At 66.8% G+C, this 57671-nt stretch carries 44 protein-coding genes (1 of these 44 running past the window's edge); 26 read left to right on the forward strand and 18 right to left on the reverse strand.

Features of this window, described 5'->3' with window-relative positions:
• Nucleotides 1–120 precede the first annotated feature (120 nt).
• Complete coding sequence (locus tag BSE24067_RS24535) at nucleotides 121–1878, reverse strand: ABC transporter permease (protein ID WP_151066086.1); 1758 nt, start codon at nucleotides 1876–1878, stop codon at nucleotides 121–123.
• Nucleotides 1879–2371: 493 nt separating this feature from the next.
• On the opposite strand from BSE24067_RS24535, the gene BSE24067_RS24540 reads away from it, so the two are divergent.
• On the forward strand, nucleotides 2372–2638 hold the full coding sequence (locus BSE24067_RS24540) for a double-stranded DNA-specific endonuclease (RefSeq protein ID WP_027786765.1): 267 nt from the start codon (nucleotides 2372–2374) through the stop codon (nucleotides 2636–2638).
• 40 nt (nucleotides 2639–2678) lie between these two features.
• On the opposite strand, the gene BSE24067_RS24545 is transcribed toward BSE24067_RS24540, so the two are convergent.
• Nucleotides 2679–3995: an ATP-binding protein gene (locus BSE24067_RS24545; RefSeq protein WP_151066087.1), complete on the reverse strand. Its 1317-nt coding sequence runs from the start codon at nucleotides 3993–3995 to the stop codon at nucleotides 2679–2681.
• Entirely contained in the window at nucleotides 3979–4704 is a 726-nt protein-coding gene (locus BSE24067_RS24550) for a response regulator (RefSeq protein WP_039319657.1), read from the reverse strand. Before BSE24067_RS24550 ends, BSE24067_RS24545 begins: the two co-directional genes overlap by 17 nt.
• Nucleotides 4705–4930: 226 nt before the next feature.
• Here BSE24067_RS24550 and BSE24067_RS24555 point away from each other — a divergent pair, with 226 nt between their 5' ends.
• The 5 genes from BSE24067_RS24555 (at nucleotide 4931) to BSE24067_RS24575 (ending at nucleotide 9208) form a co-directional block, all read left to right on the forward strand.
• On the forward strand, nucleotides 4931–5482 hold the full coding sequence (locus BSE24067_RS24555) for a Spy/CpxP family protein refolding chaperone (protein ID WP_151066088.1): 552 nt from the start codon (nucleotides 4931–4933) through the stop codon (nucleotides 5480–5482).
• A 519-nt stretch (nucleotides 5483–6001) separates the two neighbouring features.
• Entirely contained in the window at nucleotides 6002–6778 is a 777-nt protein-coding gene (locus tag BSE24067_RS24560; protein ID WP_151066110.1) for an ABC transporter substrate-binding protein, read from the forward strand.
• Nucleotides 6779–7010: 232 nt separating this feature from the next.
• Nucleotides 7011–7700, forward strand: a complete 690-nt coding sequence (locus BSE24067_RS24565; RefSeq protein WP_151066089.1) for an ABC transporter permease — start codon at nucleotides 7011–7013, stop codon at nucleotides 7698–7700.
• Nucleotides 7697–8410 (forward strand): ABC transporter permease, encoded by a 714-nt coding sequence (locus BSE24067_RS24570; RefSeq protein ID WP_151066090.1) that lies wholly within the window; start codon nucleotides 7697–7699, stop codon nucleotides 8408–8410. The genes BSE24067_RS24565 and BSE24067_RS24570 overlap by 4 nt, the downstream gene beginning before the upstream one ends.
• Before the next feature lie 18 nt (nucleotides 8411–8428).
• On the forward strand, nucleotides 8429–9208 hold the full coding sequence (locus BSE24067_RS24575; RefSeq protein ID WP_151066091.1) for an ABC transporter ATP-binding protein: 780 nt from the start codon (nucleotides 8429–8431) through the stop codon (nucleotides 9206–9208).
• Nucleotides 9209–9267: 59 nt separating this feature from the next.
• Here the strand turns inward: BSE24067_RS24575 and BSE24067_RS24580 are convergent, their stop codons facing one another.
• Nucleotides 9268–9765: a GNAT family N-acetyltransferase gene (locus BSE24067_RS24580; RefSeq protein ID WP_151066092.1), complete on the reverse strand. Its 498-nt coding sequence runs from the start codon at nucleotides 9763–9765 to the stop codon at nucleotides 9268–9270.
• Between the two features lie 134 nt (nucleotides 9766–9899).
• Between BSE24067_RS24580 and BSE24067_RS24585 the strand changes: the two genes are divergently transcribed.
• Both BSE24067_RS24585 and BSE24067_RS24590 read left to right on the forward strand, forming a co-directional pair.
• Nucleotides 9900–10826: a LysR family transcriptional regulator gene (locus BSE24067_RS24585; protein WP_151066093.1), complete on the forward strand. Its 927-nt coding sequence runs from the start codon at nucleotides 9900–9902 to the stop codon at nucleotides 10824–10826.
• Between the two features lie 573 nt (nucleotides 10827–11399).
• The gene (locus BSE24067_RS24590; protein ID WP_060106735.1) at nucleotides 11400–12479 is read left to right on the forward strand and encodes a porin; all 1080 of its coding nucleotides are present in this window, start codon (nucleotides 11400–11402) and stop codon (nucleotides 12477–12479) included.
• 197 nt (nucleotides 12480–12676) lie between these two features.
• On the opposite strand, the gene BSE24067_RS24595 is transcribed toward BSE24067_RS24590, so the two are convergent.
• Together BSE24067_RS24595 and BSE24067_RS24600 are read right to left on the reverse strand one after the other, a co-directional pair.
• Nucleotides 12677–13015 carry a P-II family nitrogen regulator gene (locus tag BSE24067_RS24595; RefSeq protein WP_006398637.1) on the reverse strand — a complete coding sequence of 113 codons (339 nt, stop codon included), beginning with the start codon at nucleotides 13013–13015 and terminating at the stop codon, nucleotides 12677–12679.
• A 103-nt stretch (nucleotides 13016–13118) separates the two neighbouring features.
• Complete coding sequence (locus BSE24067_RS24600; RefSeq protein ID WP_151066094.1) at nucleotides 13119–14855, reverse strand: NAD+ synthase; 1737 nt, start codon at nucleotides 14853–14855, stop codon at nucleotides 13119–13121.
• Between BSE24067_RS24600 and BSE24067_RS24605 the strand changes: the two genes are divergently transcribed.
• Nucleotides 14760–16142, forward strand: a complete 1383-nt coding sequence (locus BSE24067_RS24605; RefSeq protein ID WP_420883516.1) for a GNAT family N-acetyltransferase — start codon at nucleotides 14760–14762, stop codon at nucleotides 16140–16142. The genes BSE24067_RS24600 and BSE24067_RS24605 overlap by 96 nt on opposite strands.
• Nucleotides 16143–16221: 79 nt before the next feature.
• The gene (locus BSE24067_RS24610; RefSeq protein ID WP_151066095.1) at nucleotides 16222–17055 is read left to right on the forward strand and encodes a GIY-YIG nuclease family protein; all 834 of its coding nucleotides are present in this window, start codon (nucleotides 16222–16224) and stop codon (nucleotides 17053–17055) included.
• Between the two features lie 55 nt (nucleotides 17056–17110).
• Here BSE24067_RS24610 and ppa read toward each other — a convergent pair whose 3' ends face one another.
• Nucleotides 17111–17638 (reverse strand): inorganic diphosphatase, encoded by a 528-nt coding sequence (gene ppa, locus BSE24067_RS24615; protein WP_011885693.1) that lies wholly within the window; start codon nucleotides 17636–17638, stop codon nucleotides 17111–17113.
• Between the two features lie 435 nt (nucleotides 17639–18073).
• Between ppa and BSE24067_RS24620 the strand changes: the two genes are divergently transcribed.
• From BSE24067_RS24620 to BSE24067_RS24640, 5 genes are all read left to right on the forward strand, one after another.
• Entirely contained in the window at nucleotides 18074–19513 is a 1440-nt protein-coding gene (locus tag BSE24067_RS24620; protein ID WP_151066096.1) for an aldehyde dehydrogenase family protein, read from the forward strand.
• A gap of 74 nt (nucleotides 19514–19587) precedes the next feature.
• A complete protein-coding gene (locus BSE24067_RS24625; protein ID WP_151066097.1) occupies nucleotides 19588–20346 on the forward strand; it encodes an SDR family oxidoreductase in 759 nt (252 codons plus the stop codon).
• 130 nt (nucleotides 20347–20476) lie between these two features.
• On the forward strand, nucleotides 20477–21781 hold the full coding sequence (locus tag BSE24067_RS24630; protein WP_151066098.1) for an MFS transporter: 1305 nt from the start codon (nucleotides 20477–20479) through the stop codon (nucleotides 21779–21781).
• A gap of 308 nt (nucleotides 21782–22089) precedes the next feature.
• Complete coding sequence (locus BSE24067_RS24635; RefSeq protein WP_244130574.1) at nucleotides 22090–25974, forward strand: type VI secretion system Vgr family protein; 3885 nt, start codon at nucleotides 22090–22092, stop codon at nucleotides 25972–25974.
• A 1-nt stretch (nucleotide 25975) separates the two neighbouring features.
• Nucleotides 25976–26815, forward strand: coding sequence for a hypothetical protein (locus BSE24067_RS24640; protein ID WP_244122265.1), 840 nt, complete (start codon nucleotides 25976–25978; stop codon nucleotides 26813–26815).
• Nucleotides 26816–27040: 225 nt separating this feature from the next.
• Here BSE24067_RS24640 and BSE24067_RS24645 read toward each other — a convergent pair whose 3' ends face one another.
• The 3 genes from BSE24067_RS24645 to hemC are packed head-to-tail and all read right to left on the reverse strand — an operon-like array spanning nucleotide 27041 to nucleotide 31193.
• The gene (locus tag BSE24067_RS24645) at nucleotides 27041–28228 is read right to left on the reverse strand and encodes a heme biosynthesis protein HemY (protein WP_151066101.1); all 1188 of its coding nucleotides are present in this window, start codon (nucleotides 28226–28228) and stop codon (nucleotides 27041–27043) included.
• 2 nt (nucleotides 28229–28230) lie between these two features.
• Nucleotides 28231–30207, reverse strand: a complete 1977-nt coding sequence (gene hemDX, locus BSE24067_RS24650) for a fused uroporphyrinogen-III synthase HemD/membrane protein HemX (RefSeq protein WP_151066102.1) — start codon at nucleotides 30205–30207, stop codon at nucleotides 28231–28233.
• On the reverse strand, nucleotides 30207–31193 hold the full coding sequence (hemC, locus tag BSE24067_RS24655; RefSeq protein WP_151066103.1) for a hydroxymethylbilane synthase: 987 nt from the start codon (nucleotides 31191–31193) through the stop codon (nucleotides 30207–30209). Before hemC ends, hemDX begins: the two co-directional genes overlap by 1 nt.
• A 216-nt stretch (nucleotides 31194–31409) precedes the next feature.
• Here hemC and ppc point away from each other — a divergent pair, with 216 nt between their 5' ends.
• Nucleotides 31410–34427, forward strand: coding sequence for a phosphoenolpyruvate carboxylase (gene ppc / locus BSE24067_RS24660; protein ID WP_151066104.1), 3018 nt, complete (start codon nucleotides 31410–31412; stop codon nucleotides 34425–34427).
• 132 nt (nucleotides 34428–34559) lie between these two features.
• Here the strand turns inward: ppc and BSE24067_RS24665 are convergent, their stop codons facing one another.
• Nucleotides 34560–35312 (reverse strand): class I SAM-dependent methyltransferase, encoded by a 753-nt coding sequence (locus BSE24067_RS24665; RefSeq protein WP_151066105.1) that lies wholly within the window; start codon nucleotides 35310–35312, stop codon nucleotides 34560–34562.
• Nucleotides 35313–35500: 188 nt separating this feature from the next.
• Between BSE24067_RS24665 and BSE24067_RS24670 the strand changes: the two genes are divergently transcribed.
• The 3 genes from BSE24067_RS24670 (at nucleotide 35501) to BSE24067_RS24680 (ending at nucleotide 38615) form a co-directional block, all read left to right on the forward strand.
• The gene (locus tag BSE24067_RS24670) at nucleotides 35501–36310 is read left to right on the forward strand and encodes a helix-turn-helix transcriptional regulator (RefSeq protein WP_151066106.1); all 810 of its coding nucleotides are present in this window, start codon (nucleotides 35501–35503) and stop codon (nucleotides 36308–36310) included.
• Between the two features lie 107 nt (nucleotides 36311–36417).
• Nucleotides 36418–37827: an argininosuccinate lyase gene (gene argH, locus BSE24067_RS24675; protein WP_151066107.1), complete on the forward strand. Its 1410-nt coding sequence runs from the start codon at nucleotides 36418–36420 to the stop codon at nucleotides 37825–37827.
• Nucleotides 37828–37931: 104 nt separating this feature from the next.
• A complete protein-coding gene (locus BSE24067_RS24680; RefSeq protein ID WP_151066108.1) occupies nucleotides 37932–38615 on the forward strand; it encodes an HAD family hydrolase in 684 nt (227 codons plus the stop codon).
• A gap of 87 nt (nucleotides 38616–38702) precedes the next feature.
• On the opposite strand, the gene BSE24067_RS24685 is transcribed toward BSE24067_RS24680, so the two are convergent.
• From BSE24067_RS24685 to apbC, 5 genes are all read right to left on the reverse strand, one after another.
• Nucleotides 38703–39509 (reverse strand): lysozyme inhibitor LprI family protein, encoded by an 807-nt coding sequence (locus tag BSE24067_RS24685; RefSeq protein ID WP_174904889.1) that lies wholly within the window; start codon nucleotides 39507–39509, stop codon nucleotides 38703–38705.
• The gene (locus BSE24067_RS24690; protein WP_151067203.1) at nucleotides 39509–41788 is read right to left on the reverse strand and encodes an arginine/lysine/ornithine decarboxylase; all 2280 of its coding nucleotides are present in this window, start codon (nucleotides 41786–41788) and stop codon (nucleotides 39509–39511) included. Before BSE24067_RS24690 ends, BSE24067_RS24685 begins: the two co-directional genes overlap by 1 nt.
• Before the next feature lie 81 nt (nucleotides 41789–41869).
• Nucleotides 41870–42439, reverse strand: a complete 570-nt coding sequence (dcd, locus tag BSE24067_RS24695; RefSeq protein WP_006398615.1) for a dCTP deaminase — start codon at nucleotides 42437–42439, stop codon at nucleotides 41870–41872.
• 267 nt (nucleotides 42440–42706) lie between these two features.
• Entirely contained in the window at nucleotides 42707–43243 is a 537-nt protein-coding gene (sodC, locus tag BSE24067_RS24700; RefSeq protein WP_151067204.1) for a superoxide dismutase [Cu-Zn], read from the reverse strand.
• Between the two features lie 133 nt (nucleotides 43244–43376).
• On the reverse strand, nucleotides 43377–44468 hold the full coding sequence (apbC, locus tag BSE24067_RS24705; RefSeq protein WP_151067205.1) for an iron-sulfur cluster carrier protein ApbC: 1092 nt from the start codon (nucleotides 44466–44468) through the stop codon (nucleotides 43377–43379).
• 353 nt (nucleotides 44469–44821) lie between these two features.
• Here apbC and BSE24067_RS24710 point away from each other — a divergent pair, with 353 nt between their 5' ends.
• From BSE24067_RS24710 to BSE24067_RS24725, 4 genes are all read left to right on the forward strand, one after another.
• On the forward strand, nucleotides 44822–45463 hold the full coding sequence (locus BSE24067_RS24710; protein WP_040141411.1) for a YiaD family glycine zipper/OmpA-like lipoprotein: 642 nt from the start codon (nucleotides 44822–44824) through the stop codon (nucleotides 45461–45463).
• Nucleotides 45464–45841: 378 nt separating this feature from the next.
• Complete coding sequence (gene metG / locus BSE24067_RS24715; protein WP_151067206.1) at nucleotides 45842–48004, forward strand: methionine--tRNA ligase; 2163 nt, start codon at nucleotides 45842–45844, stop codon at nucleotides 48002–48004.
• A gap of 289 nt (nucleotides 48005–48293) precedes the next feature.
• Nucleotides 48294–48776, forward strand: coding sequence for an Hcp family type VI secretion system effector (locus tag BSE24067_RS24720; RefSeq protein WP_151067207.1), 483 nt, complete (start codon nucleotides 48294–48296; stop codon nucleotides 48774–48776).
• A gap of 14 nt (nucleotides 48777–48790) precedes the next feature.
• Nucleotides 48791–49405 carry a peptidoglycan recognition protein family protein gene (locus BSE24067_RS24725; protein WP_151067208.1) on the forward strand — a complete coding sequence of 205 codons (615 nt, stop codon included), beginning with the start codon at nucleotides 48791–48793 and terminating at the stop codon, nucleotides 49403–49405.
• 503 nt (nucleotides 49406–49908) lie between these two features.
• Here the strand turns inward: BSE24067_RS24725 and BSE24067_RS24730 are convergent.
• Both BSE24067_RS24730 and BSE24067_RS24735 read right to left on the reverse strand, forming a co-directional pair.
• Nucleotides 49909–53964, reverse strand: coding sequence for a translocation/assembly module TamB domain-containing protein (locus BSE24067_RS24730; protein ID WP_151067209.1), 4056 nt, complete (start codon nucleotides 53962–53964; stop codon nucleotides 49909–49911).
• A 28-nt stretch (nucleotides 53965–53992) separates the two neighbouring features.
• A complete protein-coding gene (locus BSE24067_RS24735) occupies nucleotides 53993–55813 on the reverse strand; it encodes an autotransporter assembly complex protein TamA (protein WP_151067210.1) in 1821 nt (606 codons plus the stop codon).
• 254 nt (nucleotides 55814–56067) lie between these two features.
• Between BSE24067_RS24735 and BSE24067_RS24740 the strand changes: the two genes are divergently transcribed.
• The 3 genes from BSE24067_RS24740 to panC all read left to right on the forward strand — a co-directional run.
• Nucleotides 56068–56256 (forward strand): DUF3460 family protein, encoded by a 189-nt coding sequence (locus BSE24067_RS24740; protein ID WP_009692996.1) that lies wholly within the window; start codon nucleotides 56068–56070, stop codon nucleotides 56254–56256.
• 4 nt (nucleotides 56257–56260) lie between these two features.
• The gene (locus BSE24067_RS24745; protein ID WP_059450996.1) at nucleotides 56261–57133 is read left to right on the forward strand and encodes a segregation and condensation protein A; all 873 of its coding nucleotides are present in this window, start codon (nucleotides 56261–56263) and stop codon (nucleotides 57131–57133) included.
• Between the two features lie 252 nt (nucleotides 57134–57385).
• Nucleotides 57386–57671, forward strand: partial view of a pantoate--beta-alanine ligase gene (gene panC, locus BSE24067_RS24750; RefSeq protein ID WP_151067211.1) — the 5' portion only. 554 nt of this gene lie beyond the right edge of the window; the window shows 286 of its 840 coding nt (coding positions 1–286); it begins with the start codon at nucleotides 57386–57388; its stop codon lies beyond the right edge, outside the window.

Raw genomic sequence — 57671 nt, forward strand, 5'->3', positions numbered from 1 at the left:
CTCACGTGGTCGACGCGCAGGATCTCTTCGCCGAGACGCGGCGGCTGGGGCGGCTGGGACGTCTGGACAGGGGCGTTTACAGCATTCGGATTGTGCATCGCGTTTCGCTCTCAATCGGTCTCAGTCGAGCCGCAGCTTCGCTTCGGCAAAGGCATACAGCGGGCGCCACAGCAGGCGGTTGAACAAGGTGACGAACAGGGACATCACGGCGATGCCCAGGATGATCTTCGGGAAGTCACCGGCGGCGGTGGTCTGCGCGATATACGCGCCGAGGCCGTGCGCCTCGATCCGGGTCGTGCCCCACTGCACCGCTTCGGACACGATGCTCGCGTTCCACGCGCCGCCCGACGCGGTAATCGCGCCGGTCACGTAGTACGGGAAGATGCCGGGCAGCATCGCTTGTCGCCACCATTGCCAGCCGCGGATCCGGAAGTTCGTCGCCGCTTCGCGATAGTCGTTCGGATAGGACGTCGCGCCGGCAATCACGTTGAACAGGATATACCACTGCGTGCCGAGCACGATCAGCGGCGACAGCCAGATGTCGGCGTTCAGATGAAAGCGCGCGATCACGATCACGAACACGGGGAACAGCAGGTTGGCCGGGAACGCGGCGAGGAACTGCGCGAGCGGCTGCAGCTTCTCGGCGAGCTTCGGACGCAGCCCGATCCACACGCCGACCGGCACCCAGATCACCGACGCGATCGCGATCAGCACGACCACGCGCACCAGCGTGATGAGGCCGAGCATGATCACGTGGCCGACCTCGGCCATCGTCACGCCGGTCGACACGAAGCTGACGACGCGCCACACGATGTACGCGGTGCCGACGAGCAACAGCGCCGCCCATGCGATGTCGACCGTGCGCGACGCCTTCTTCTCGACTTTCGGCAACGTGAAGCGCATCGCGCCCGACAGCGGCAGGCGCAGCGGAATCCGCGCGGCCTTCGCGAAGAACCAGCCGGCCGGCACCAGCAGCTGATGGATCAGCCGCGTGCGGCGCACGAGGTCGAGCAGCCACGATTGCGGCGCGTCGCCCGACGCGGTGTTCTCCATCCGGAACTTGTCGGCCCACGCGATCAGCGGGCGGAACAGCAGTTGGTCGTACGCGAGGATCACGACGGTCATCGTCAGGATCACCCAGCCGATCGCGCCGAGGTTCTTGTCGGAGATCGCCTGCGCGAGATACGCGCCGATCCCCGGCAGCGTGATCGTCTGGTTGCCGACGGTGATCGCCTCCGACGCGACGACGAAGAACCAGCCGCCCGACATCGACATCATCATGTTCCAGATCAGCCCCGGCATCGAGAACGGCACCTCGAGCTTCCAGAACCGCTGCCACGACGTCAGGTGAAAGCCGCGCGACACTTCGTCCAGGTCGCGCGGCACGGTGCGCAGCGACTGGTAGAAGCTGAACGTCATGTTCCATGCCTGGCTCGTGAAGATCGCGAAGATCGCGGCGAGCTCGGCGCCGAGCACGCGGCTCGGGAACAGCGCGAGGAAGAACGTGACCGTAAACGAGATGAAGCCGAGCACCGGCACCGACTGCAGGATGTCGAGCACCGGGATCAGCACCATGCCTGCGCGGCGGCTCTTGGCCGCGAGCGTGCCGTACACGAGCGTGAACGCGAGCGACGCGACCATCGCGGCGAGCATCCGCAGCGTGGTGCGCAACGCGTATTCGGGCAGATTCGACGGATCGAGCGAGATCTTCTGGGTCTGAAGGGTCCCGATCGGCGCCATCGTTTCATGGAAGCCGACGACCGCCATCGCGATCAGGCAGATGATCAGCGGGAACGCGATGAAGTCCCATCGGTTCGGCAGGACGCGCCACGCGGACGCGTTGGCGGTCCGGTTCGGATTGAAGAATCCGACGTCCATCAGGCGCCCTCCCCGGTAAGGCCGAACGAAGCCGGCAGACGATGTTGATTCATGGCAAAGCGCACGGGCGCGGTAATTCGACGCGGTAATTCGATTGATTCACGATCTCACGCCGGCGCGACGCGCCGTGCGTGCAGGCTGCGCCCCGGCAGGCCGAGTCGGGCCGCGACGGCACGACACTACACCAACCTGTATTTCAGGTTCAACCGTCCGGGGCCGGGCGCGGCGCCGGGCGGCGCACGGATCGTGCCCGGCGCGCGGGCGGACGGCGCGCGGCGCGGTGCGGAGCAGCCCGGCCGCAGTCTGTCGGCCGGCATGCAGGCCCCGAATTATGCCGTGATCCGGGCCGGCCGGGAACCCGGCAGCCGCACACGGGCGCAAACCGGCCCGGACGTCAGCGGACGGTCGGGCGAAGCAGGTATGATCGGGGCTGGCCCCCGGCGTCGGTCGACCGACCGGCGCAGGGGATCGACCGACCAGCGGGAGGAAGGGAATGGCAGGAAATTTGGTGATCGTCTGCCGCGATCAGGACGCCGATGCGTTCTACGAGCTGATGCAGGAATACGGGTCGTTCCAGACCCGGCTGTCGTCGACGGCGTGGTACCTGAACATGAACGTGGTGCCGGAATCGCTGCAGGAGGAAATCCTGGAACGCCTCGGCCGCTACACGACCGTCTATATCTTCGAGGCCACGAGCGTGACCTACAACACCATCGACAGCAACGCCGCCGAGACGCTCGGCACGCTGTTCGGCGAATGACGCCGCGCGGCGCCTGCCCCGCAGGCGCCGCATCGGCCGCTTACGCGGCCCGCGCGTGCGGCTCGTCCTTCGGCACCACGTCGAACGGGAACGTCATCGCGACGCGCAGGCCTCCCTCGGGACGATTGCCGATCTCGCACGTCCCGCCGAGCCTCTGCACGAGCCGTTCGACGATCGCGAGCCCGAGCCCGCTGTGGCCGTTCCCGCCGCGCGCGGGGTCGAGCCGCACGAACGGCCGCGTCGCAGCCGCCAGATCGCGCGGCGCGATCCCGCCCCCGCTGTCGCTGACCGACAGCACATAACCGGCCGGCGTACGTGCCGTCTCGACGAACACGGGCGGCGCACCGTACGCATGCGCGTTGTCCAGCAGGTTCGACAGGATCCGGTCGAGCGTCGCGGTCGGCAGCCGGAAGCCTTCGTCGGTATCCAGACGCGTCTGCACCGTCGGCGCGTTCGGCGCGACCGCGCGATAGCTGCGCGCGATCCGCTCGCAGGTCTGATCCACCGGCACCGGCTCGCTGCGATCGGCCCCGCCGTGCGCAAACACGAGGAACTGGTCGACGATATGCGACATCGAGTCGACGTCGCGCACCACACCGTCGCGCAACCGCGCGTCGTCCATCATTTCGGCGCGCAGGCGCATCCGGGCGAGCGGCGTGCGCAGGTCGTGCGCGACGCCGGCCAGCATCACCGCGCGGTCGTTCTCGGCCTGCGACACCTGCTCGACCATCTGATTGAAGCCGTGCGTGAGCTGGCGCAGCTCGCGCGGGCCGCGCTCGCGCAGCGGCGGCACCGGCTGGCCGCGGCCAAAGCGCGCGACCGCGCGTGCCAGCGAGCGCAGCGGCTGCTGCAGCTGCCACGCCGCGAACAGCGCGGCGATCACGCCGGCCGAGAAGATCGTGCCGAGCCACAGCAGCATCCGGTCGAGCGAGCGCGGCGGCCGCAACGGCTGCACCGGCACCACGATCCAGTTGCGGTCGGTCGGCTCCTTGACCCACAGCACCGGCGGATGGCCCGGCGCACCGATCGCGACCTGCGTGCCCGGCGGCATCCGCTCGCTCACGTCGTCGCGAAAACGCTTCAGCGGCACCGGCAGGCTCGATTCGTCGTTCTTCGGCACGTCCGGGCTGTCCGGCGCCACGAGCCGCACGCGCGACGGCAGCGGCTGGTCCGGCGTGCGCTCGACGTGCTGGCGCACGGCGTCGACGAGGAACGCGGCCTCCTCGACCGCATAACGCGTCTGCATCTGGTTGCGCTCGAGCCGCATCGCGAAGAACCACGCGAAGTGCGACAGGAGCAGCACGCCGACGACCAGCAGCGCCAGCCGCCCGAACAGCGAATCAATGGGTTTGCGCATGGGCCTCGCCGTCGGGCACGAACACGTAGCCGCGCCCGCGCACCGTCTGGATGAAGCGCGGCGTCGACGGATCCGTTTCGAGGATGCGGCGCAGGCGCCACACCTGAACGTCGATGCCGCGGTCGGTGCCGTCGTACTCGGGCCCGTGCAGCAGCTCGAGCAGCCGCTCGCGCGTGAGCGTGCGCAGCGCGTGATTCACGAAAATCTTCAGCAACGCGAATTCGCTGCTCGACAGTGTCGCCGGCTTGCCGTCGACCGACAGCGTGCGCGCCTGGAAGTCGAGCACGAAGCGGCCGAACGCGAACGGCTCGCGCTGCTCGGGCGCCGCCGCCGACGGCGTCGCGCGGCGGCGGCGCAGCACGGCCTGCACGCGCGCGAGCAGCTCGCGCGGGTTGAACGGCTTGCCGAGGTAGTCGTCCGCGCCGAGTTCGAGGCCGACGATGCGGTCGACGTCGTCCGCTCGTGCGGTCAGCATGATCACGGGGATGTCGTCGCCGGCCGCACGGAGCTGGCGCAGCGCGGTCAGGCCGTCCACGCCCGGCATCATCAGGTCCAGCACGATCAGGTCGGGCCGCTCGCGCTCGAGGCGCTTCTCGAGCGATGCCGCGTCGTGCAGCACGGACACTTCCATCCCCTGGCGCACGAGATAGTCGCGCAGCAGGTCTCGGAGTTCTTGGTCGTCGTCGACGATGAGGATCTGGGTAGTCATGGCTGGAAGTTTAGCGCGCGAGCGCGGAGTCGAAGAACGATACAAAGGGACGAAAGGGTTACTGCGAGTTACCGCGCAAGGGAACTGTAATGCACCGTAACCCGGCAGCGATCCCGCGTAACACCCGCCTGGGGACGCGCCGTTAACCTGCGTCTTACCGGATACGGCACACGGGCCACCCCGCGCACCGCATCGCCGGACCCTTTCGATTCCAGGAGTTTCCGAAATGTATAAGAAGACTTCCCGCGTGGCCATTGCGGCCGCCGCCGTGCTCGCTCTCGCATTCGGCACCGCGCATGCCGCGCCGCCCGGCGACACGCCGCCGCCGGGCGGCCCCGGCATGCACCAGATGCACGGCGGCCATGAAGGCGGCCCGTTCGGCGTGCTCATGAAACTGCACGACCAGCTCAAGCTCGACGCGTCGCAGGAACAGCAGTGGCAGACGGCCGTCAATACGATGAAGCAGAACCATGAAGCGATGCGCAAGAGCCACGAGCAGATGCGCGAGCAGTTCAAGGCGCAGCAGAATCAGCCGATCCTCGACCTGAACGCGATGCACGCGGCCCGCCAGCAGGCCGAGCAGCAGAACGCGCAATTGCGCGAGCAAAGCTCGGCCGCGTGGCTCGCGTTCTACAACGGGCTGAACGACCAGCAGAAGACGACGGTCAGCACCGCGCTCAAGCAGCAGTTCGCGCGGATGGAGCAGCGTCACGAGAAGATGAAGCAACGCTGGGAGCAGCACCGCGCGGCCAAGGCCGCGTCGGCGCCGGCGCAGTAAGCCGGCGGGCCGCCTTTCCGGGTGGCATCGCGGGGGACGCGGGCGTGCTGCCCGCGTCCCCCGTTTCATTTCATCCGACGTCGAACAGCGGCGGCTCCGCCGCGCGGCGCGCGCAAATGCGACCGTGTCGACGCCGGCGACGCGCGCGCCGTCGCACGTGGCCACTCCGCAGGCAAATATTCTTTGTACGGGTTTACCTGCACTGCAGAGGCACGCCGCGCGCCGCAATCCGGCGCCCGCGCCCCGCATCGTTGCACTCACGCGCTCAATCGGCGCAATGCTCGTTGCCAATACCACCATTGCCGCAACGGCCGGTTCGAAGAATCGATCGGTCGCGCCGGATTGCCGTTTTCCGGGTATCGCGTTCGGGTAAAATACCGCCCTTTTGGCGTTCGCCCGTCCGGCGGATGCCGTTGCCAGCGCGCCGAAACACGAATTTTGGCCGTCTAGAATACGCCGCGGCGCCCGGCACGACCGGCCGCGAGCGCCTCCCCGGAAGTGAGCGACAACAGCATGGAAATGAAGAAGGCCGCCCTGTGCGCCGCCCTCGCCCTCGTGGCGGGCAGCGCCTTCGCGAAAGAGTGGAAGACCGTGCGGATCGGCGTCGATGCCAGCTACCCGCCATTCGAGTCGACCGCGCCGAGCGGCGAGATCGTCGGTTTCGACGTCGATCTCACCAAGGAAATCTGCAAGCGCATCAACGTGAAGTGCGTGTGGGTCGCGCAGGATCTCGACGGGATCATCCCGGCGCTGAAGGCGAAGAAATACGACGTCATCGTGTCGTCGCTGACCGTCACGGACAAGCGCCGCGAACAGATCGACTTCTCCGACAAGGTGTACGACGCCCCCGCGCGGATGATCGCGAAGGCCGGCTCGCCGCTGCTGCCGACGGTCGCGTCGCTCAAGGGCAAGCGCGTCGGCGTCGAGCAGGGTTCGACGCAGGAGACGTACGCGAAGGCGTACTGGGAACCGCAGGGCGTGACGATCGTGCCTTACCAGAACCAGGACCAGGTCTATGCCGATCTCGGCTCGGGCCGCCTCGACGCGACGCTGCAGGATGAGCTCCAGGCCGACTACGGCTTCCTGCGCACGCCGCGCGGCAAGGGTTTCGCGTTCGCCGGGCCGGAAGTGAAGGATCCGAAGACGATCGGCGACGGCACCGCGATCGGCCTGCGCAAGGAAGATACCGACCTGAAGCTCAAGATCAACAAGGCGCTGGCCGACATGCACAAGGACGGCACGTACGACCGGCTGTCGCACAAGTATTTCGCGTTCAGCGTCTACTCGGCTCGCTGAGCGCCGACGATGACGGGAAGCGGATGCGGGGGCGGCCCCGCGTTCGTGCAACACAGGCAGTCAACCATGCGCCGCCCGCCCGATCGCCCGCCGCCTCGCGCGACGGGCTTGCCCGGCACCGATGCCGGGGGCGGACGGCGATGATACGCACGGGGGCGTTCCGCGCAGCATGGCGGGCGCGTCTTTCGAGGCGCACCGCGTGCGCCCTCCGGGACCACACCAGGGACCACATATGTTTCTACAAGGCTACGGCCCGCTGATCCTCGCCGGCACCTGGCAAACCGTCAAGCTGGCGGTGCTTTCGCTTGCGCTGTCGTTCCTGCTCGGCCTGCTCGGCGCGGGCGCGAAGCTGTCGCGCAACCGCTTCACGAACGGCGTCGGCACCGTCTACACGACGCTGATCCGCGGCGTCCCCGACCTTGTGCTGATGCTGCTGCTGTTCTACAGCCTGCAGATCTGGCTGAACATGGCGACCGACGCGATCGGCTGGGACCAGATCGACATCGACCCGTTCCTCGCCGGCGTGCTCGTGCTCGGCTTCATCTACGGCGCGTATTTCACCGAGACGTTCCGCGGCGCGTTCCTGTCGGTGCCGCGCGGCCAGCTCGAGGCCGGCAGCGCGTACGGGATGACCAACTGGCAGGTGTTCACGCGGATCATGTTCCCGCAGATGATGCGCTTCGCGCTGCCGGGCATCGGCAACAACTGGCAGGTGCTCGTGAAGTCGACCGCGCTCGTGTCGATCATCGGCCTCGCGGACGTCGTGAAGGCGTCGCAGGACGCCGGCAAGGGCACGCTGCGGTTCTTCTTCTTCACGCTGATCGCCGGTGCCGTCTACCTCGCGATCACGACGATCTCGAACTTCGTGCTGATGTGGCTCGAAAAGCGCTACTCGACCGGCGTCCGCAAGGCTGACCTATGATCGAACTCATCCAAGAATACTGGCGCAACTACCTCTACACCGACGGCTTCCGGATCACCGGCGTCGCGATCACGCTGTGGCTGCTCGTCGTGTCGATCGGCCTCGGCTTCTGCCTGTCGGTGCCGCTCGCGGTCGCCCGCGTGTCGAAGAAGAAGTGGCTGTCGGGCGCCGTGTGGCTCTACACGTACGTGTTCCGCGGCACGCCGCTCTACGTGCAACTGCTGCTCTGCTACACCGGCCTCTACAGCCTGCAGATCGTGCGCGGCACGCCGCTGCTCGATGCGTTCTTCCGCGACGGGATGCACTGCACGCTGCTCGCGTTCACGCTGAACACCTGCGCGTACACCACCGAGATCTTCGCGGGCGCGATCAAGTCGACGTCGTACGGCGAGATCGAGGCCGCGCGCGCGTACGGGATGTCCACCTTCACGATGTACCGCCGCGTGATCCTGCCGTCGGCGCTGCGCCGCTCGCTGCCGCTCTACAGCAACGAAGTGATCCTGATGCTGCACGCGACCACCGTCGCGTTCACCGCGACCGTGCCCGACATCCTCAAGATCGCGCGCGACGTGAACTCGGCGACCTACATGTCGTTCCACGCGTTCGGCATCGCCGCCCTGCTCTATCTCGTGATCTCGTTCACGCTCGTGTGGGTGTTCCGGCAGGCCGAGCGTCGCTGGCTCGCGTATCTGCGCCCGCAAGGCAAGTAAGTTTCCGCAGGAATATTGATGAACTCCCAGACTCAAAAGCTTTTCGTCGACGATCTCCACAAGCGGTACGGCGACAACGAGGTGCTCAAGGGCGTGTCGCTGAAGGCGAACTCGGGCGACGTGATCAGCGTGATCGGCTCGTCCGGATCCGGCAAGAGCACGATGCTCCGCTGCATCAACTTCCTCGAGCAGCCGAACGCGGGCCGCATCTTCGTCGACGGCGAGGAAGTGCGCACCGCGCTCGACAAGACGGGCGCGCTGCGCGCGGCCGATCCGAAGCAGCTGCAGCGCGTGCGCACCAAGCTGTCGATGGTGTTCCAGCACTTCAACCTGTGGTCGCACATGAACGTGATCGAGAACGTGATGGAAGCGCCCGTCAACGTGCTCGGGATCCCGAAGAAGGAAGCCGAGGAGCGCGCGCGCGAATATCTCGAGAAGGTCGGCCTCGCGCCGCGGGTCGAGAAGCAGTATCCGTCGCATCTGTCGGGCGGACAGCAGCAGCGCGTCGCGATCGCGCGCGCGCTCGCGATGCATCCGGACGTGATGCTGTTCGACGAGCCGACGTCCGCGCTCGACCCGGAACTCGTCGGTGAAGTGCTGAAGGTCATGCAGAAGCTGGCCGAGGAAGGCCGCACGATGATCGTCGTCACGCACGAGATGGGCTTTGCGCGCAACGTGTCGAACCACGTGATGTTCCTGCACCAAGGACGCGTCGAGGAAGAAGGCGTGCCGTCCGACGTGCTCGCGAATCCGAAGAGCGAGCGCCTGCGCGCGTTCCTGTCGGGCAGCCTCAAGTAACGCGCCCGGGGGGCGTCGTTCTTGCACCGGGCGGGCGCCATGCGGCGCCCGCTTTGCGTTTACGCGGCGTCGACCGGCGCGCCGTCCGCGAACGCGCGCAACGCTTCGCCCGCGAGCCGGTAGCGCACCCATTCGCTCTGCGGCGCCGCGCCGACGCTTTCGTAGAAGCGGATCGCCGGCTCGTTCCAGTCGAGCACGCTCCATTCGAAGCGCCCGCAGCCGGTATCGACGGCGATGCGCGCGAGCGCCTTCAGCAGCCGCAGCCCGGCGCCCGCGCCGCGAAAGCGCGGCGACACGTACAGATCCTCGAGATACAGCCCCTGGCGGCCGAGCCACGTCGAATACGAGAAGAAATACACGGCGAAACCGGCCGGCTCGCCGTCGGCTTCGCAGATCAGCGCGCGCGCCGGCGTGCCTTCGCCGAACAGGCTGCGCTCGAGCGATGCGTGCGTCGCGATCACTTCATGCCCGGCTTTCTCGTAGACGGCCAGTTCGGTAATGAAACGCAGGATTTGCGGCACGTCGGCGACGGTGGCGGAACGGATGTCGATTTGCACGATGGGGGCCCTCCCCGGCCCAGGCTGAACACGGAATGCGGTGCCGGCGCGCTCGCGTATGGCGCCGCTCGGATCGATATGCTACGTTCGCGGCGTAACTGCAGGAAGTGCAGTTTCTTCATCCTGATATGAATATGATGCATCCCGATCTGCGCCGCCTCGACCTGAACCTGCTGCTCGCGTTCGACGCGCTGTACCGTCACCGGTCGGTCGCGGCGGCCGCGCACGAACTGGCGATGAGCCCGTCCGCGCTGAGCCACGCGCTCGCGCGGCTGCGCGAAGCGATCGGCGACGCGCTGTTCGTGCGGCTCGGCAACGAGATGCAGCCGACCGTGCGCGCCGACGACATCGCGAGCTGGGCGGGCGACGCGCTCGACACGATGTCGAAGGGGCTCGCCCGCGCGCGCCGCTTCGATCCCGCGCAAAGCGACCGCACGTTCGTGTTCGCCGCGACCGACTACACCGCGTTCACGGTGCTGCCTGCATTGCTCGCGCGCATCGAGCAGGTCGCGCCGCGGCTGAAGATCCGCGTCGTCCATTCGGACCGGAAGATCTCGATCGACGAGCTCGCGGCAGGCCGCATCGACTTCGCGCTCGGCTATCACGAGGAATCGGCCGCCGACGCGCCGGGTATCGAGGATTTCGACTGGTTCTCGGACGATTACGTCGTGATCGCGAGCGCCACGCATCCGGAGATCCGCCGCCGGCTGACGCTCCACCAGTATCTGGCGGCGCGCCACGCGGTCGTCACGCCGTGGAACGAGCCGCGCGGCGTCGTCGACTACGTGCTCGACCGTCTCGGCCTCGCGCGGCAGGTCGCCGTGCAGTTGCCGACCGTGCTCGCCGCACCGTTCGTGATCGCGGAATCGGCGCTGCTGATGACGGTGCCGAACCGCGCCGCGCAGGCGCTGCGCCACGCGGCGCCGATTCGCATCTTTCCCGCGCCGTTCGAGATTCCGCGCTACACGATCAAGGTGTACTCGCACGCAAAGCATGCGCGCACGGACGCGCACCGCTGGCTTCGTGCGCAGTTGCTCGCGGCGCGGCCGGCGCTCACGTAGCGCGACACGCCCGTGCAGCGGCCGCCAGCGGCCCGCGCGGCAAGCGTTCCCCGCTCGTTGCGGCGCCTTCGAACCGCCGTCAATTCATTACGAAATACTTACCAATTCGATGCGCAACGCGCTTACGCCGGCGCCCGCCGCATCGTCAATAGTGGCAATCCTTGACCCATGTTCGCCGAAACCGTGTCTGCCTTGTCGGACAAGGGTTTTCGGGCCTCCGGCACCCCTTCCGGCAGCCCCCGCGGGCCGTGTTGCATGGCAAATTGGCGACACGTGTTAGTCAAACAACGATTTCCGTCGCCACAAAATTGTATTTTTGCTAAATTAGTAACCAAAGTAGCAAAACGAAGTTCGTGAAATGTAGTTTAGCTTCACGACACAACAAGGAGACCCCGCAAGCTCACCCGGCCGCGCGGGACCGCTCAACGGTTTTCCGTCCGCTTGCCCGCGTGCCGCGCTTACCGGCCTTGCACGAGGTCTCCCTGGTTATCCCGCTTTCCGCTTTTGCCCGACGCTCGCCGCGCCGGGCATCTCGTGCAGTCTGGGTTGACTTTTTGACAGGGTATGGAGGAGATGATGAAGAAAGCTTTGGTCGCGGCCGCGCTGATGGCTGCTGGGGTGGTTACGGCGCACGCGCAGAGCAGCGTGACGCTGTATGGTCGCCTGGATGCCGGCCTTGAGTACCTGAACGGCCTGCAGAACGGCCACCAAGTGCGCGCGGAAAGCGGCGACTGGGGCACGAGCCTGTGGGGCTTGAAGGGCAGCGAAGACATCGGCGGCGGCAACAAGATCCTGTTCCACCTCGAAGGCGCGTTCAACACGATGAACGGCGGCTTCAGCGGCTCGATCTGGGATCGTTTCGCGACCGTCGGGATTTCGAACGATCGCTACGGTACGCTGCTGTTGGGTCGCGAACTCGCGATCGCGAACGGCGTGTGGGACTTCGACCCGTTCGGCCAGTCGGCATGGTCGACGGCATCGCTCGTACGCGGCCGCAACTGGAACAAGACCAGCAACAACGTGTCGTACCAGTCGCCGTCGCTCTATGGCCTCGACTTCTACGGCCAGTTCTCTTTCTCGAACTCGACCAGCTTCAACGGCAACACGACGGCCGGCCAACCGGGCCGTGCAATGGGCGGTCAGATCACCTATACGAACTCGCTGTTCCAGTTGCGCGGCATCTACGACGAAACGCGCGACAGCAACGGCCGCTTCTCGGACGTGTTCAACTACTCGCGCGAATACTTCGCCGGCGTGAACGTGTTCCTCGGCCAGTTCAAGGTTCAGGCGGCTTACCAGGCATCGCGCGCCGACGGCAGCGGCGGCCCGGCAGTCAACGCCGGCGTGACGGGTACGCAGCAAGTCTGGGGCGGCGTGACGTGGCAGGCAACGCCGGCGGCAGCGCTGATCGCGGCCGTGTATCACGTGAACGCGAACCACGGCGGCGGCAACGCGAACATCTACACGGTCGGCGGTTCGTACAACATCTCGAAGCGCACGCTGTTCGACCTGCAGGTCGCGACGGTGCGCAACAGCTCGACGGCCAACTTCGGCCTGAACGCGAACGGCGCAGGCACGGCCGTGTCGACCGGCAACCCGCATCCGGGCGGCAGCCAGACCGGCGTCTACGCCGGCATCCAACACCTGTTCTGATCAGGCGCCGCGAACAACGATTCGACAACACTTTCCACGCTGCTGCGAGAGGCGCGTATCGGTGCGGTACCCACCCGGGTATCGCACCTTTTTTTATTGGCGGGCCGCGTTCGTGCGGCCCGTGGCCCAGACGGTTCAAGCGGCCAGGAAGCGGCCAGACAGCGGCCGGGACGTGACCGGATGGGCGAACGCGGCGCTCAGACCGCCGCTTCGTTCTCTTCGCCGGTGCGAATGCGGATCACGCGCTCGACGTCCGACACGAAGATCTTGCCGTCGCCGATCTTGCCGGTGCGCGCCGCGCCGATCACGGCATCGATCACCTGATCGACCTGCGCTTCCGCGACGACCACCTCGATCTTCATCTTCGGCAGGAAGTCGACGACGTATTCCGCGCCGCGATACAGCTCGGTGTGCCCCTTCTGGCGGCCGAAGCCTTTCACTTCCGTCACGGTCAAGCCCGTGAGCCCCACTTCGGCGAGCGCTTCGCGGACTTCGTCCAGCTTGAACGGCTTGATGATGGCGGTGATGCGTTTCATGATGGTTGTCCCTCAATGCTCGTTTCGATGAAAAATCGCGGCTCCGATTGTAAGCCGCAAGTGTAAGCGGTGAGCCGGCCGGCCATGCACGGCCCGGCGCGGCTCAGTCGAGACGCTCGGTAAAGCGCGACGTGATCGGATAGCGCCAGTCGCGCCCGAACGCGCGGTGGGTGACGCGAATGCCGATCGGCGCCTGGCGGCGCTTGTACTCGTTGACCTTGATGAGCCGCGTCACGCGCGCGACATCGGTCTCCGCGTAGCCGGCCGCGACGATTTCCGTGAGCGGCCGGTCCTCCTCCATGTACATCCGCATGATCGCGTCGAGCACGTCGTACGGCGGCAGGCTGTCCTGGTCCGTCTGGTTCTCGCGCAGCTCGGCCGACGGCGCGCGCGTCAGAATCCGCTCGGGAATCACGTCGCGCGCGCCGTAGTCGGCCGTTGCATTGCGATAGCGGCACAGCCGGTAGACCTGCGTCTTCGCGATGTCCTTGATCACCGCGAAGCCGCCGGCCATGTCGCCATACAGCGTGCAGTAGCCGACCGCCATCTCGCTCTTGTTGCCGGTGGTCAGCACGATCGAGCCGAATTTGTTCGACAGCGCCATCAGCAGCGTGCCGCGGATGCGCGCCTGGATGTTCTCTTCCGTCGCATCCTCCGCGCGGCCCGCGAATTCGCCCGCGAGCGCCGCGCGAAACGCGTCGAACATCGGCGCGATCGCGATCTCGTCGTAGCGCACGCCGACGCGCCGCGCCATTTCCGCCGCGTCGGTGGTCGAGATGTCGGCCGTGTAGCGCGACGGCATCATCACCGCGCGCACGCGGTCGGGGCCGAGTGCGTCGCACGCGACCGCGAGCACCAGCGCCGAGTCGACACCGCCCGACAGCCCGATCAGCGCGCCGGGAAAGCCGTTCTTGCCGATGTAGTCGCGCACGCCGGTGACGAGCGCGCGATAGACCTGCGCGTCGACCGGCAGCTCGGGCGCGATCTTGCCGGGCAACGGCCGCGCGCCGTCGAATTCGACGATCGCGTGCCCTTCGTCGAATTGCGGCATCCTCGCGACGAGCGTGCCGTCGCCGTCGCCGTCGAGCACGAACGAGCCGCCGTCGAACACGAGCTCGTCCTGGCCGCCGACCAGGTTCACGTACACCATCGGCAGCCCGGTTTCGCGGATTCGCGCGCGCAGGATGTCGATGCGCAGCGCTTCCTTGTTCATGTGGTACGGCGAACCGTTCGGGATCAGCAGCACCTGCGCGCCGGCGGCCTTCGCGATCTGCGCGGCCGACGCATGCCAAGCGTCCTCGCAGATGATCACGCCGTATCGGACGCCGTTCAGCTCGAACACGAGCGGCGTGGTGTCGGTCGCGAAGTAGCGCTTCTCGTCGAACACGTCGGCGTTCGGCAGATCCTGCTTGCGATAGGTGCCGACGATCTCGCCGCCGACGATCAGCGACACCGCGTTGTAGGTATCGGACGGCGGCACGCCGCGCTCGATCGGGCGGTTTGCATTACCATCGACGGCTGACGCCTGAGCATCGCCGCCCGGCTCCCTGCTCGGCTCCCTGCCCGGACCGCGCAACGGATGGCCGACCAGTACCGCGAGCCCGTCGAACGCGCTTAGCGCATCGGCGAGCGTGTCGAGCGCGGCGGCGGCCGCCGTGTAGAACGCGGGGCGCAGCAGCAGGTCTTCCGGCGGATAGCCGGACAGCGCGAGTTCGGGCGCGACCATCAGGTGCGCACCATCTTCGTGCGCGGCGCGGGCGGCCGCGACGATCCGCGCGACGTTGCCGGCGAAATCGCCGACGGTGACGTTGATCTGGGCGAGAGCGAGTCGGGTCTTCATGACGGGTCGGCGCAGCCCCGCGGCGCGCCTCGAACGGCTGACGAAATCGTCCCGGACGCGGGCCACGGCGGCACGCATCCGGCGGCATCCAACGGTACGGATTCACGCTTGAAACACGAACGCATCGATTATCGCACGGGCATCCTGTCGTCCCCCGCCGAGGTGCCGGCCGACGAATGGAACGCGCTGCTCGAGCAGGACGCGCAGCCCACGCCGTTTCTGCGCCACGAGTTCCTCGACGCGCTGCACGTCGCGCGCTGCGCGGTCGACGACACCGGCTGGTCGCCGCACTTCGTCACGCTCACCGACGCGCGCACCGGCCGGCTCGCCGCGGCCGCCCCCGTCTACGCGAAGCAGCATTCGTACGGCGAATACGTGTTCGACTGGGCGTGGGCCGACGCGTACCAGCGCAACGACCTGCGCTACTACCCGAAACTGCTGTGCGCGGTGCCGTTCACGCCCGTGCAAGGCACGCGCCTGCTCGCGGCCGATGACGACGCGCGCCGCCGGCTCGCGGCCACGCTGCTCGCGTTCGCGGAGCAGAGCGACGTGTCGTCGCTGCACGTGCTGTTCCCGACCGGCGACGAAGCGCGGCTGCTGGAATCGATGGGGATGATGCTGCGCGAAGGCGTGCAGTTCCACTGGCTCAACGACGGCTATCGCGACTTCGACGACTTTCTCGGCACGCTCGAACAGAAGAAGCGCAAGAACATCCGCGCGGAGCGGCGCAAGGTGCGCGACGCGGGCGTGACCTTCCGGCGGCTCACCGGCGATCAGATCACCGACGCCGACTGGCGCTTCTTCTCGCGCTGCTATCGGCAAACGTATCGCGAGCATTATTCGAGCCCGTACCTGAACCTCGAATTCTTCCGCACGATCGGCGCGACGATGCCCGAGAACCTGCTGCTCGTGATCGCGCAAGCCGATGGCCGGCCGATCGCGAGTTCGCTCGCCGTCTACCGCCGCGGCACGAACGGCAGCGGCGGCACGCTGTACGGCCGCTACTGGGGCGCGCTTGAGCACGTGCCCTGCCTGCATTTCGAAACCGCGTATTACCAGCTGCTCGAATTCTGCATCGAAGCCGGGATCGACACGTTCGAAGGCGGCGCGCAGGGCGAGCACAAGCTCGCGCGCGGCTTCCTGCCGACCGTCACGCATTCCGCGCACTGGCTCGCGCACCCGGCGTTCTCCGACGCGGTCGCGCACTTTCTCGAACGAGAGACCGCGCAGATCCACGCGTACGTCGACGAGCTGCGCGAGCATGATCCGTTTCGGCGTGACCGGTGACGGTGTCGCATCTCGCCTCGCGCGCGGCGCCACCCGCGAATTCTGAGACACTGGCGGCTTCGCATCCCGCCGCCCTGCCATGTCCTGGTTTCTGTATCTGATCGAATGCGCCGACGACAGCGTCTACACGGGCATCACGACCGACGTCGCCGCACGCTTCGACGAGCACGCGTCCGGCAAGGGCGCGCGCTACACGCGCTCGCGCAAGCCGCGCGCGGTGCTCGCGTCGTTTCCGCTGCCTGACCGGTCGAGCGCGTCGCGCGCCGAATACTGGGTGAAGCGGCTCACGCCCGCGCAGAAGCGCGAGCTGGCGGCCGGAATACGGACGCTCGAATCGGTGTTGCCGGTTGGGATGTCGATCGACGGGAACATCGAAGCGAATGATTTGCCGGCCGCGTCGCGCGGGCGGAAGAAGGCGGCGAAGGCGGCGAAGGCGGCGAAGGCCGGCAATGATGGAACGACATCCCGTTCCGCAAAGGCCAAGACTGCGAAACGCGTGCAATCTTCACAGGCTCCCGCGAAGGCGGCGGCCGCAGCGGCCGCACAGCGTGCGAACACCGGCGACGATGCCGAAGTCAACGAAACATCACCGCGCGGGGCCGCGGCAACGCAGGACAAACCGGCCACGCGCGCAGCGTCGAAACGACCGACGCAAGCGGCCGGCGCCAAGCCCGTGCCGAAGGAACGCGCCGGCACCACGCCCACGCCGGCGCGCGGCCGTGCGTCGCCGCGAGCGGCCACTGCCGAAGCCGTCGAAGCCGTTGTTTCAGTCGCCGCCACGCCGGGCGCGACGCGTGTGCCGCGCACCAAAGGCGCATCGAACGCCGCCGCCGTGCCCGTTCCCGCCCGCACTCGCGAGAAAGCCCCCGCACGCGCGACACCGCGCACAAAACAAAACCGCGCGGCCTCCTGACGAGACACGCGCGGTTTGCACTCCGAACGAACCGGCCGCGAGGCCGGCACGCCGCTTACTTCTTGTAGTTCGCGGCGCCGTCGGCGATTTCCTTGTGCGCGGCGTCGATGCCGGCCCAGCCTTCGACCTTCACCCACTTGCCCTTCTCGAGCGCCTTGTATTGCTCGAAGAAGTGCTTGATCTGGTCTTTCAGGTATTCGGGCACGTCGTCGATCGACTTCAGGTTCGCCGTCATCGGGCAGACCTTGTCGTGCGGCACGGCGACGAGCTTCGCGTCGACGCCCGACTCGTCCGTCATCTGCAGCATGCCGAGCACGCGCGAACGCACGATCGAGCCGGCCAGCAGCGGGAACGGCGTGATCACCAGCACGTCGACCGGATCGCCGTCGCCCGACAGCGTCTGCGGAATGTAGCCGTAGTTCACCGGATAACGCATGCCCGTACCGATGAAGCGGTCGACGACGAGGAGACCCAGCTCCTTGTCCGCCTCGTACTTCACCGGATCGCTTTGCGCGGGGATCTCGATGATCACGTTGAAATCGTGCGGCAGGTCCTTGCCGGCCGGAACATGATTGAAGCTCATAGCGCTCTCAGTTGGTCGATGGGAATTCGGGACAGGGCGCCGCGGCCGATGCACCCGCCGCGGGCGTCCCCGCAGGGAATGCGCCATTATAGCCAATCGACCGGTGGCGTCCGGATGACGATCGGCGCGATAATCGTTCCGGATGTCCGGCCGCGAATCATGGCAAGGGGCGCGGGTCGAGCGTGGAGCATGGGGTGCGGGTAATGGCGGAAGCGCCCGCTCGAGGCGACCGTGAAGCGCGGGATCCGGGTGAGCGCCAGGACCCGCTCGGCCCGGCCGCGAAACATGGGGGCCCAGGTAAGCGCTGACGCGCTAATTCGGGGCGACCGCGAAGCATGGGGCCCGAGTAAGCGCTGAAGCGCCAACTCTGGTCGACCGCGAAGCATGGGACCAGAGTAAGCGCTAAAGCGCTAACTCTGGTCGACAGGAGCAGGCATGGAAGAAGCGAAGCACTTCATCGCGGGCGAATGGACGCTGCCCGCGCAACTGGAGACAATCCCGGTCGTCGATCCATCCGACGGCCAGCCGTTCGCGACGATCGCGCGCGGCACCGCACCCGATATCGAGCGCGCAGTCGCCGCCGCCCGCGACGCATTCGCCGGCCCGTGGGGCGCGACCAGCGCCGCGGAGCGCGGCCGCGTGCTGATGCGCCTGTCCGCGCGCGTCGCCGACCACCTCGAGGAACTCGCCGCGATCGAAGCACGCGACACCGGCAAGCCGCTGAAGCAGGCACGCGCCGACGCCGCCGCACTCGCGCGCTACTTCGAGTTCTACGCCGGCGCGGCCGACAAGCTGCACGGCGAAACGCTCCCCTATCAGGCCGGCTACACGGTGCTGACGGTGCGCGAGCCGCACGGCGTCACCGGCCACATCGTGCCGTGGAACTACCCGATGCAGATCTTCGGTCGCAGCGTCGGCGCCGCACTCGCCGCAGGCAACGCATGCGTCGTGAAGCCGGCGGAAGACGCATGCCTGTCGGTGCTGCGCGTGGCCGAACTCGCCGCCGAAGCCGGACTGCCGGCCGGTGCGCTCAACGTCGTCACCGGCTACGGCCATGAAGCGGGCGCCGCGCTCGCGCGCCATCCCGGCATCGATCACATCTCGTTTACCGGCTCGCCCGCGACCGGCAAGCTCGTCACGCAGATGGCGGCCGAGAACCACGTGCCCGTCACGCTCGAACTCGGCGGCAAGTCGCCGCAGATCGTGTTCGCCGACGCCGATCTCGACGCGGCGCTGCCCGTGCTCGTGTCGGCGATCGTGCAGAACGGCGGGCAGACCTGCTCGGCCGGCAGCCGCGTGCTGATCGAGCGCGCGGTGTACGAGCCGCTCGTCGAACGGCTCGCGACCGCGTTCAACGGGCTGCGGGTCGGCCCGAGCCGCGCGGACCTCGACTGCGGCCCGCTGATCAACGCAAAGCAGCAGCAGCGCGTGTGGGATTTCCTGTCCGACGCGCAGCACGACGGCATTCCGATGGCCGGGCACGGCCAGGTCGTCGCCGATGCGCCCGAAAGCGGCTTCTATCAGGCGCCCGCGCTGCTGCGCGACGTGCCGGCGTCGCACCGGCTCGCGCAGGAGGAAGTGTTCGGCCCGGTGCTTGCCGCGATGCGGTTCGTCGACGAGGACGAAGCGGTCGCGCTCGCGAACGGCACACCGTACGGCCTCGTCGCCGGCATCTGGACGCGCGACGGCGCGCGCCAGCTACGTCTGGCACGGCGCCTGCGCGCGGGCCAGGTGTTCGTCAACAACTACGGCGCGGGCGGCGGCGTCGAGCTGCCGTTCGGCGGCGTCGGTCACTCGGGACACGGCCGCGAGAAAGGCTTCGAGGCACTGTACGGCTTCACCACGCTGAAGACGATCGCGATCCGGCACGGTTGACCAGGCGAGCCCGGCCGGCAGCGCCGGCCGCGCCACCGCGACACCAAGCACGCGTCGAATACAGGAGACACACCATGCGGTTGAACGGCAAGACGGCCATCGTCACCGGAGGCGGCTCGGGTTTCGGCGAAGGCATTGCGAAGACGTATGCGCGCGAAGGCGCGAACGTCGTCGTCAACGACCTGAACGGCGCAGCGGCCGAACGCGTCGCGAGCGAGATCGCGCTGGCCGGCGGCAAGGCGATCGCGGTCGCGGGCGACGTGTCGAAGGACGCCGACTGGCGCGCACTGCAGGAGGCCGCGCTCGACGACTTCCAGTCGGTGCATATCGTCGTGAACAACGCCGGCACCACGCACCGCAACAAGCCGGTGCTCGACGTGACGGAAGCGGAATTCGACCGCGTGTACGCCGTGAACATGAAGAGCCTATTCTGGAGCGTGCAGACGTTCGTCCCGTACTTCCGCGCGCAGGGCGGCGGCGTGTTCGTGAACGTCGCGTCGACGGCCGGCGTGCGGCCGCGCCCGGGCCTCGTCTGGTACAACAGCACGAAAGGCGCGATGCTCACCGCGAGCAAGTCGCTCGCAGCGGAGCTCGGCGCCGATCGCATCCGCGTGAACTGCATCAACCCCGTGCTCGGCGAGACGGGCCTGATGACCGAATTCATGGGCTGCGAGGACACCCCGGAAAATCGCCGCCGGTTCCTGGCGACGATTCCGCTCGGCCGCTTCTCGACGCCGCAGGACATCGCGAACGCGGCGCTGTATCTCGCATCCGACGAAGCCGAGTTCATCACGGGCGTCTGCCTCGAAGTCGACGGCGGGCGCTGCATCTAGCCGCACGACCATGATCGCGCCGCGGGCGGCATCGGGCGGCGCCGCATTTGCGCGTAGTCATTGCTTTGCACGACCCCGGATCGGCGCGCCGCGCCGGCTCCGGCCACCACAAGAAAGGACAGGAGACAACATGGCAACATCGACGCAGTCGCTGCCGGGCTCGTCCGGCGCATTCGAGGAAGCAACCTACCGCAAGGTGTCGTGGCGGCTCACGCCGCTACTGCTGCTGTGCTACGTGGTCGCGTATCTCGACCGCGTGAACGTCGGTTTCGCGAAGCTGCAGATGGCGAGCGACCTGAATCTGAGCGACACCGTCTACGGGCTCGGCGCGGGGATCTTCTTCTTCGGCTACTTCCTGTTCGAGGTGCCGAGCAACATCATCCTGCACAAGGTCGGCGCGCGCGTGTGGATCGCGCGGATCATGGCGACGTGGGGCGTGATCTCGATCCTGACGATGTTCGTCACGACGCCCGCGATGTTCTACGTGATGCGCTTTCTGCTCGGCGTCGCCGAAGCCGGCTTCTTCCCCGGCGTGATCCTGTACCTCACCTACTGGTACCCGGCCCATCGGCGCGGCCGGATGACGACGTTCTTCATGACCGCCGTCGCGCTGTCCGGCGTGATCGGCGGGCCGATCTCGGGCTTCATCCTGAAGGCGTTCAACGGCGTGAGCGGCTGGCACGGCTGGCAGTGGCTGTTCCTGCTCGAAGGGATCCCGTCGGTGCTGGCCGGCGTGCTCGTGTTCTTCGCGCTCGACGACCGGATCGCGAACGCGAAATGGCTCACCGACGACGAGAAGGCGCTGCTCGCGCGCAACGTCGACGCGGAGGAGGCGACGAAGGAAGACCTGCCGCTCGGCACGGTGATGTCGAGCCCGCGCGTATGGCTGATGGCGCTGATCTACTTCTCGTTCGTGATGGGGCTATACGGCGTCGGGTTCTGGCTGCCGACGATCATCAAGACGACCGGCGTGACCGACACGGTCACGATCGGCCTGCTGTCGGCAGTTCCGTATGCAGCGGCGGTGATCGCGATGATCCTGATCGCGCGGAGCGCGGACAAGCGCCGCGAACGGCGCTGGCACCTGGCGATTCCGGCTGCGTTCGGCGCGGTGGGGCTCGTGCTGTCGGTGATCTGGGCGCACGAGACGGCGCTCGCGATGCTGGGCCTGACGCTCGCGACGATGGGCATCCTGACGACGCTGCCGCTGTTCTGGAGCCTGCCGACCGCATTCCTCGGCGGCGCGGCGGCCGCGGCCGGCATCGCGATGATCAACTCGATCGGCAACCTCGCGGGCTTCCTGAGCCCGTACCTGATGGGCTGGCTCAAGCAGGCGACGGGCACCAACGACGCGGGCATGTACATGCTCGCCGGCTTTCTCGTGCTCGGCGGACTGCTCGCGCTGTCGGTGCCGAAGCGGCTCGTCGACAAGTGACGACGCGGGGCGTAACGGGTCGTGCGCCTTTTCCGCAGCGGCCTCCCGTTGCACCTCTCACCCTGTCGCGCCCGTCGTCGCGACCCGGTATGGACAAAAACGCCCGGCACCGACGCTCAGTCGGGCCGGGTGCCCCGACGAATAAGATAAATCCCAATTTATTTCGAATTATTTGCGTAAAGGTCAATTAATTATTGGAGTCATTTGTTTCCATTGCATTTTTCGATGACGATCGATAACCATCTCAATAATTGCGGGATATTTGCGAATGAGGTAAAAGGAAATTTTATTCCTGACTCACTTCGTCGATGAAAAATGCACAAGGCACTGAGCCTGACAGCATGCCGCCTTCGTTCCGGTCCCGCACGCTGTCTATCTCCGGCATGGCCTTGCCCACATACGGAATGGATGCGTTACCGGTATTCGTTCCGGTACGATTGCAAGGCATCGAATCAATGGGCCGTATCGACGCGTGCCATTATCGCGTTACGCTGCGCACCGACGCCGCTTATGCCTTTTCCCCGAGCACAACAGCCAATCTCGATCTGGATAAGGTAGTCGGCACCGAGGTCACCGTTTCGATTCAACTCGACGGCGCGGAATATTCCATTTCCGCATTGGCTCGTCATGCCGGACTCGTCAACCTCCGCACAGGCACACGCGAGATTACCGGTCTTGTCGAAGCCGCACGGATTGTCGGGCAGGACAAGGACACCATCCTGTACGAACTGGAACTGCGCCCATGGCTTTATCGCGCGACGCTTACTCAGGATTGCAGAATCTTTCAAGAAATGAGCGTCGTCGAGATCACCGACGCCGTGCTGGCGAAATATCCGTACACGGCCGACAAGCGTCTGGCCGGCGCCTTTCGCGGAATCTATCCGAAGCGCGACATGCAGCGTCAGGCGTTCGAATCGGATTGGGCGTTCCTGCAACGACTGTGGGAGGAATGGGGGATCTGGTGGTGGTTCGAGCACGACGACGGCCGTCATCGTCTGGTCTTGTGCGACACGCTCGGCGGCCATCGGCCGCACGGCGGCGCGTATGCGACGCTGCGCTATCTGCCGCCCGACGGCAAGCGCATCGACGAAGAACACATTCATGCGCTGTCGGTGACCAGTCGGCTCACGGCCGGCCGTGTCACCGTGACGGACCACGACTACACGCGTCCACGTGCGAAGCTGGCGGTTTCCGAAGCGCACCCACGCGAGACGGCCAGCGCCGACGGCGAGATTTACGCGTGGGTCGACGCGAGCCAGCCGCTGGCGGGTGCGCAAGGGCTGGACGGCCAGCCGAACGATTCGGAGCAGGAAGCGCGCCATTTCGCGCGCGTGCGACTTGACGCACAACGCTGCGCGGGGCTGCGCGCCCATGGCGCGGGCAACCTGCGCGGGCTGACGGTCGGCCGCACATTCACGCTGACCGGCTATCCGCAGCAAGCCGCGAACCGCGAATATGTCGTCGTGTCCTGTACGCTCGACATCGAGGAAATCGGCAATCGTTCGGGCCTAGAGCAAACGTACCGAGTCGACACACGGTTCGAACTCCTGCCGGCCGATGAACCGTTCCGGCTGACACCCAGTGTCGGCAAACCCGTGTTGAGCGGCCCGGAAAAAGCGATCGTCGTAGGACCGTCCGGACAAGAGGTCTGGACCGACCCATACGGCCGGGTGAAAGTGCAGTTCGAGTGGGATCGCCAGGGCGTGCACGACGAGAACGCCGGCATCTGGCTGCGCGTGTTGTCGCCGTGGCAAGGCGTCGACATGGGCGCGACGTTCATTCCGCGAATCGGCCATGAAGTGGCGGTGATGCACTACTACGGCGATCCGGATTTGCCGGTGATCGCGGGCAGTCTCGTGAACGCGTTTCGTCAGCCGGCGCTGGATCTGTCGCAGGCGCACAATCAGGCCGTGTCGATAATACGGGGGCGAGAGTTCCAAGGTACGGCATCGGGCCACGTCGCCATCGACGATACACAGGGGCAAATTCAGACGCAGTTGGCAAGCGATGCAGGCGCGTCACAGCTCAGTCTCGGCAACCTGCGGCGCCTCCTTCGGAAGACAGGCCGGGCCGAGGCGCGCGGCAAGGGCTTCGATCTGCGCACCGACTTCTGGGGCGTGATGCGTGCGGTGAAGGGCTTGTTCGTGACGACCGACGGTCAACCAGGCGGCGCGGGCCACGCGAAGCACGCCGGGGAAGCCATCGGCCGGCTGACGCGGGCACACGCACTGCAGGAGAGTCTGTGCGGGCTGGCGCAACGGCATGACGCGCAGCAACCGGACGCGGACCAAAGCAACGTCGCGAGGATGATCAAGACTCGCAACGATGCACTGCGAGGAAATCCAACGGGCGATGCAGATGACTTCCCGGAGCTGATGGAGCCCGACATCGTGTTGGCCAGCCCGACGGGTATCAGTATGGCCACCGGGGGTAGTACGCATATTGCCAGCGACGACGATGTGGCCGTGACGAGCGGCCGGGATACTGGCCTGGCGGTCGGCCGGTCGCTGTTCGCGAGCGTGGCGAACGCATTCATTTTGTTCGTACATAAGGCGGGCATGGCGCTGGTCGCCGCGCGCGGCAAGATCCGCATCGAAGCCCAGACGGACGGGATCGAAGTCACGGCCAAGCAGTTGGTCAAGATCGCCAGCACGACAGACAGCCTTCATTTGTACGCGATGAAGGAAATCGTGTTTCACGCGGGCAGTACGGAGGTCCGCATCAGCGAACAGGGTTATGTGGTGCGGACGGCGGGCGAGCATACGGTCTATGCGGGCAGTCATCTGAATGAGGGGCCGCAATCCCGGCCGATCCGCTTTCCGGTGACGCCCGACCGTCCCGGGCGGTTTGCCGCGCATTTTGTGTTGATGGAGCCTGACAGCGGGTTCGCGCTGCCGAATCAGCCTTATCGGGTCACGCTGGACGACGGGCGCGTGATCGGCGGCGTCAGCAATGACCTGGGTGAAACGGCGCTGGTGACCAGCCATGAGGTCGTGTTCGGCACGGTCGAGGTACTGGCGGCCAGCGATCCGGACAAGGTGATTGCCGTCAATCGGGCGGCCGTCGTGCGCGATAACACGACGCCTTATACAGCCAACGCGCCGAACGCTGACAAGCGGACAGCGAGGATCAACGGGCGGACGGCAAGTACGCCGGAACAGGGAGCGACGTCCGGCAAGCAACGGCCCGAGTTCGCGACCTGCGATCCGCTTAATTTCGGGTTGCGGTTCCATCACTTTATCCACGGGGCCAAACAGAGCGATGTGCCGGAGAATCGGCCGCGTAATGATGTCGTGTATCCGGTGACGAAGGCTTATACGGCGGGGATCAAGGACGCGCTCACAGGGATTCCGTGGGCAGAGTTCAGGACGGTAGACGGTTCGGTTTCGCTCGAACTGAAGATCGCCATCACGAGGGTGGTCGGTCGGATTCTGTTTGATGCGCTTGGCGCGGGGCCTTTTGGTTTGTCGAAGGGCTATGCCGACGAGTCGGAGGGGGCGATGCCACGTATTGCCATCGTTGACGCGAATACAGGGCAAGAGAAATACAACATGCGCCCTGATGTCAGCGCGTCATTTGTTACCAAAGCATGGGTCATGGCCATGCAGGAGCAAGAGATCACAAAGATTATTGCGGGAGCAGATGACGCAACCACCCTGAATGGAAAGCTCAAGTCGTTTGCCGACCTGCTTTACCACGAGGCACGGCACTGCCAGCAAACCTTCTGGATGATGGCGCTACTTCGGCAACATGGTGGAGACTACGCGGCGTTCTCGCAAATTCATACTATTTACCAGCGCTACACTCATGAAAACATCTATGGGACAGCCGAAAAAATCCACATTCCCTACGACGGCCGCGTCATAACCGGATTGCATCGAATGCTGGTATTCCACTACTACTGGATGATTTCGTATTTGCGGAATCAAGCAGGCGGGACCTATGTGAAGCCGGATATTCCTGTTGTGCAGGCCGAAGTGTGCAAGCTGCTCAACGTGTCGCCTGAGACGGCGGCGAAGATGATGAGTTTTGAAGAAGGTTACCGGAGTCAATTACATGAAGAAGACGCCTATGCGTGTGCGGGTGTGGTACAGGACTATTGGGACCGTCCTGATCGCGCTCTCGTGCTTAACCCCGGTACATGCACAGCCGACTATGCCACCGCCCTCAGAGCCATTGGCGCAAGGAGTTGACGTGACGAATCATGCTGATGAGCAGCGTGCGATGGTGTACCGCATCCTGATGGACGCGATGGCGATTCTGCGCGATGACAAGCCGTTTAACCCATCAGAGACCATCTTCGGTCGAATCGTCGATACAGAATCACACGCTCGATCAGAAGGGCGACGCTATCTTTACGCCAGTCGGCTGTCGCCTTCAACTACAGTTTCCTTTTCGACATTCGACGATCCAGACGATTACAGTGCTGACCGTTCGAAGGTTAAGATCGTCCCGACTGGATTTATTTTACAGTTAAGTCCAATGATCGCCGGCCTTCCCGACACAGAAATCAAGGCCCTTCTCCAATTGGAGGACTATTGGGTCGATTCAAACGGGAATCGTGAATACGGAAATGAGATGATGGTGCGCGATCCGAAGATGCCAAACCTGCAATCCTTTCGCTATCGCGCAAAAGACACTCCGGGCAGCAAGTTCCCCGTTAATGTCTCTCTCTTTTACGCCAATCCATTGGATGGGTCGTTTCCACAAATGCTGGGTGAAGTTACGATAAGACGCGTCTACACAATTCTGACCCCCGAGGAACGCAAACAACGCCGCCTCGAACAACAGCAGGCAAAGCGAAAAAAGTACGGCGAGATGACCCTGTGCACCGGCATGCTCTGCCCCGAAACGGGATGGTGGCAGGGATTCACCACGCTCTCGGGCTCAGATCGATTGCTCGTCAAGAAAGGGCAAAGATTTCCCACGGTCCGTACGTTGACGCCTCAGGAAGAGCGTGAACAACAACGACACAGCGAGTCCGTCGCGGGCCAGTGGATGTGGTTGAAGGCGGAACCCAACGATCCAACATGATGGATACCTGACCTGAATTCTCACGCACGAACCGGACGAAGCCCTTCCGATGAATTTCTCGACATTCCGGACACGCCTGCCCGACGTTGCCGCAACAAAGTCCGACGACATAACCCCATCAGCACAAAAAATGCCCCGAAGGCCATCCGGCGTTCGGGGCATTTCTCACTTCTATTACGCAATGGGAAGCGGGCCGCCTGAAAGCGGCCGCCCGCCCTGCCAGCATCAAACCACGGTGATCGCGAGCGCGCTTTCGCGGTAGTGCTTCGCCGCCTTGTCGGTTTCGCCGAGATGCTCGAACAGGCGCGCGAGCGCACGGTGCGTGCGCACCTTCAACGCCTCGTTGTCGGCCAGCTTCAGCGCCGCCTCAAGGAACGACTGCGCCTTGCCCCACAGCTGCTGCTGCTGACACAAACGACCGAGCGCGAACAGCAGGTCGGCATCTTCGGGATGATCCTTCTTCCACCCTTCGGCCTTCTGGATCAGCGGCAGCGCATCGCCGCCTGCCGTGTCCGGATAGCGGCGCAGCAGCCGCGCATCCCAGTTGTGCGCGAGCGCTTCCTCGACGATACGGCGCGCTTCCGTGCGGCGCTCGAGCGCCACCAGCAGGTCGGCGGCCAGATCGGCGAGGCGCGGCGACTGACGCTCGAGCGGCGACAGCGATTGCCACACCTCGAGCAGCGCGTCCGGATCGTGCCGGCGTTCTCGCAGCAGATTCTCGGCCGCCTGCTGGCGCAGCCGCACGGCCGCGGCCGGATGCAGCGCCTCGCGCTTCTCGAGCGCCTTCGCGAGCTTCAGCACCTCGGCCCAGTTCTTCAACTGCTGCTGCGCGCGCAGCGCGATCTGTTGCGCATGGATACGCTTGCCGCCCGCCTGCATGTCGGCCAGCGCGGCGAGCGCGCCGTCGGCATCGCGCGCATCCGCGCGCATGTCGGCCGCGGCGAGCAGCCGCGCGTCCTGCCATTCAGGCGCGTCGACCTTCGACAGCCAGTCGTCGCGGCGCGCGTACTCGTGCATCCGGTGCGCGGCGGTCGCCGCGACGAGGCTCGCCGCGCCCTGGTTCGCATCGACCGCGAGCGCGTCGCGCGCAGCCTTCTCGGCGCGCGAGAAGCGGCCCGCGTACAGGTTCGCGATCGCATCGCGCAGCGACGCGGCCGCCTTCTCGTTGCGCGAACGCGCGCGATACGCGGCGACCCGCTGCGGCATGCGCCAGATGTTGCGCACGATGCGCAGCAGCGCATACACGACGATGAACAGCACGACGATGGCGATCACGAACAGGTTCAGCGACACGTCGACCCGGTACGGCGGATAGACGAGCAGCACCTGCCCCGCATCGAAACGGCCGACGGTGGCGAGTGCCGCGGCGATCGCGAACAGGATCGCGAGCCAGACGATTCCTCGAAGCGTCATCGTTACCCCCGGCTCTTGAACTGCTGAACGGCGTTCAGGCTCGTGTTCAGGTTCGGCACCGCGACCGTCAGCGATGCGCCATCCACCTGCCTGAGCAGATCTTCAACGGACTGCGTGTCCTTCGATGCCTGATCGAAATACTTGCCGAGCGACGCCTGCGCCGCATGCAGGTCGGCCTTCATCGCAGTGTCGTTGCGCGCGAGCAGCGACAGCCGCGCGGTGAGCAGGCGCAGCTTCACGTTCTCGCGCACGAAGTAGCCCTGATCGGGCGACGCGAGCATCGCGTCCGCGTCGTCGATCCGGCGCACCTGCACGAGGCCCTTCAACTGCTGGCCGAGACTGGCCGAGAAGTCATGCCACCACACCTTCCAGCGCGGCTCGCCGGCAGCGGTCGCGGCCGACGGCGCCGAACCGGCCGGCTCGGCCTTCGGCGCCGCGTGCGGGACGATCGCCTCGCCCGACAGCGGCAGCGCGTCGATCTTCGCGATCGCGTCGTCGAGCTTGATCGCGAGGCCCGTGAGGTCGGCCGACGGCGCGGCCTTCAGCTTCTCGATGTCCTGCGCGAGCGCCTTGCGCACCGTGACGGCCTGCGCGCTCTGCGACGTCGCGAGGCGCGCGTCGGCATTCTGCAGCGCGATCAGCGCGAGCTGCGTGTTGCCGGTCAGCTGCAGCTGCTGGCTCGCGCTCGACAGCATCTGGTCGACTTCCTCGAGCATCCACGCGTCGCGGTTGCGCGACAGGTCCTGATACTGCTGCTGCAGCGCCTGCTGCGCGCTCTGCGCGTCGGCGAGCTTGCCGTCGAGCTGCGCGAGCTGCGTGTCGACCTGGTGCGTGCCCGCGAGCGCCTGCTCCGTCTTCATGCGGATCTCGGCCGTCTGCGCATCGAGCGCCTTCTGGCGCGCGGCGAACGAATCGTCGAGCCGGTCGACCTTGCGGTTCAGCGCATAGCCGCCGACGCCTGCCGCGCAGCCGAGCACGACGACGACGAACCACAGCGCCGCGCTGCTGCCGCGGCGCGCGGGCGGTTCGGACGCGGGATAACGGGGGCTGGACGGCGGTGCGGATGCAGCGGCCGGCTGGGAAGCGACGCTTTTGGAATCGTTGGTATCTGTCATGCGTTTAGTCACCGGTGCGGCTGTCGCCGGTTGGACGGCCTCGTCGGCCATCGTTCGAAACGCGCGGACGATGCGCTCATCGCCCGCGCCGGTCAGCGTAATCCTATCAAAACCGAGTGCGCGCGCGGTCTGCTCGATGCGCGGGTGCGGCGTGACGAGCCGCGCATGCTTCAGTGCGTCGATCTCGGCATCGTTCAGGTGCGTGCGCGCGAGTTCGTGCAGGTTGCGCACGCCTTCCGAGCTCGTGACGAGCCATGCGTGCGGCGCGCCGGCGAGCAATGCGTGCACGCGCTCCCACGTGCCGACGCGCGGCTCGGGCACGACACGCCGGTACGCGGCGACGAGCGTGACGTCCGCGCCGGCTTCGCGCAGCCGCTCGGCGAGCCATTCGCGGCCGCCGTCGCCGCGCACGATCAGCACGCGCTTGCCGGCGAGCGCCTGCGCGCCGCCGAATGCGGCCTCGATGCTGGCGAACAGGCTTTCCGAGTCGTAGCGCGGGACGCCGCCGTCGGCGGGCGCCTGCGGCGCGATCACGCGATGCGCGGGCGCCGCGATGCCGTGGCGCTCGAGCGCCGCGACGCTGCCGGGGCCGACTACGCCGACCGGCAGCGCATTCGGCCAGATCGCGCCGTACTGCGCGAGCGCACGGTCGATCGCGTTCGGCGACACGAAGATCACCAGTGCGTAATCGGCGAGCGCCGCGAACGCGGCGTCGAGCGGCGCCGGATCGTCGACCGGCGCGATATCGATCAGCGGGAATTCGAGCACGTCGCAGCCGGCGTCGGCCAGTTTGGCCGCGAGCTCGGCGGACTGGCCGTCCGGGCGCGTCAGGACGGCGGTGAACGCGTGCGCGCCGCCCGCCATCAGGCGTCGCCCTTGCCGGCCTGCGAGCCGGCGAGCAATGCGTTGACGATGTCGCGCGCGCCCTGCGCGTCGAGTTCGTCCGATACCGCGCGGCCGAGCGCGAGCGCATCGGCGACGTTCATGACGGCGCCGCACTCTTCGGCGGTCAGCACGCGCCGGCCGTCGGTCGTCGATACGCGGCCCGTCAGGTACAGCTCGCCTGCCCGCCACTGCGCATGCGCGGCGAGCGGCACTTCGCAGCTGCCGCCGAGCGCGCGCGACACCATCCGCTCGGCCTCGACCGCGAGCGCGGTCTGCGAGTCATGCAGCGGCGCGAGCCATGCGGCGACGTCGGTGCGGTGCGCGGCGATCTCGATGCCGAGCGCGCCCTGGCCGGCCGCCGGCGGGCTGTCCTCGACGTCGATCAGTGCACGGATTCGCGCGTCGAGGCCCAGACGCTTCAGGCCCGCGGCCGCGAGGATGATCGCCGCGTAGTCGCCGCGATCGAGCTTCGCCAGCCGCGTGTCGAGATTGCCGCGCAGCGGCAGCACGTCGAGGTGCGGATAGCGCGCGCGCAGCATCGCCTCGCGGCGCAGGCTCGACGTGCCGACGACCGCACCGGCCGGCAACGCGTCGAGCGACGCGTAGTCGTTCGACACGAACGCATCGCGCGGGTCTTCGCGCTCCATGATCGCGGTCAGCGCGAAGCCGTCGGGCAGTGCCATCGGCACGTCCTTCAGCGAATGCACGGCCAGATCGGCGCGGCCGTCGGCCAGTGCATTCTCCAGCTCCTTCACGAACAGGCCCTTGCCGCCGACCTTCGACAGCGTACGATCGAGAATCTGATCGCCGCGGGTCGTCATCCCGAGGATTTTCACGTCACAAGCTGGATATAATTTGCGCAGCGCATCACGCACGTGTTCGGCTTGCCACATCGCGAGGCGGCTCTCGCGCGAAGCGATCGTCAGCGTCGCAGGAGCGGGCGCCGAAAGAGTCTCGGAATTCATTGCTGGAACATCGAAGGACGGGATTGAAGACCGAACAATGGTAGCACGCACGCCCCAGCCCGCCCGGGCCCGGAGCCTGCGCCCGCCGCGCCTTCGCGCGCGCGGCGATACCGATGCGCGGATGTGCCGCACGTAGCTGGTTGCATGAATGCAGTTCCGTAGTTTCCGCAGTTCCCGCAGTCCCTTTTGACTCGAGCTTTCCCAAGGAAACCCATCGTGAAGTCTTCCGGATCGGCGCGTACGGCGCGCCGCAATGCTGCCTTGCCCTCCCTCGACGCCCAGACGGGCACCCTCGCCACCGCCGCGAACGGCCGTGCGACAACGGCAACAAAACCGGCAACGAAACCGAAAGACCCGATACGTCAGACAAAACGCGCGATCAAACCCGCCGGCACCGCCGTCCGCACGGCCGCACCGGCGAAGCCCGGCACGCGCACGCGCGACGACAAGGACCGCCCGCTGTTCGAGGACATCCGCTTCCTCGGCCGCCTGCTCGGCGATGTGGTGCGTGAACAGGAAGGCGACACGGTGTTCGACGTCGTCGAAACGATTCGGCAGACGGCGGTGAAGTTTCGCCGCGAGGACGATAGCGAAGCCGCGCAAACGCTGGAGAAGAAGCTGCGCAAGCTGACGCCGGAGCAGACGGTGAGCGTCGTGCGCGCATTCAGCTATTTCTCGCATCTCGCGAACATCGCGGAAGACCGCCACCACAACCGCCGCCGCCGCATCCACGCGCTGGCCGGCTCCGCGCCGCAGCCGGGCACCGTCGCGTACGCGCTCGACCAGCTGAAGACGACCGGCAACGCGTCGAAGCGGCTGCTGCAGCGCTTCTTCGACGATGCGCTGATCGTGCCGGTGCTGACCGCGCACCCGACCGAAGTGCAGCGCAAGAGCATTCTCGACGCGCAGCACGACATCGCGCGGCTGCTCGCCGAGCGCGACCAGCCGCTGACCGCGCGCGAACGCGCGTACAACGAAGCGATGCTGCGCGCGCGCGTGACCGCGCTGTGGCAGACGCGCATGCTGCGCGACGCGCGCCTGACGGTCGGCGACGAGATCGAGAACGCGCTGTCGTACTACCGCGCGACGTTCCTCGACGAGCTGCCCGCGCTGTACGGCGACATCGAGGCCGCGCTCGCCGAGCACGGCCTGCAGGCGCGCGTGCCGGCGTTCTTCCAGATGGGCAGCTGGATCGGCGGCGATCGCGACGGCAACCCGAACGTGACCGCCGCTACGCTCGACGAAGCGATCAACCGCCAGGCCGCGGTGATCCTCGAACACTATCTCGAACAGGTGCACAAGCTCGGCGCCGAGCTGTCGGTGTCGAACCTGCTGGTCGGCGCGAGCGACGCGGTGAAGGCGCTCGCGGCAGCGTCGCCCGACCAGTCGCCGCATCGCGTCGACGAACCGTACCGCCGTGCGCTGATCGGCATCTACACGCGGCTCGCGGCCAGCGCGCGCGTGCGCGTCGGCGAAGGCACGGTGCCGGTGCGCAGCGCCGGCCGCGGCGCACCGCCGGTGCGCGCGGTTCCGTATGCGGATTCCGAGGCCTTCGTCGCCGACCTGAAGGTGCTGACCGCGTCGCTCGACGAACATCACGGCGCGTCGCTCGCCGCGCCGCGCCTCGCGCCGCTCGTGCGCGCGGCCGAAGTGTTCGGCTTCCATCTCGCGAGCATCGACCTGCGCCAGAGCTCCGACATCCACGAAGCCGTGGTCGCCGAGCTGTTCGCGCGCGCGGGCGTCGAAGGCGACTACGCGGCCCTCGCCGAGGAAGACAAGCTGCGCGTGCTGCTCGCCGCGCTCACCGATCCGCGCCCGCTGCGCTCGCCGTACCTCGAATACTCGGCGCTCGCGCAGAGCGAGCTCGGCGTGTTCGAGAAAGCGCGCGAAGTGCGCGCGCAGTTCGGCCCGCGCGCGGTGCGCAACTACATCATTTCGCACACGGAAACCGTCAGCGACCTCGTCGAGGTATTGCTGCTGCAGAAGGAAACGGGCCTGCTCGAAGGCACGCTCGGCAGCCATGCGAAGAACGGGTTGATGGTGATCCCGCTGTTCGAGACGATTCCCGACCTGCGCGACGCCGCGCGCATCATGCGCGACTACTTCGCACTGCCGGGCGTCGATGCGCTGATCGCGCACCAGGGCGCCGAACAGGAAGTGATGCTCGGCTACTCGGACAGCAACAAGGACGGCGGCTTCCTGACGTCGAACTGGGAGCTGTATCGCGCCGAGCTCGCGCTCGTCGACCTGTTCCGCGAACGCAAGATCACGCTGCGCCTGTTCCACGGCCGCGGCGGCACGGTGGGCCGCGGCGGCGGCCCGACCTACCAGGCGATCCTGTCGCAGCCGCCGGGCACCGTGAACGGCCAGATCCGCCTGACCGAGCAGGGCGAGGTCATCGCGAGCAAGTTCGCGAACCCGGAGATCGGCCGGCGCAATCTGGAGACGGTCGTCGCCGCGACGCTCGAAGCGTCGCTGCTGCCGCAGTCGAATGCGCCCGCGCAACTGCCCGCGTTCGAAGCGGCGATGCAGACGCTGTCCGATGCCGCGATGGCGTCGTATCGCGCGCTCGTCTATGAAACGCCCGGCTTCACCGACTACTTCTTCTCGTCGACGCCGATCACCGAGATCGCCGAGCTGAACATCGGCAGCCGTCCGGCGTCGCGCAAACTGCAGGATCCGAAGAACCGCAAGATCGAGGACCTGCGCGCGATTCCGTGGGGCTTCTCGTGGGGTCAATGCCGGCTGCTGCTGACGGGCTGGTACGGCTTCGGCAGCGCGGTGAGCGCGTATCTCGACGGCGCGCCGGACGCGGCCGAGCGCACGAAACGCCTGACGCTGCTCAAGAAGATGAACAAGACCTGGCCGTTCTTCGCGAACCTGCTGTCGAACATGGACATGGTGCTCGCGAAGACCGATCTCGCGGTCGCATCGCGCTACGCGCAGCTGGTCGCCGACCGCAAGCTGCGCAAGCACGTGTTCGAGCGGATCGTCGCGGAATGGGAGCGCACGTCGCAGGCGCTCGCGGAAATCACCGGGCACGAAGGCCGCCTCGCGACCAACCCGCTGCTCGCGCGCTCGATCAAGAACCGCTTCCCGTATCTCGATCCGCTGAACCACCTGCAGGTCGAACTGATCAAGCGCCACCGCGCGGGCGACACGAACGCGCGGCTGCGCCGCGGGATTCACCTGACCATCAACGGGATCGCGGCCGGCCTGCGCAACACCGGCTGATTCGCGCGCGCGGCGCGGACCTGCCCCGCGCCATGCCGGCGTCGCGAAACGAAAGCCGCGCTACGCGATTCACGCGTGGCGCGGCTTTTTTTCATCGTACGGCGCGCGCGTACCGGCCGCCGTCCCGTCCGCTCATTGCGCGTCGATCAGCAACGCGTCGTGCTCGAACGAGCCGTCCGGCTGCACCGCGTAATAGCCGCGCACCTCGTCGGGCGCGTGCGCCCACAGTGCGCGGATGCCCGCGACGCTGTCGGCCGGCGTGCGAATCCGCTCGACCCACGTGTCGAAGTCGATCGGCAGGCGCCAGCGGCTTTGCACGCGCGCATCGAACCCGGCGCCGCGAAACATCGCGAGCCATTCGTCGGCGCGGTAGTCGCGCACGTGCGACGCATCGCGCAGCACTTCGGCGGCCTGCAGATACGTATCGAGCAGCGGATGGTCGTTGCCCGCGATGTCGATCATCAGCACGCGGCCGCCCGGCTTCAGCACGCGGCGCACCTCGGCGAGCGCCGCGCGCACGTCGTGCCAGTGGTGCGCGCTCATCCGGCTGATCACCCAGTCGAACGTGCCGGCGTCGAACGGCAGCCGCTCGGCAGGGCCCTGCTGCGTGCGGATGTTCGCGAGGCCGCGCTCACGCGCGGCGGCGCCGACGGTGGCGAGCATCGGCGCCGCGAGATCGTACGCCACCACGTCGCGCACGTGCGGCGCGACCGCGAAGCTCGCGTGGCCCGCGCCGCAGCCGAGATCGAGCACCGCGGCGTCGGGCGTCGCGCGCACGGCGTCGGCCAGCGCCTGCAGGTCGGCGCCCGTCGCGTGGACGGTGCTCGTCAGATACGCGGCGGCCGTCGTGCCGAATGCGTCGGCGACCTGATCGTGGTGTTTCATCGTTCGCTCCTTCTTCTGGGTGGGGCGCCCGCTGCCTGCCAGCGCGCGAATCGCTACAATAGGCCCGCGCTTGTACCAGTACAAGTCAAGCAGTTATTCTGGTATTGGTTACACCTGCCTAATGCTTGTCCCTTGCCGCGCCGCCGGGCGCCCTTTTTTGTCGATTCAGTCGTGTCAGCCGTTTCCGCATGAACCAGCCATCCTCCCCCCCGACCCCGCCGCTCGACGCCACGCCCGCCCGCGCGCTCGGCGAATTCATCCGCGCGCACCGCGAACGGCTGTCGCCGCAGGCCGTCGGCCTGCCGCCCGGCCCGCGGCGCCGCACGCCGGGGCTGCGGCGCGAGGAAGTCGCGCAGCTGTGCGGCGTCAGCCCGACCTGGTACACGTGGATCGAGCAGGGCCGCCCGGTGTCGGCGTCCGCCGACGCACTCGCGCGAATCGCCGTCGCGCTGCAATTGTCGAAGGCCGAGCGCGCATACCTGTTCGAGCTGGCCGCGCAGCGCGATCCGGCCGAGCCCGACGTCGCGGCCGGCGACCTGCCGCCGACGCTCGCGGCGACCGTCGCCGCCATCGCGACGCCCGCGTACGTGCTCGACCGGCAATGGAACGCGCTCGCGTGGAACGCGCCGGCCGCCGCGCTGTTCACGGGCTGGCTCGACGGCGAGCACGACCGCAATCTGCTGCGCTTCACGTTCATGGCGCCGGCCGCGCGCACGCTGATCGTCGACTGGGAAACCCGCGCGCGGCGGCTCGCGGCCGAATTCCGCGCGGACTCGATCCGCCATCTCACCGACGCGCCGACGCGCGCGTTGATCGACGCGCTGATGGCCGGCAGCGATGCGTTCGCGCAGTACTGGGCGTCGCAGGACGTGTTCGAGCGCGAAGGCGGGCTGCGCGAGTTCGACCATCCGGCCGACGGCCGCGTCGTCTATCAGCAGATCACGCTGAAGCCCGCGCATCGCGAGGACCTCAAGCTCGTCGTGCTGGTGCGCGACTGAACCGACGCCGCGCGCCGGCGAAGGCCGGCCGCGCGCGCCGCGAATGTTAGAATCGCGGGATTCCCTCGGCGGCGCACGGCCGCCCAACTCCCCTTCGAAGAATCGCCATGACGTCCCAACTGCACAAAAAGGGCGAGGCCTGGTCGGCCCGCTTCTCGGAACCGATGTCGGAGCTGGTCAAGCGCTACACGTCGTCGGTGTTTTTCGACAAGCGCCTCGCGCTCGTCGACATCGCCGGCTCGCTCGCGCACGCGAGCATGCTCGCGGCGCAGAAGATCATCAGCGCCGACGACCTCTCCGCGATCGAGCGCGGGATGACGCAGATCAAGGGCGAGATCGAGCGCGGCGAATTCGAATGGCAGCTGGATCTCGAGGACGTCCACCTGAACATCGAAGCGCGGCTGACCGCGCTGATCGGCGATGCGGGCAAGCGCCTGCACACGGGCCGCTCGCGCAACGACCAGGTCGCGACCGACATCCGCCTGTGGCTGCGCGGCGAGATCGACCGCATCGGCGGGCTGCTGAACGACCTGCGCGGCGCGCTGATCGACCTCGCGGAAAAGAACGCGGACACGATCATGCCGGGCTTCACGCACCTGCAGGTCGCGCAGCCGGTCACGTTCGGCCATCACCTGCTCGCATACGTCGAGATGTTCACGCGCGACGCGGAACGCATGCGCGACTGCCGCTCGCGCGTGAACCGCCTGCCGCTCGGCGCGGCCGCGCTCGCCGGCACCAGCTACCCGATCGACCGTCACGCGGTCGCGAAGACGCTCGGCTTCGACGGCATCTGCGCGAACTCGCTCGACGCGGTGTCGGATCGCGACTTCGCGATCGAATTCACGGCGGCGTCCGCGCTGGTGATGACGCATGTGTCGCGCTTCTCGGAAGAACTCGTGCTGTGGATGAGCCCGCGCGTCGGCTTCATCGACATCGCCGACCGCTTCTGCACCGGCAGCTCGATCATGCCGCAGAAGAAGAACCCGGACGTGCCCGAACTCGCGCGCGGCAAGACGGGCCGCGTGAACGGCCACCTGATGGCGCTGCTCACGCTGATGAAAGGCCAGCCGCTCGCGTACAACAAGGACAACCAGGAAGACAAGGAGCCGCTGTTCGACACGGTCGATACCGTCGCCGACACACTGCGGATCTTCGCGGAGATGGTCGCGGGCATCACGGTGAAGCCGGACGCGATGCGCGCGGCCGCGCTGCAGGGCTTCTCGACCGCCACCGACCTCGCCGACTACCTGGTCAAGCGCGGGCTGCCGTTCCGCGACGCGCACGAAGCCGTCGCGCATGCGGTGAAGATCTGCGACGACCGCGGGATCGACCTTGCCGACCTGACGCTCGACGAAATGAAGCAGGAATTGCCGAACGTCGCGCACCTGATCGGCGACGACGTGTTCGGCTACCTGACGCTCGAAGGATCGGTCGCGAGCCGCAACCACCCGGGCGGCACCGCGCCCGATCAGGTGCGTGCGGCGGCCAAGGCCGCGCGCGCCGCGCTCGGCAAGTAAGCACGCTGTCACGAGCGGACGCCTTCGGCGTCCGTTTTTCATTTCGGGCGAGCGTCGCGCCACGCGCCGCCCTCTCCCGCTTCACCGCTTTCCGGATACCGCCGATGACCTTCTCCGCCGCGCTCTTCGACATGGACGGCCTGCTCGTCGATTCCGAGCGGACCATCATGAACACGTGGATCGACGTGTCGAACGCGCACGGCGTCGTGCTGACCGAGATCGACTACCTGCAGATCGTCGGCCGCTCGTTCGCCGAAGGACAGGTGATCCTCGCGCGCCTGATCGGCAACCCGGACACGTTCGACGCCGTACGCATGCGTGTGCGCGAGCAGCTCGCCGCACCCGAACCCCGTCCGAAGTTTCCGCTGAAATCGGGCGCGCTCGCGCTGCTCGAAACGCTCGCGCAGGCCGGCATTCCGTGCGCGGTCGCATCGTCGTCCGCGCGCGACGTGATCCGCGTGCGGCTCGACGCGGTCGGCGTACTGCCGTTCTTCCGGGCGATCGCGGGCGGCGACGAAGTCGCGCGCGGCAAGCCCGACCCGGCCGTCTACCGGCTCGCCGCGGAGCGCCTCGGCGTGCCGGCGCATGCGTGCGTCGCGTTCGAGGACAGCGACTTCGGCGCGCTGTCGGCCGCCGGCGCCGGCGCGTCGGTGATCACCGTGCCCGACCTGAAGGCGCCGACGCCCGAGATCGTCGCGCTGAGCCTGCACGTGCTCGCGTCGCTCGACGATGCGGTCGCGCTCGTGCCGTCGTGGTTCGGCCGTCTGGACGCGCAGCAGCCCGCGTAAGCGGCGCACGCAGCGCCGAAATGCAAACGGGCACCCGAGGGTGCCCGTTTTGCGTTGCCGCGCCGAATCGACGGCTCGCGGCGGGTGCTACTGGTTGCCGGCCGTCTCCGACAGCCGCTTCATCGTCGCGATGCGCGCGCCGATCAGGTCGACGCGGCCCTCCTCGCCGACGAGCGGCGCCGTCGCATCGCGGAACGCGACCCACGCGCGCTGCGCCCGCACGAGCGTCGCGGCCGAATGCGCAGGCATCTTGCGGCGCAGCTTCTGGTAATAGCGGTTCAGGTCGAACAGCGCGTGTTCGCATGCGGCGTCCTGCACGCACGGCCGCACGCGGCGGATCGCCGGATCGCGCGGTGCGACGTTCGCCGGTTTGCCGCCCGGCGCCGCGGTGGTCGCGCCCTGCGCGCCGCTCGTCGCGACCGGCACCGCGGCCGGCGGCGGCGCATAGCGGTCGGCCGCCGCGCGCAGCGCGAGCGCGCGATCGCGCACCGGCTGCAGCTGCATGTCGGCGCTCGACATCGCGTACGACGTGCCGCGCGTCGTGTCGTATACGGCCTTCAGCAGCAGCACTTCGTCCTTGCGCCACGTGACCCAGTGGCGCTGGCTGTCCTGCCAGCCGCGCTTCGCGTCGGCCGGCGCATCGTTCGACAGGCGCTGGTACGCGCGATCCATCACCGCCTGCCACTGCTGCTGCGCTTCGCCCATGCACTGGATCTGGCCGGCCGTGGACGACCGGTCGCGCCGCGCGAGACACTGCCGCATCGCGACGTCGATCGGGTCGGCCGCGGCGACTTCCGCATGGGCCACGCCCGCGAGCCCCGTCAATCCTGCCGTCCAGACGACGAGCGCGGCCAGCGCCGCGCGCATCGTCCGGATTCGTCGCTGCGCCGCCATCAGTCGCGCACGCAGTCGACGAAGTACTCGACGCGACCGTTCACTTCTTCCGCGACGAGACCGTGGATGTCCGTATGGAAGCCCGGGAAACGCTCGTTGAAGTCGCGCGCGAACCGCAGGTAGTTCACGATCGTCTTGTTGAAGCGCTCGCCCGGGATCAGCAGCGGAATACCCGGCGGATACGGCGTGAGCAGGATGCTCGTCACGCGGCCTTCGAGCTCGTCGAGCGGCACGCGGTCGATCTTGCGGTGCGCGAGCTTCGCGAACGCGTCCGACGGCTTCATCGCCGGCTCCATGTCCGACAGGTACATCTCCGTCGTCAGGCGCGCGATGTCGTTCGCACGGTACACGTCGTGAATCTGCGTGCACAGGTCGCGCAGGCCGACGCGCTCGTAGCGCGGGTGCTGCGCGACGAATTCCGGCAGCACGCGCCACAGCGGCTGGTTGTTGTCGTAGTCGTCCTTGAACTGCTGCAGCTCGGTCACCATCGAGTTCCAGCGGCCCTTCGTGATGCCGATCGTGAACATGATGAAGAACGAGTACAGCCCGGTCTTCTCGACGATGATCCCGTGCTCGGCCAGGTACTTCGTGACGATCGCGGCCGGAATGCCCGTGTCGCCGAACTCGCCATCGACGTCGAGCCCCGGCGTGATGATCGTCGCCTTGATCGGGTCGAGCATGTTGAAGCCTTCCGCGAGCGGGCCGAAGCCGTGCCAGTGGTCGTTCGGCTTCAGCATCCAGTCGTCGCGCGAGCCGATGCCCTCTTCCGACAGGTCGTCCGGGCCCCACACGCTGAAGAACCAGTCGTCGCCGTATTCGGCGTCGACCTTGCGCATCGCGCGGCGGAAGTCGATCGCCTCTGCGATCGATTCCTCGACGAGCGCGGTGCCGCCCGGCGGCTCCATCATCGCGGCCGCGACGTCGCACGACGCGATGATCGCGTACTGCGGGCTCGTCGACGTGTGCATCAGGTACGCCTCGTTGAAGCGGTGCTTGTCGAACGTGCGATTCTCCGAATCCTGCACGACGATCTGCGACGCCTGCGAGATGCCCGCGAGCAGCTTGTGCGTCGAGTGCGTCGCGAACACGAGCGCGCCCGTGCGCGGACGGCCGTCGCCGATCGCGTGCATGTCGCGGTAGAACGGGTGGAATGCCGCGTGCGGCAGCCACGCTTCGTCGAAGTGCAGCGTGTCGAGCAGGTCGCCGAGCAGATCCTTGATCATCTCGACGTTGTAGATGACGCCGTCGTACGTGCTCTGCGTGATCGTCAGGATGCGCGGCTTCAGGTCCGGGTTCTGGCGCAGCGCTTCGCGCGCGAACGGGTTCGCCTCGATCTTCTTGCGGATGTTCTCCGGCTTGAATTCGTCGCGCGGGATCGGCCCGATGATGCCGAAGTGGTTGCGCGTCGGCGTGAGGAACACCGGAATCGCGCCCGTCATCGTGATCGCGTGCAGGATCGACTTGTGGCAGTTGCGGTCGACCAGCACGATGTCGCCGGGGGCGACCGTCGCGTGCCACACGATCTTGTTCGACGTCGACGTGCCGTTGGTCACGAAGAACAGGTGATCGGCACTGAAGATGCGCGCGGCGTTGCGCTCGGACGCCGCGACCGGGCCCGTGTGATCGAGCAGCTGGCCGAGTTCGTCGACGGCGTTGCAGACGTCCGCGCGCAGCATGTTCTCGCCGAAGAACTGGTGGAACATCTGGCCGAGCGGGTTCTTCAGGAACGCGACGCCGCCCGAGTGGCCGGGGCAGTGCCACGAATACGAGCCTTCGTCCGCGTACTTCACCAGTTCCTTGAAGAACGGCGGCGCGAGCGAGTCGAGATAGACCTTCGCCTCGCGGATGATGTGGCGCGCGACGAATTCCGGCGTGTCCTCGAACATGTGGATGAACCCGTGCAGTTCGCGCAGGATGTCGTTCGGCAGGTGGCGCGACGTGCGCGTCTCGCCGTACAGGAAGATCGGGATGTCCGCGTTGCGGCGGCGCACTTCGGTGACGAACGCGCGCAGCTCGATGATCGCGGTCGCGAGTTCGGGCAGCTCGCCGTCCGGGCCGGTTTCGCCGAGCATGAGTTCGTCGTCGTCGATCGACAGGATGAAGCATGACGCGCGGCTCGATTGCTGCGCGAACGACGTCAGATCGCCGTAGCTCGTGAGGCCGAGGACTTCGGCGCCCTCCTTCTCGATCGCTTCGGCCAGCGCCCGGATGCCGGAGCCCGAGATGTTCTCGGAGCGGAAATCTTCGTCGATGATCACGACGGGGAAACGAAACTTCATGGGCGATTCTCCAAAAAGAACGACCGCGGCGCGTCACGCGCAGCGGTCACCCGAAAACTGGTGAGACGTTATGCAACCAGATCAGGTTTTCGGCAGCGTGACACCGCGCTGCCCCTGATACTTGCCGCCGCGATCGGCGTACGACACGTCGCACACTTCGTCGCTTTCGAAGAACAGCACCTGCGCGACGCCTTCGTTCGCGTAGATCTTCGCGGGCAGCGGCGTGGTATTCGAGAATTCCAGCGTGACGTAGCCTTCCCATTCGGGTTCGAACGGCGTCACGTTGACGATGATCCCGCAGCGCGCGTAGGTCGACTTGCCGAGGCAGACGGTGAGCACGGTGCGCGGAATGCGGAAATATTCGACGGTGCGGGCCAGCGCGAACGAGTTCGGCGGGATGATGCACACGTCGCCCTTGAAATCGACAAACGAACCTTCGTCGAAGTTCTTCGGATCGACGATCGTCGAGTTGATGTTGGTGAAGATCTTGAATTCGTCCGCGCAGCGGATGTCGTAGCCGTAGCTCGACGTGCCGTAGCTGACGATCCTGCGACCGTCCTCGGATGCGCGAACCTGATCGGGCACGAATGGCTCAATCATCTTGTGTTCTTCGGCCATGCGCCGAATCCACTTGTCGGACTTGATGCTCATGCCGGCCTCCGCAGGGCCGTCCCAACGGCGCAGCAGGGAATTCGCGGAGCATCGCTCCGCGCCTGCATGGCCGGCCGGCTTTGCAAAGCCGGCCGCGGGCGGCAGGCCGTGCCCGCCGCGGACAGCGAACGAAGTGAGCGTTGGGGTCGTTTCATTTCAGGGCGCCTGGAAACGCTGCGTGACGGTAAGTGGAGGCCGCCGGTTCGGGACGGCGGCCGGGAAAGGCGCACATTTTACGCGATCGTCGGCTCGCGCACGCGGCGGCCGTCAACGGATCACGCCGCAGGCGAGCGCGGGCCCCGCGCCATGCTGCGGAAACGCCGGATCGCTCGACTCGCGGTGCACCAGCGCCGCGCGGTTCAGCGCGGAGCGCACGCCGTCGAGGGCCAGATCGGGCGCGACGACGAAACCGGCCGCGACACCGTTGGCATCCGCATGGATGTTGCCGAGATCGCCGGCGACACGCGCCCCGGCGCGCAGCCGGTCGGCGGCCGGTGCGAACACCGGGCCGGCGCTCGAGCCGTCGCCCGCGTTGCAGTCGCCGCGTTCGTGCACCTGCAGCGCGTGATCGCTGTTCGGCGGCAGACCGACCAGGTTGTACGTGACCTGGACGCCGTCCGGGCGTTCGACGAACGTCACCGCGCCGCGCGTCTGCGAGCCGACGGTCGGCTGCAGTTGCGCGTCGGCGCGCTTTTCGTGCGACGAGGAGAAAGAGGTACAGCCGGCCAGGAGGCCCAGCGCGGCGGCGGCCAGCAGCGCGCGCTGCACGCGGCCGGCGCGCACGCCGTGATGTCGTTGGTTCATTCGATCCTCATGCCGGCTGGCGGCCGTTCGACACGGCGGCCATGCCGGGCGGGTAAAGGGACCCGGGAAAAGTCGCCATGATACCGCGCCTCGCGGCGCCGTAAACAGCGTGAGGCCCCGCCCCGCAAGGGTTTTACGTATTTTGAACAACGATCGACGGGAACTTCGACGTCATGTCGCGCGCGCGCTCGGCGATCGCCAGCGCGACCCCGCGCGCGATGTCGCGATAGCGCCGCGCCAGCGCGCCGTCCGGCTCGGCCGCGACCGTCGGCGAGCCGCTGTCGGCGCGCTCGCGGATCGCGATGTCGAGCGGCAGGCTACCGAGCACGGTCACGCCGTAGTCCTGCGCCATCCGCTCGGCGCCGCCCGCGCCGAAGATGTGCTCTTCGTGCCCGCAGTTCGAGCACACGTGGATGCTCATGTTCTCGACGATCCCGAGGATCGGAATCCCGACCTTCTCGAACATCTTCAGGCCCTTCTTCGCGTCGAGCAGCGCGATGTCCTGCGGCGTCGTGACGATCACGGCGCCCGTCACCGGCACGCGCTGCGCGAGCGTGAGCTGGATGTCGCCCGTGCCCGGCGGCATGTCGACGATCAGGTAGTCGAGCTCGCGCCAGTTCGTCTGGCGCAGCAGCTGCTCGAGCGCGGACGTCGCCATCGGGCCGCGCCACACCATCGGATTGTCTTCCTCGATCAGGAAACCGATCGAGTTCGCCTGCAGCCCGTGGCCGACCAGCGGGTTCATCGACTGGTTGTCCGGCGACTCGGGGCGCTGGCCGTGGATGCCGAGCATCGTCGGCAGCGACGGGCCGTAAATGTCGGCGTCGAGAATGCCGACCGACGCGCCTTCCGCGGCAAGCGCGAGCGCGAGGTTCACGGCCGTCGTGCTCTTGCCGACGCCGCCCTTGCCCGACGCGACCGCGACGATGTTCTTCACGTTCGGCAGCAGCTTCACGCCGCGCTGGACCGTGTGCGCGACGATCTCCTGCGACACGGCGACGCGCGCATCGCGCACGCCCGGTACAGCCGTCAGCGCAGCGGCGACGCGTGCGCGCACGTCGTCGTGCTGGCTGCGCGCCGGATAACCGAGCACCACGTCGACCGCCACGGCGTCGCCGTCGATCGCGACGTTGCGCACGCCTTTGTTCGCCGCATACGGACGGCCGGTATTGGGATCGACGACGGCCGCCAGCGCGGCGTCGACTTGTGCCCGGTCAATGCTCATCGAAACTCCGTGAAAACGTTTTTCTCTCGCGCAAACGTCAAGAAATATCAAATAACGCTGCGAAAAGCGGGAAAAGTGAAAGAATCTGTTGCACGCCATTGCGCGAACGCGCGCGGCGGAGCAAGCTTCGCGTGCGGCATGCTATGGGGCCAAATCGGCCGCCAACCGCCTATATTGTAGAGGCTGACGCGTCACCCTGTCCGAACAGCCACGCTGGCGAACAGGGCATGCGGCCGCCTCGGCGGCTGCCGCGAGCGCGGGCCTGCCCTCCTTTTTTCGGGCAGTTCGTGCTGGGAGCCGTCACTGTTGTTTGTCGTCGTTGTCGACTCGTTCAACCAAGAGAGGAATCCAAGATGAACATGAAAATCGCGACCCGCCTGTCCGTTTTCGCACTCGCCGGCGCACTGCTGGCAGGCTGCGCCACCCAGCAAGGCAACAACACGGCCGTCGGCACCGGCACGGGTGCGGCGCTGGGCGCGGGCATCGGCGCACTGGCCGGTGGCGGCAAGGGCGCGGCGATCGGCGCGGGCGTCGGCGCGCTGGTCGGCGGCGTGACGGGTTACAACTGGCAGGCGATCAAGAACAAGCTGGCGCCGTCGGCAGCGAAGACGGGCACGCAAGTGACCGAGCAGCCGGACGGCTCGCTGAAGCTGAACGTGCCGAGCTCGGTCACGTTCGCGACCAACCAGTACGCGATCACGCCGGCCTTCACGCCGCTGCTGAACGATCTGGCGACGACGCTGAACCAGAACCCGCAGGTGACGGCGTCGATCATCGGCTACACGGACAGCACGGGTTCGCAGCAACTGAACCAGACGCTGTCGCAGAACCGCGCGCAGAGCGTCGTGAACGCGCTCGTGCAGCGTGGCGTCGCCGGCGGCCGCCTGTCGGCACAGGGGATGGGCCCGTCGAACCCGATCGCGGACAACGCGACCGAAGCCGGCCGCGCACAAAACCGCCGCGTCGAAATCTACCTGCGCGCAGCGCAGCAATAAGCAGCGCAACGACGGTAAACGGGGCCGTGCGCACTGCGTGCAGCCCCGCTCCACAAGGCTTTCCGCGGGGTTCGTAACAAATCGAAAAAAATTTCGAACTTCTGTCGCGACCCGCGGTCTCTCTTTACGGTACGCGGCTGGCGCTGCCGGCGCGTCACCATTCTCCTCTTGTCGTTGTTGCTCCGGGGCCGTATCCGCCCCGGTTTTTTTTGCCCGTAATTTCCCTGCTGCGCCGCAACATTTCGCGGTGCCGCACGCCGCCGCCGCGCTCGCGGCGCTCGCTGCGCCCGGCCTGCGGCACCCGCCCCGGCTGACCTGCCCGCGCCCCTGCTAGAATCGCAGTTTCCGTCGTTTTCCCGCCGTTCTTCTACACACCCTATGTCCGCATCCGACCTCACTTCCGTGCAGGCCGCGGCGCCGCAAGGCAGCCGCCAGATCCTCGTTACGTCCGCACTGCCCTATGCCAACGGGCAGATCCACATCGGCCATCTGGTCGAATACATCCAGACCGACATCTGGGTGCGGACGCTGCGAATGCACGGCCATGAGGTCTACTACATCGGTGCCGACGACACGCACGGCACGCCGGTCATGCTGCGCGCGGAGAAGGAAGGCCTCACGCCGAAGCAGCTGATCGATCGCGTGTGGACCGAGCACAAGCGCGACTTCGACAGCTTCGGCGTGTCGTTCGACAACTTCTACTCGACCGATTCGGACGAGAACCGCGTGCTCAGCGAGAAGATCTACCTCGCGCTGAAGGAAAACGGCCTGATCGCCGAGCGCGAGATCGAGCAGGCGTACGATCCCGTCAAGGAAATGTTCCTGCCGGACCGCTTCATCAAGGGCGAGTGCCCGAAGTGCCACGCGAAGGACCAGTACGGCGACAGCTGCGAAGTGTGCGGCTCGACCTACTTGCCGACCGAACTGCTGAATCCGTACTCGGTCGTGTCCGGCGCGACGCCGGTGCGCAAGACGTCGACGCACTACTTCTTCCGCCTGTCCGACCCGCGCTGCGAGTCGTTCCTGCGCGAATGGGTCAGCGGCCTCGCGCAGCCGGAAGCCACCAACAAGATGCGCGAATGGCTGGGCGACGCCGGTGAGGCGAAGCTCGCCGACTGGGACATCTCGCGCGACGCGCCGTACTTCGGCTTCGAGATCCCCGGCGCGCCCGGCAAGTACTTCTACGTGTGGCTCGACGCGCCGGTCGGCTACTACGCGAGCTTCAAGAACCTGTGCGACCGCAAGGGCATCGACTTCGACGCGTGGATCCGCTCCGGCTCGACCGCCGAGCAGTACCACTTCATCGGCAAGGACATCCTGTATTTCCACACGCTGTTCTGGCCGGCGATGCTCGAGTTCTCGGGCCATCGCACGCCGACCAACGTGTTCGCGCACGGCTTCCTGACGGTCGACGGCGCGAAGATGTCGAAGTCGCGCGGCACGTTCATCACCGCGCAGAGCTACATCGACACGGGCCTGAACCCCGAATGGCTGCGCTACTACTTCGCCGCGAAGCTGAACGCGACGATGGAAGACATCGACCTGAACCTCGACGACTTCCAGGCGCGCGTGAACAGCGACCTCGTCGGCAAGTACGTGAACATCGCGAGCCGTGCGGCCGGCTTCCTGATCAAGCGTTTCGACGGCCGCGTGCAGGACAGCGCGATGAACCATCCGCTCGTCGCGAAGCTGCGCGACGCGATTCCGGCGATCGCCGCGCACTACGAAGCGCGCGAATACAGCCGCGCGCTGCGCCAGACGATGGAGCTCGCGGACGAAGTGAACGCGTACGTCGACAGCGCTAAGCCGTGGGAACTCGCGAAGGACCCGGCCAATGCGGTTGCGCTGCACGAAACCTGCAGCGTGAGCCTCGAGGCATTCCGCCTGCTGTCGCTCGCGCTGAAGCCGGTGATGCCGCGCGTGGCCGAAGCGGTCGAAGCGTTCTTCGGCATCGCGCCACTGGTGTGGGCCGATGCGGCGAAGCCGCTGTCGTCGGCGCAGCCGATCAGTGCGTACCAGCACCTGATGACGCGTGTCGACGCGAAACAGATCGACGCGCTGCTCGCCGCGAACCGCGATTCGCTGCAGGCCGATGCGGCCAGCGCCGCGGCCGCCGGAGCGGCCGCTGCCAACGCCGCGAAGGATGCGAAGAGCGCGAAGGCGAACGCGAAGCCCGCCGCCGCGAACGGGGCGGACGACGGCCCGATCTCGATCGACGATTTCGCGAAGGTCGACCTGCGCATCGCGAAGATCGTCGCGTGCCAGGCCGTCGAAGGCTCGGACAAGCTGCTGCAGCTCACGCTCGACATCGGCGAGGAAAAGACCCGCAACGTGTTCTCGGGCATCAAGTCCGCGTACCAGCCCGAGCAACTCGTCGGCAAGCTGACGGTGATGGTCGCGAACCTCGCGCCGCGCAAGATGAAGTTCGGCCTGTCCGAAGGGATGGTGCTTGCCGCGTCGGCGGCTGACGAGAAAGCCGAGCCGGGCCTGTACATCCTCGAGCCGCACAGCGGCGCGAAGCCGGGCATGCGCGTGAAGTAAGCGGCGCGCTGCTCACGCAACAACCCCGCACGCAGGTAGCGTGCGGGGTTTTTTTATGCCCGCGCCACGCCGTTGCCGATGCTGGCCCGCGAGCGCCAATGACATCGACCGCACGCTTCTCCCCTTTTGCAACGGCCTGCGAGATTACCGCGACGCCAACGCAAAAATTCGTCAAAACGATACATGTCCTATGGATTCAATGCTGCAGGATGAGTAACTTTTCATATGAAGCACTTTGAGCGGCAGAGAAGTGCCTTCGATTTCTCGATAATCCGACAGGAGAAGTGAGATGGCGCAGGACATTTTCTTGAAACTCGCAGGTATCGAGGGCGAATCGACCGATCGCAGTCATCCCAATGAAATCGAGGTACTAACGTGGACTTGGTCGGTAAGCCAGCAATCCAATATGCACTTGGGAAGCGGTGGCGGCGCCGGCAAATGTTCCGTTGACGATCTAACATTCGAGCATTATATCGATCGCGCAACACCGAATCTGATTCAGTATTGCTTGACAGGCAGACCTCTCGACTGTGCCGTGCTGGTGATGCGTAAAGCTGGCGGCAAACCACTCGAATACCTGAAAATCACGATGGAGGATGTGCTCATTACCGAAGTGAAGCCGGTTAGCAACCCCAACATGCGGGTCCCACGCGAAGAAGTTCGATTGTCTTTCTCGCGTGTGAAGCAAGAATACGTGATTCAGACCGCCCAGGGCGGCAGCGCCGGAACAGTGGCCATTGGCTACGACATCAAAGCCAACAAGACCATCTAAAAACGGGACATATCATGCTGTTCATTTCAAAACAAGGCCACGTCGATGCGGACCACATCCAGGTCAAGATATTCTCAGAAATTGAGCGGAGTCCGATGACCAAGGTTAATGGAATCGTCGTTCATCAAACAGACAGTCCCACAGCCGAGAGCACCTTCAATAGCTACAGGCAAAAGGGCGCCAACGGCGCGCATTTCCTAATCGACAAAGACGGAACAATCTATCAAACGGCCTCACTACTCAAAAGAACCAATCACGTTGGAAAACTCAAATCTCGTTGCATCATTACACACGAATGCCCTGCTGCAGAATTGAGGATAGCATCCGGAATGGAACACAAATATACAAAGCTATCAATTCACGAGCACAAAAAAACATGGCCGAACCGTTACCCATCGAACAACGATTCGATTGGCATTGAATTAGTTGGAATGTCACACGACAAAGACGTACCCGGCACCGAGCGGAAGGTGAAGGTGTACGAAGACGTCACGGAAAAACAAAATTCATCCCTGCAATGGCTGATCAAAGAGTTAACCGAGACCCTTTATATTTCATCCCAGGAAATTTATCGCCACCCCCAGCTATCCTATAAAACACCGACAGAAGCAGCCACCGCGAAATGGTAAATTCCAGGCAAGCCAGACTCTTTCTCATACTTGTTTTTATAACATTACAAACAACAACCCAAGCAAGAACCGTAAAAAATGTGACGATCAATGAAGTGGGATTAAATCTTGACGCCCAGGACTCCAGTTTGACGGAAGGTTGCAAGAAATTCAAACCAACGACCAACCAGGTGAGGCATTATTTCGAAAACGCATATCCTGTCGAAAGTTATATAGTTACGACAGAACGCTACTCCCCCTGCCATGCAACCGGGACAATTACATTCAGCGACAACAGCTCAGGCAAGTTCCAACTATATTCGGGAGGAACTTCCACATTATTTTGGTCCAGAGGGGGAGCAGTGAATTTGCTATATAAAAAAAATAAGTGGCACGATCCCTTTGCTTGCAACTACGGCCTTGGCGACGAGCAGAAATGTTGAGCCGGGCTCTTGAGGCCCGGTGCCCATCTCGTGCAGAACGCCAAGGGTCCTCCCCGGCGCGCTGTCATGCCTACCCTGCCCTCACCGCTGACTGAACCACCGATCGAAACGCCGCGTGTAGTTCAGGTCGACGCCCTGGAACGTGCCGCCATACGCGGACACCGACCAGAACCGCGTCAGGTTGATCGTCGCCTTGAACGCGTTGCTCGCCGACTGCAGCCCCTGCTCGTAACCAAGCACGAACCGCTCGTTGATCGCCTTCGAGATCTGCACGACCTGCGGATCGGTCAGGCCGACGTCGCTGCGGCCGATCGAGAATTCGTCTAGACCGATGCTCTGCGCGACGCGCTTGCCGGTCGCGCTGCCGAGCAGCGCGAGCGCGGCCGTCATCGCGTTCTGCTGGCCGACGTTGTTGCCCTGGTCGGTGCCGTGGCCGAACAGCAGCCACGACAGCTTCTCGTTGTCGGTGACGTTCGGCTCGGACACGAGCTTGACCGTCGGCGACTGGATCGTGCCCGTGACCTGCACACCGGCCTCGACCTCCTGGTTGCGCCGCATCGCGAGGATGTTGATCCCCGGGTTCGATACCGGGCCGTTGAACGTGAAGAAGCCGTTCTCGACCGCGAGCTTGCGGCCGAACGACGTATACGTCGATCCTTCGGTCACGCGCACGTTGCCGATCGCGCGCAACGGAACGCCCGGCGCGCTCATCACGGTGATCGTGCCGCGCAGCCCCAGATCCGCGCCGTGACCCTTGAAGCGGAAGTCGTTGCCGAGCCCGATGTCGATGTTCGCGCGCGGCGCGAGCGACGGCGCCGGCTTGTCGTCGACCTTCTGCGGCTTCGCGGCCGCGGTGCCCGTCTGCACGTCGCCGCGCACCGTGCCGTCCGGGCGCACGATCACGACGTCGTCGGACAGATGCGGCGCCGACTGCTCCGGCAGGTCGAACAGCGCGCGATCGACGACGAATTTGCCGTCGATCGACAGCGCGCCGCGCGGCCCGTCGTTCGCGACGGTCGCCTTGCCCGATAGCGACAGCTTGCGGTCCGGCGCCGCGAACAGCTCGAGCTTGTCCGCGACGATGCTCGCGGTCAGGTCCGGCGCCTCGCCGTCGAGCCGCACGCGGCCGATCGCGCGCAGCGTGCCGTCGCCGCCGTGGAACTCGACCTGCTGGAATTCGACGAGGTTCTCCGCGAGCTTCACGCGCACGATGCCGTCCTTCAACTGCACGCCCTGGTCGACCAGCGTCGCCGACAGGTCGTCGCCCGTCAGCATCCCCGACACCTTCGGCTTCACCGGCGTACCGGCGACCGTCAGGTGCAGCGCCGCGTGTCCGCCGAGCAGGTAGCTCGGCCCGAACAGGTTGCCGGTCGCCTTCAGCGACGGGATGTCGGCGTCGATGCGGCCGGCGAGCGGACCGTCGTCGACGACGCCGAACACGCCGTCGCGCAGCGCGAACGGCACGGTCACGTTCGCGTCGACCGAGCCGATCCGGTTCGCCCTCGCGAGCGCGACCACGTTCAGCCGGTTGCCAGGCGCGAAGCTCGCGCGCGCGGACAGGTCGGTCAGCCCGAGCGATGCGATGCCGCGGCCGGTCTCGATCGTCACGTCGCCGCCGCGCCGCTTCACCTGCACGTAGCCGGTCGCATTCGCGCCGAGCGCGAAGTCCCAGTCGGCATCGAGTACGACGTCGGTGCGCACGGGCGGCCGCTGGCCCGTCAGCTCCTGGCGGACCTGCAGAAAGCGTGCGACCGATGCGTCGCGCACGGTGCCCGCCGAGCGCATCTGTCCGTGATCGAACACGAACGACTTCAGGTCGATCGCCGCGCCCTCGAGCGTGAGCCGCGTCGCGCCGAGCGTCACGCGCCCGGCGCCGGCCGACATGGCGAGCGGCGACTGCAGCGCGACCGACGGCGTGCCGCGGTTCGCAAGGCGCGTGACGGTGCCGTCCCAGCGCATCCCGTCGCGGTTCTCGACGACACCGCCGCTCGCCGCAAGCGTCAGGTCGATCACGCGGCCGCCGGCCGCGCCAAGCGCCGAGGCGTCGAGCGTGTGCTTCGCGCGCGTGCCGTCGAGGTTCGCGCGCAGCGATTTCAGCTGCAGCGAGCCGAGCGCGATGTCGGTCGCGTCGGCGGTGAACACGAGCGCGCCGTGCGCGCCGTCGCGGATGTCCGCGCGGCCCTGCGCGGCGCCGATCCGGTTCGAGCCGATCACGACGTGCTGCGCGTTGTAGGTGGCCGTCGCGTTCGGGTGCGCGAAGCTGCCGGTCAGGTCGCCCTGCGCCTTCACGAGCCCCTGCATGCCGAAGCCGAGCCGGTCGAGCTCCGGCGCGTCGACGACGAAGCGCAGCCGGTCGCCCGGCGCGCCGAAGCTGCCGCGCAGGTCGACGTGGTTGTCCGCGATCGACAGGGTCGCGTTGCTCGGCAGGATCCGCGTGCCGGCGAATTGCACGACGCCGGCGCCGGTCAGCGGCACGCCGTCGTACAGGCTGTCGCCGAGCTTGAAGGTCGCCTTCGTCGACACCTGCGGCGCGAACGCGCCGGATGCCGTCAGCGTGCCCGACACGCGCGTCTCGCCGCGTTTGGCGGGCGCGTTGGCCGCAGTCTTCCCCGGCCTGGCGCCCCCTTTCGCAGCCGGCTTTCCGCCCGCCGCGCTCATCGCGGCGAGCAGCAGCGGATCGAACGCGGTCAGCGTCGCCTTCGCGTCGTAGCTCGAATGCGCGTCATGACGGAACACGCCGGTCAGGTCGATGCGGCCCTTGCCGGCCGTCACGCGCGCATCGGTCAGCACCGTCTGCTGCTGCGTGAGCGCGACTTTCGCGCGCGCGCCGAGCGCCAGCTTCGGATCGTTCAGGTTGAAGTCGACGGTCGTCGCGCCGCCGGCGAGCGCCACGCCGAGCGGGCCGCCGAGGCGCATCGGCCGCAGCTCGGCGACGAACGCATTGAGATCGAGATTCGCGACCTTCAGGTCGAAGCGGCCCTTGCCGCCCGTCAGCGTGCCGCCACCGGTCACGCTGCCGTCGCGGATCAGCTTCAGCGCGAGGCCGTCGATCCGCTGCGCGTGCGCGTCGAGGTTCACGGTCGCGTGTGCATCGACGACCGGCAGCAGATGCTCGCCGAGCGTGCCGGGCTTCGCGTTGACGATCGATACCGGGCCTGTGACCGCGAAGCCCTGTGCGGGCGCGGCGCCGGCCGGCGCCGGCACGGGCGCGAGGTCCGCGCGCACCGCGAGATCGGCGGCGGGCGCGCCGGGCGAGATCGCCTGCGGATTCACGTGATCGAACGCGAGCGACGCGCGCGTGAGCGGCACCGCGCCGAACGGCGCGGCCTCGACGTGCGCGCGCCCGTTCAGCTTCATCCCGCTCGCGGAGACGTCCGCGACGAGCGCTTCGAGCGAACCCGACACGTTCGCGCTCGCGTTGACCGGCTCGTCGGCGAGCTTGCCCACGTACGTGGCGTTGCCCGTCAGCGCGAACGGCTTCACGCCGTCGAGCTTCGCGCGCGCGGTCAGCGCGCCGTACGGCGTGTCGACACCGTCGAGCGCGAGTTCATGGTGACGGCCGTCGCTGCGGCCGTTCAGCGCGAGATGGTCGAGTTGCGTCGTCGACGCCCCTTCGTGAATCGCCAGGTGATCGACGCGCAGGTCGTCGATCCGCACCTGCAGCGGCAGGCTCAGATCCTGCGGCGTCGTGGCCGGGGTCGACGGACCCGGAACGATCCGCACGTCGATGGTGCCCGCGCGCAGATACGCGACCGACAGCCGCCACGGCGCGCGCGTCAGCGCCCAGCGGCCGTCGAGCCGGTCGATCCGCACTTCGGTGCCGGCGCCGCCGGGGCTCGTCCATGCGAAGCCGCGCAGCCGCACGCCGGTCGCGAGCGCGCCGCCTTCCAGCGTGCCCGCGAGCCGTCCGCCCAGCACGCGCACGGCCGTCTGCCATGCGAGCCGCGTGCCGCGCTCGGTGGTCGCAGCGGCCAGCACGAGTCCCACCGCAAGCACGGCGAGCAGCACGATCGTCGCGAGCGTCCACGCGACGATCCGGCCCGGCCGGCCGCGGCGCGGCGTGCGCGGCGGCGCATCGGGCGCGCGCTCGGGCGAATCCGGATCGGGCGGCGGCGTGTCGTTCGGGTCCTTCGTCATGCGGTTCGTCGTGGATCGGGCAACAAGGTCAAAAAGCGATGCCGAGCGTCAGGTACGGGCGCACGCTGTGATTGCGCAGCCCGTACGCGACGTCGACGTTGATCGGGCCGACGGGGCTGCGCCAGCGCGCGCCGATGCCGACGCCCGGATAGAACACGCGCTCGCCCCACGCGTCGGTCGCGGTGCCGATGTCGAAGAACGTCGCGGCGCCCCAGTCGTGGTTGAACCAGTGCTGATATTCGGCGGTGCCCGTCATCAGATACTTGGTCGGCAGCACGGAGCCGCCGACGTTGTTGCCGATGCTCTGATAGCCGTAGCCGCGCACCGAGTTCGAGCCGCCGGCGCGGAACAGCAGCGACGCCGGTACACCGTTGGAGCTGCCGCTCGTGAACACGCCGCCGAGTTCCGCACGGAACACGAACAGGTCGCGGCGGCCGATCGGCACGTACTGCTGCCCGCGCGCGTAACCGCGGATGAAGGTCTGGTCGGTCAGCACGCCCTTGATCGCGAAACCGGCTTCCGCGTGGATCAGGTTGCCCGAGCGCGGGAACAGCGGATCGTCGACGTTGCGGCGCGTCCACGCCCACTGCGGCACCAGCGCGCGGCTCGTGGTCGGGCCCGCGCTGTTCTGGTCGAGCCGGTCCTGGTAGTACATCAGCGAGTACGCGTAGTCGATGAACTGACCGGTGCGCGTGCGCTGCGCGCCGACCCGCGCGCTGTAGATCCGCGTGTCCGACACGTTGGTGTTCGTGTACGACGCGAGCACGCTGTTGGTCCACCCTTTCTCGCCGGGCGGCATCGACAGCTGCACCTGGCCGTACTGCTGGATCTGATCGAGCCGGCCCGACACGGTGAGCGGCCACGCGGCGCCGAACGTATCGAGATACGTGTACGAGCCCTGCACGTGCGGGCCGGTGTCGGTCGCGTAGCCGACGCCGCCGCGAATGCTGTTGTACGGAAACTCGCTGACCTTCACGTGCACGGGGGTGCGCTCGGGCTTCGACGTATCGTCGGCGACGTCGATCGCGACGCTCGCGTAATACGGCGTGTTCTGCAGTTGCCGCTGCAGCTCGGTGATCCGCCGTGCATCGTAGATCTCGCCTTCCGACAGCGGATTGACGTTCGTGACGATCCTCTCCGGGTAGCGGCGCACGCCGTCGACGTCAACCTTGCCGATCGTGAACGTCGGTCCGCTGTCGAACGTGACGGCCAGCGTCGCGCGCTGCGTGCGCGGATCGATGCGCGCCTCCGACGACGTGATCTTCGCGCCGAGATAACGGCGCGACTGCAGCTGCCTGAGCGCCGCGCCCTTCGCGCCGTCCCAGTCGGACTGCGTGAACGCGTCGCCCGGCTTCAGCGAGAACGCGAAGCGCGTCGCCGCCTCCTGCTTCGGATCCTCGGCGCCGACCGGCCCCTTGAACGTCAGATCGACCGTCGACACGACGGTCTGCGGGCCCGGATCGACCGCGACGCGCACGTCGCGCTTGCCGTCGCGCGTGCGCACGTCGGTGCGCACGATCGGTGAGAAATAGCCGGCGGTCGCGGTCAGGTCACGCACCTGCTGCGGCGTGGCGGTGACGAGGAAGTCGAATTGATCGTCGCTGATGTCGTCGCGCTTCGCGAAGCGCGCGATGTCGAGATGGGCCTTGAGCAGCTTGCGGATCGAGCGCGGCGCTTCGATGTCGACGTCGTATTTCGCGTACGCGGGCAGCGCGACGAACGCGGCGGCACAGCCGACGAGCGCCGCCCGGGCCGCGGCGCCGCACCGCGCGCGCAGGCCGGGATTGCAGGCCGCGCGCGGAGCCGCGTCGTGCGCCGTATATGCTTGCTGGTTCGCCTGACCCGCCAAATAGGACCTCGCCCTCGGTTGTCGTGATTTCGTGGAAAACCCTGTATTTGACCACAGGGCCGGGGCCATGCCCGCTCCGGCACCGCTTTGACGCTTGCACGCAACGACGCGCGTGCCGGCCGGCGCCGCCGCGCGGTGCGCGCGGGCCAGCGGATTCGACGCGCGATTGACGCCGGCTGTTCCCCGCGATGCGGTAAAATCCCGCCATCGCGAACCCGGCGCATCGTGCGCCGCCCGAAACGGAAAGCCAAGCCATGCCGTACCAGTCCGACGTCACGCAGTTCCTGAACCAGCTCAAGCAACAGAAGCCGACGCTCGAGGAAGAGCAGCGCAAAGGCCGTTCCCTGCTGTGGGACAAGCAGCCGATCGACCTCGACGAGCGCGCCGAGCAGCAGGAATCGCGCGTGAAGCAGACGCCTTACGTCTACTACCAGAACTTCTGACGACGTGAGCGCCGCCGACGAGGCCAGCGCCGCCCGGCAGGACGACGCGATCGCCGCGCCCGCGGGCGCCGATTCGACGCCCGACACGGTCGACGGTGTCGCGGCCTTCGCTCGCCTGTACGGCGAGCCGCTCTTCAAGCTCCCGCAGGATCTCTACATCCCGCCGGATGCGCTCGAGGTGTTCCTCGAGACGTTCGAGGGTCCGCTCGACCTGCTGCTGTACCTGATCCGCAAGCAGAACTTCAACGTGCTCGACATCCCGATGGCGCAGGTGACCGCGCAATATCTCGGCTATGTCGACCAGATCCGCACGTCGAACCTCGAGCTGGCCGCCGAATACCTGCTGATGGCAGCGATGCTGATCGAGATCAAGTCGCGGATGCTGCTGCCGGTCAAGAAGGCCGATACCGGCGAGGAAGCGGAGGATCCGCGCGCGGAACTCGTGCGCCGCCTGCTCGAATACGAGCAGATGAAGCTTGCCGCGCAGCGCCTCGACCAGTTGCCGCAGCTCGGCCGCGACTTCCTGCGCGCCGAGGTCTACATCGAGCAGAGCATCACGCCGCGCTTTCCGGACGTGAACTCGGACGACCTGCGTGCCGCGTGGGCCGACGTGCTCAAGCGCGCGAAGCTCGTCCAGCACCACAAGATCTCCCGCGAGGAGCTGTCGGTGCGCGAGCACATGAGCCTGATCCTGCGCCGGCTGCAGAACGCGCGCTTCATGGAGTTCGCCGATCTGTTCGACACGTCGCGCGGCGTGCCGGTCGTCGTCGTGAACTTCATCGCGATGCTGGAGCTCGCGCGCGAATCGCTCGTCGAGATCACGCAGGCCGAGCCGTTCGCGCCGATCTACGTGCGCCTCGCGTACCTGCCCGCGTAACGCGCGCCGCCGTCGCGGCCTCCCCGAACACATTGCAATGCGCCATTCGCCGCCGGGCCGCCATGCGGGCACCCGTGGCACATCCGGTTAAAAAGTGAACGACCGTTCCTTTTTCGATGCGTGCGGCGGCCAAATCCTCTACAATCCGCCGACGCCCGATGCGCCGCCCGCGCGCCGGCGTTCTCTGCTTCGACCCCGACGCCGCTGTTGCGGCGCCAACGCGCGCCTGCGCGAGGAACCCGCTACCCGATCATGAAAGTCATCAGCTCGATCCAGGAACTGCGCGACCAGCTGCGCGGCCAGAACCGCACGGCGTTCGTGCCGACGATGGGCAACCTGCACGAAGGTCACCTGTCGCTGATGCGCCTCGCGCGCCAGCACGGCGACCCGGTCGTGGCGAGCATCTTCGTCAACCGGCTGCAGTTCGGCCCGAACGAGGATTTCGACAAATATCCGCGCACGCTCCAGGACGACATCGAGAAGCTGCAGAAGGAAAACGTGTACGTGCTGTTCGCGCCGACCGAGCGCGACATGTATC

Origin of the sequence: Burkholderia latens, from assembly GCF_902499045.1 — a bacterium.
GTDB classification, from domain to species: domain Bacteria; phylum Pseudomonadota; class Gammaproteobacteria; order Burkholderiales; family Burkholderiaceae; genus Burkholderia; species Burkholderia latens.

Excerpts from the sequence above, each read along its gene's own strand:
- BSE24067_RS24535 (WP_151066086.1), bottom strand. The coding sequence starts at position 1,878 with ATGGACGTCGGATTCTTCAATCCGAACCGGACCGCCAACGCGTCCGCG.
- BSE24067_RS24540 (WP_027786765.1), top strand. The coding sequence starts at position 2,372 with ATGGCAGGAAATTTGGTGATCGTCTGCCGCGATCAGGACGCCGATGCG.
- BSE24067_RS24545 (WP_151066087.1), bottom strand. The coding sequence starts at position 3,995 with ATGCGCAAACCCATTGATTCGCTGTTCGGGCGGCTGGCGCTGCTGGTC.
- BSE24067_RS24550 (WP_039319657.1), bottom strand. The coding sequence starts at position 4,704 with ATGACTACCCAGATCCTCATCGTCGACGACGACCAAGAACTCCGAGAC.
- BSE24067_RS24555 (WP_151066088.1), top strand. The coding sequence starts at position 4,931 with ATGTATAAGAAGACTTCCCGCGTGGCCATTGCGGCCGCCGCCGTGCTC.
- BSE24067_RS24560 (WP_151066110.1), top strand. The coding sequence starts at position 6,002 with ATGAAGAAGGCCGCCCTGTGCGCCGCCCTCGCCCTCGTGGCGGGCAGC.
- BSE24067_RS24565 (WP_151066089.1), top strand. The coding sequence starts at position 7,011 with ATGTTTCTACAAGGCTACGGCCCGCTGATCCTCGCCGGCACCTGGCAA.
- BSE24067_RS24570 (WP_151066090.1), top strand. The coding sequence starts at position 7,697 with ATGATCGAACTCATCCAAGAATACTGGCGCAACTACCTCTACACCGAC.
- BSE24067_RS24575 (WP_151066091.1), top strand. The coding sequence starts at position 8,429 with ATGAACTCCCAGACTCAAAAGCTTTTCGTCGACGATCTCCACAAGCGG.
- BSE24067_RS24585 (WP_151066093.1), top strand. The coding sequence starts at position 9,900 with ATGATGCATCCCGATCTGCGCCGCCTCGACCTGAACCTGCTGCTCGCG.
- BSE24067_RS24590 (WP_060106735.1), top strand. The coding sequence starts at position 11,400 with ATGATGAAGAAAGCTTTGGTCGCGGCCGCGCTGATGGCTGCTGGGGTG.
- BSE24067_RS24595 (WP_006398637.1), bottom strand. The coding sequence starts at position 13,015 with ATGAAACGCATCACCGCCATCATCAAGCCGTTCAAGCTGGACGAAGTC.
- BSE24067_RS24600 (WP_151066094.1), bottom strand. The coding sequence starts at position 14,855 with ATGAAGACCCGACTCGCTCTCGCCCAGATCAACGTCACCGTCGGCGAT.
- BSE24067_RS24610 (WP_151066095.1), top strand. The coding sequence starts at position 16,222 with ATGTCCTGGTTTCTGTATCTGATCGAATGCGCCGACGACAGCGTCTAC.
- ppa (WP_011885693.1), bottom strand. The coding sequence starts at position 17,638 with ATGAGCTTCAATCATGTTCCGGCCGGCAAGGACCTGCCGCACGATTTC.
- BSE24067_RS24620 (WP_151066096.1), top strand. The coding sequence starts at position 18,074 with ATGGAAGAAGCGAAGCACTTCATCGCGGGCGAATGGACGCTGCCCGCG.
- BSE24067_RS24625 (WP_151066097.1), top strand. The coding sequence starts at position 19,588 with ATGCGGTTGAACGGCAAGACGGCCATCGTCACCGGAGGCGGCTCGGGT.
- BSE24067_RS24630 (WP_151066098.1), top strand. The coding sequence starts at position 20,477 with ATGGCAACATCGACGCAGTCGCTGCCGGGCTCGTCCGGCGCATTCGAG.
- BSE24067_RS24635 (WP_244130574.1), top strand. The coding sequence starts at position 22,090 with ATGAAAAATGCACAAGGCACTGAGCCTGACAGCATGCCGCCTTCGTTC.
- BSE24067_RS24645 (WP_151066101.1), bottom strand. The coding sequence starts at position 28,228 with ATGACGCTTCGAGGAATCGTCTGGCTCGCGATCCTGTTCGCGATCGCC.
- hemDX (WP_151066102.1), bottom strand. The coding sequence starts at position 30,207 with ATGGCGGGCGGCGCGCACGCGTTCACCGCCGTCCTGACGCGCCCGGAC.
- hemC (WP_151066103.1), bottom strand. The coding sequence starts at position 31,193 with ATGAATTCCGAGACTCTTTCGGCGCCCGCTCCTGCGACGCTGACGATC.
- BSE24067_RS24665 (WP_151066105.1), bottom strand. The coding sequence starts at position 35,312 with ATGAAACACCACGATCAGGTCGCCGACGCATTCGGCACGACGGCCGCC.
- BSE24067_RS24670 (WP_151066106.1), top strand. The coding sequence starts at position 35,501 with ATGAACCAGCCATCCTCCCCCCCGACCCCGCCGCTCGACGCCACGCCC.
- argH (WP_151066107.1), top strand. The coding sequence starts at position 36,418 with ATGACGTCCCAACTGCACAAAAAGGGCGAGGCCTGGTCGGCCCGCTTC.
- BSE24067_RS24680 (WP_151066108.1), top strand. The coding sequence starts at position 37,932 with ATGACCTTCTCCGCCGCGCTCTTCGACATGGACGGCCTGCTCGTCGAT.
- BSE24067_RS24685 (WP_174904889.1), bottom strand. The coding sequence starts at position 39,509 with ATGGCGGCGCAGCGACGAATCCGGACGATGCGCGCGGCGCTGGCCGCG.
- BSE24067_RS24690 (WP_151067203.1), bottom strand. The coding sequence starts at position 41,788 with ATGAAGTTTCGTTTCCCCGTCGTGATCATCGACGAAGATTTCCGCTCC.
- dcd (WP_006398615.1), bottom strand. The coding sequence starts at position 42,439 with ATGAGCATCAAGTCCGACAAGTGGATTCGGCGCATGGCCGAAGAACAC.
- sodC (WP_151067204.1), bottom strand. The coding sequence starts at position 43,243 with ATGAACCAACGACATCACGGCGTGCGCGCCGGCCGCGTGCAGCGCGCG.
- apbC (WP_151067205.1), bottom strand. The coding sequence starts at position 44,468 with ATGAGCATTGACCGGGCACAAGTCGACGCCGCGCTGGCGGCCGTCGTC.
- BSE24067_RS24710 (WP_040141411.1), top strand. The coding sequence starts at position 44,822 with ATGAACATGAAAATCGCGACCCGCCTGTCCGTTTTCGCACTCGCCGGC.
- metG (WP_151067206.1), top strand. The coding sequence starts at position 45,842 with ATGTCCGCATCCGACCTCACTTCCGTGCAGGCCGCGGCGCCGCAAGGC.
- BSE24067_RS24720 (WP_151067207.1), top strand. The coding sequence starts at position 48,294 with ATGGCGCAGGACATTTTCTTGAAACTCGCAGGTATCGAGGGCGAATCG.
- BSE24067_RS24725 (WP_151067208.1), top strand. The coding sequence starts at position 48,791 with ATGCTGTTCATTTCAAAACAAGGCCACGTCGATGCGGACCACATCCAG.
- BSE24067_RS24730 (WP_151067209.1), bottom strand. The coding sequence starts at position 53,964 with ATGACGAAGGACCCGAACGACACGCCGCCGCCCGATCCGGATTCGCCC.
- BSE24067_RS24740 (WP_009692996.1), top strand. The coding sequence starts at position 56,068 with ATGCCGTACCAGTCCGACGTCACGCAGTTCCTGAACCAGCTCAAGCAA.